This is a genomic window from Spirillospora albida (assembly GCF_000718255.1).
Lineage (GTDB): Bacteria > Actinomycetota > Actinomycetes > Streptosporangiales > Streptosporangiaceae > Spirillospora > Spirillospora albida.
Genome location: NZ_JOFJ01000007.1, coordinates 1 through 56164 on the forward strand (window position 1 = coordinate 1; position 56164 = coordinate 56164).

General features: G+C 74.4%; 52 protein-coding genes (1 of these 52 cut by a window edge). 30 read left to right on the top strand and 22 right to left on the bottom strand.

What is annotated here, in order from left to right; genetic code table 11:
- Nucleotides 1-123 precede the first annotated feature (123 nt).
- Nucleotides 124-630, bottom strand: coding sequence for a DUF4253 domain-containing protein (locus tag IE99_RS0111465; RefSeq protein ID WP_211258782.1), 507 nt, complete (start codon nt 628-630; stop codon nt 124-126).
- 410 nt (nt 631-1040) lie between these two features.
- Here IE99_RS0111465 and IE99_RS0111470 point away from each other — a divergent pair, with 410 nt between their 5' ends.
- Together IE99_RS0111470 and IE99_RS0111475 are read left to right on the top strand one after the other, a co-directional pair.
- On the top strand, nt 1041-1601 hold the full coding sequence (locus IE99_RS0111470; RefSeq protein ID WP_030168049.1) for a DinB family protein: 561 nt from the start codon (nt 1041-1043) through the stop codon (nt 1599-1601).
- A gap of 2 nt (nt 1602-1603) precedes the next feature.
- A complete protein-coding gene (locus IE99_RS0111475; protein ID WP_211258783.1) occupies nt 1604-2023 on the top strand; it encodes an SAM-dependent methyltransferase in 420 nt (139 codons plus the stop codon).
- Between the two features lie 64 nt (nt 2024-2087).
- Here the strand turns inward: IE99_RS0111475 and IE99_RS0111480 are convergent, their stop codons facing one another.
- Nucleotides 2088-2705 carry a TetR/AcrR family transcriptional regulator gene (locus IE99_RS0111480; protein ID WP_030168055.1) on the bottom strand — a complete coding sequence of 206 codons (618 nt, stop codon included), beginning with the start codon at nt 2703-2705 and terminating at the stop codon, nt 2088-2090.
- A gap of 98 nt (nt 2706-2803) precedes the next feature.
- Between IE99_RS0111480 and IE99_RS0111485 the strand changes: the two genes are divergently transcribed.
- From IE99_RS0111485 to IE99_RS0111500, 4 genes are read left to right on the top strand one after another with little or no spacing between them, the layout of a single operon-like run.
- Nucleotides 2804-4516, top strand: coding sequence for an acyclic terpene utilization AtuA family protein (locus IE99_RS0111485; RefSeq protein ID WP_030168059.1), 1713 nt, complete (start codon nt 2804-2806; stop codon nt 4514-4516).
- Nucleotides 4513-6105 (top strand): acyl-CoA carboxylase subunit beta, encoded by a 1593-nt coding sequence (locus tag IE99_RS0111490; protein WP_051712401.1) that lies wholly within the window; start codon nt 4513-4515, stop codon nt 6103-6105. Before IE99_RS0111485 ends, IE99_RS0111490 begins: the two co-directional genes overlap by 4 nt.
- 5 nt (nt 6106-6110) lie before the next feature.
- Nucleotides 6111-8066: an acetyl/propionyl/methylcrotonyl-CoA carboxylase subunit alpha gene (locus IE99_RS0111495; protein WP_030168065.1), complete on the top strand. Its 1956-nt coding sequence runs from the start codon at nt 6111-6113 to the stop codon at nt 8064-8066.
- Nucleotides 8063-9217 carry an acyl-CoA dehydrogenase family protein gene (locus IE99_RS0111500; RefSeq protein ID WP_030168068.1) on the top strand — a complete coding sequence of 385 codons (1155 nt, stop codon included), beginning with the start codon at nt 8063-8065 and terminating at the stop codon, nt 9215-9217. The genes IE99_RS0111495 and IE99_RS0111500 overlap by 4 nt, the downstream gene beginning before the upstream one ends.
- Here the strand turns inward: IE99_RS0111500 and IE99_RS0111505 are convergent.
- From IE99_RS0111505 to IE99_RS0111520, 4 genes are all read right to left on the bottom strand, one after another.
- Nucleotides 9214-9777, bottom strand: coding sequence for a P-loop nucleotide/nucleoside kinase family protein (locus tag IE99_RS0111505; protein ID WP_030168071.1), 564 nt, complete (start codon nt 9775-9777; stop codon nt 9214-9216). The genes IE99_RS0111500 and IE99_RS0111505 overlap by 4 nt on opposite strands.
- The gene (locus tag IE99_RS0111510; protein ID WP_342666212.1) at nt 9774-10847 is read right to left on the bottom strand and encodes an enolase C-terminal domain-like protein; all 1074 of its coding nucleotides are present in this window, start codon (nt 10845-10847) and stop codon (nt 9774-9776) included. The genes IE99_RS0111505 and IE99_RS0111510 overlap by 4 nt, the downstream gene beginning before the upstream one ends.
- Nucleotides 10848-10934: 87 nt before the next feature.
- Nucleotides 10935-12419, bottom strand: a complete 1485-nt coding sequence (locus IE99_RS0111515; RefSeq protein ID WP_030168076.1) for an LCP family protein — start codon at nt 12417-12419, stop codon at nt 10935-10937.
- Nucleotides 12420-12590: 171 nt separating this feature from the next.
- Nucleotides 12591-14027 (bottom strand): GuaB1 family IMP dehydrogenase-related protein, encoded by a 1437-nt coding sequence (locus tag IE99_RS0111520; protein WP_030168080.1) that lies wholly within the window; start codon nt 14025-14027, stop codon nt 12591-12593.
- Between the two features lie 706 nt (nt 14028-14733).
- Here IE99_RS0111520 and IE99_RS0111525 point away from each other — a divergent pair.
- Nucleotides 14734-15645, top strand: a complete 912-nt coding sequence (locus IE99_RS0111525; protein WP_037559195.1) for an Lrp/AsnC family transcriptional regulator — start codon at nt 14734-14736, stop codon at nt 15643-15645.
- Between the two features lie 42 nt (nt 15646-15687).
- Here the strand turns inward: IE99_RS0111525 and IE99_RS0111530 are convergent, their stop codons facing one another.
- The 3 genes from IE99_RS0111530 to IE99_RS0111540 form a co-directional block, all read right to left on the bottom strand.
- Nucleotides 15688-16560 (bottom strand): LysR family transcriptional regulator, encoded by an 873-nt coding sequence (locus tag IE99_RS0111530; protein WP_030168085.1) that lies wholly within the window; start codon nt 16558-16560, stop codon nt 15688-15690.
- 67 nt (nt 16561-16627) lie between these two features.
- Nucleotides 16628-18169 carry an MFS transporter gene (locus tag IE99_RS0111535; protein WP_030168088.1) on the bottom strand — a complete coding sequence of 514 codons (1542 nt, stop codon included), beginning with the start codon at nt 18167-18169 and terminating at the stop codon, nt 16628-16630.
- 51 nt (nt 18170-18220) lie between these two features.
- Nucleotides 18221-19267 (bottom strand): GDP-mannose 4,6-dehydratase, encoded by a 1047-nt coding sequence (locus tag IE99_RS0111540; protein WP_211258784.1) that lies wholly within the window; start codon nt 19265-19267, stop codon nt 18221-18223.
- A 162-nt stretch (nt 19268-19429) separates the two neighbouring features.
- On the opposite strand from IE99_RS0111540, the gene folP reads away from it, so the two are divergent.
- On the top strand, nt 19430-20260 hold the full coding sequence (gene folP / locus IE99_RS0111545) for a dihydropteroate synthase (RefSeq protein ID WP_030168097.1): 831 nt from the start codon (nt 19430-19432) through the stop codon (nt 20258-20260).
- A 26-nt stretch (nt 20261-20286) separates the two neighbouring features.
- Here folP and IE99_RS0111550 read toward each other — a convergent pair whose 3' ends face one another.
- The 3 genes from IE99_RS0111550 to IE99_RS0111560 all read right to left on the bottom strand — a co-directional run bounded on the left by IE99_RS0111550 (nt 20287) and on the right by IE99_RS0111560 (nt 23041).
- The gene (locus tag IE99_RS0111550) at nt 20287-20844 is read right to left on the bottom strand and encodes a CGNR zinc finger domain-containing protein (protein ID WP_030168100.1); all 558 of its coding nucleotides are present in this window, start codon (nt 20842-20844) and stop codon (nt 20287-20289) included.
- A 62-nt stretch (nt 20845-20906) separates the two neighbouring features.
- Nucleotides 20907-21479: a hypothetical protein gene (locus IE99_RS0111555; RefSeq protein WP_030168102.1), complete on the bottom strand. Its 573-nt coding sequence runs from the start codon at nt 21477-21479 to the stop codon at nt 20907-20909.
- Between the two features lie 218 nt (nt 21480-21697).
- On the bottom strand, nt 21698-23041 hold the full coding sequence (locus tag IE99_RS0111560; RefSeq protein ID WP_051712402.1) for a pyridoxal phosphate-dependent aminotransferase: 1344 nt from the start codon (nt 23039-23041) through the stop codon (nt 21698-21700).
- 134 nt (nt 23042-23175) lie between these two features.
- On the opposite strand from IE99_RS0111560, the gene IE99_RS0111565 reads away from it, so the two are divergent.
- The 7 genes from IE99_RS0111565 to IE99_RS0111595 all read left to right on the top strand — a co-directional run bounded on the left by IE99_RS0111565 (nt 23176) and on the right by IE99_RS0111595 (nt 30404).
- Entirely contained in the window at nt 23176-24102 is a 927-nt protein-coding gene (locus IE99_RS0111565; protein WP_030168108.1) for a LysR family transcriptional regulator, read from the top strand.
- A 122-nt stretch (nt 24103-24224) separates the two neighbouring features.
- Nucleotides 24225-24926, top strand: a complete 702-nt coding sequence (locus IE99_RS0111570) for a DUF3159 domain-containing protein (protein ID WP_245623166.1) — start codon at nt 24225-24227, stop codon at nt 24924-24926.
- A gap of 124 nt (nt 24927-25050) precedes the next feature.
- Nucleotides 25051-26223 carry a L,D-transpeptidase gene (locus IE99_RS0111575; protein WP_030168117.1) on the top strand — a complete coding sequence of 391 codons (1173 nt, stop codon included), beginning with the start codon at nt 25051-25053 and terminating at the stop codon, nt 26221-26223.
- A 172-nt stretch (nt 26224-26395) separates the two neighbouring features.
- On the top strand, nt 26396-27673 hold the full coding sequence (locus tag IE99_RS0111580; RefSeq protein ID WP_084219441.1) for a L,D-transpeptidase: 1278 nt from the start codon (nt 26396-26398) through the stop codon (nt 27671-27673).
- A complete protein-coding gene (locus IE99_RS0111585; RefSeq protein WP_030168123.1) occupies nt 27670-28821 on the top strand; it encodes an acyl-CoA dehydrogenase family protein in 1152 nt (383 codons plus the stop codon). The genes IE99_RS0111580 and IE99_RS0111585 overlap by 4 nt, the downstream gene beginning before the upstream one ends.
- Entirely contained in the window at nt 28821-29792 is a 972-nt protein-coding gene (locus IE99_RS0111590; RefSeq protein ID WP_051712403.1) for an acyl-CoA dehydrogenase family protein, read from the top strand. The genes IE99_RS0111585 and IE99_RS0111590 overlap by 1 nt, the downstream gene beginning before the upstream one ends.
- A gap of 204 nt (nt 29793-29996) precedes the next feature.
- Nucleotides 29997-30404, top strand: coding sequence for an anti-sigma factor antagonist (locus IE99_RS0111595; RefSeq protein ID WP_051712404.1), 408 nt, complete (start codon nt 29997-29999; stop codon nt 30402-30404).
- A gap of 15 nt (nt 30405-30419) precedes the next feature.
- Here IE99_RS0111595 and IE99_RS0111600 read toward each other — a convergent pair whose 3' ends face one another.
- Nucleotides 30420-31622, bottom strand: coding sequence for a sensor histidine kinase (locus tag IE99_RS0111600; protein WP_030168132.1), 1203 nt, complete (start codon nt 31620-31622; stop codon nt 30420-30422).
- Nucleotides 31619-32275 (bottom strand): response regulator transcription factor, encoded by a 657-nt coding sequence (locus tag IE99_RS0111605; protein WP_030168135.1) that lies wholly within the window; start codon nt 32273-32275, stop codon nt 31619-31621. The genes IE99_RS0111600 and IE99_RS0111605 overlap by 4 nt, the downstream gene beginning before the upstream one ends.
- 162 nt (nt 32276-32437) lie before the next feature.
- Here IE99_RS0111605 and IE99_RS32635 point away from each other — a divergent pair, with 162 nt between their 5' ends.
- From IE99_RS32635 to IE99_RS0111655, 10 genes are all read left to right on the top strand, one after another.
- Complete coding sequence (locus IE99_RS32635) at nt 32438-32968, top strand: hypothetical protein (RefSeq protein ID WP_211258785.1); 531 nt, start codon at nt 32438-32440, stop codon at nt 32966-32968.
- On the top strand, nt 32965-34008 hold the full coding sequence (locus IE99_RS0111615) for an efflux RND transporter periplasmic adaptor subunit (protein WP_211258786.1): 1044 nt from the start codon (nt 32965-32967) through the stop codon (nt 34006-34008). Before IE99_RS32635 ends, IE99_RS0111615 begins: the two co-directional genes overlap by 4 nt.
- The gene (locus tag IE99_RS0111620) at nt 34005-34694 is read left to right on the top strand and encodes an ABC transporter ATP-binding protein (RefSeq protein WP_030168143.1); all 690 of its coding nucleotides are present in this window, start codon (nt 34005-34007) and stop codon (nt 34692-34694) included. The genes IE99_RS0111615 and IE99_RS0111620 overlap by 4 nt, the downstream gene beginning before the upstream one ends.
- Nucleotides 34695-34705: 11 nt before the next feature.
- The gene (locus tag IE99_RS0111625; protein ID WP_051712405.1) at nt 34706-35938 is read left to right on the top strand and encodes an ABC transporter permease; all 1233 of its coding nucleotides are present in this window, start codon (nt 34706-34708) and stop codon (nt 35936-35938) included.
- A 34-nt stretch (nt 35939-35972) separates the two neighbouring features.
- On the top strand, nt 35973-36776 hold the full coding sequence (locus tag IE99_RS0111630; RefSeq protein WP_030168150.1) for an SAM-dependent methyltransferase: 804 nt from the start codon (nt 35973-35975) through the stop codon (nt 36774-36776).
- 105 nt (nt 36777-36881) lie between these two features.
- Complete coding sequence (locus tag IE99_RS29060; protein WP_051712406.1) at nt 36882-38705, top strand: histidine kinase; 1824 nt, start codon at nt 36882-36884, stop codon at nt 38703-38705.
- A gap of 4 nt (nt 38706-38709) precedes the next feature.
- On the top strand, nt 38710-39384 hold the full coding sequence (locus tag IE99_RS0111640; RefSeq protein WP_030168155.1) for a response regulator transcription factor: 675 nt from the start codon (nt 38710-38712) through the stop codon (nt 39382-39384).
- A 3-nt stretch (nt 39385-39387) separates the two neighbouring features.
- On the top strand, nt 39388-41172 hold the full coding sequence (locus tag IE99_RS0111645; RefSeq protein ID WP_051712407.1) for a sensor histidine kinase: 1785 nt from the start codon (nt 39388-39390) through the stop codon (nt 41170-41172).
- Between the two features lie 63 nt (nt 41173-41235).
- A complete protein-coding gene (locus IE99_RS0111650; RefSeq protein ID WP_030168161.1) occupies nt 41236-42117 on the top strand; it encodes an FHA domain-containing protein in 882 nt (293 codons plus the stop codon).
- 98 nt (nt 42118-42215) lie between these two features.
- Complete coding sequence (locus IE99_RS0111655; RefSeq protein WP_030168164.1) at nt 42216-42461, top strand: hypothetical protein; 246 nt, start codon at nt 42216-42218, stop codon at nt 42459-42461.
- A 64-nt stretch (nt 42462-42525) separates the two neighbouring features.
- Here the strand turns inward: IE99_RS0111655 and IE99_RS0111660 are convergent, their stop codons facing one another.
- The 4 genes from IE99_RS0111660 to IE99_RS0111675 form a co-directional block, all read right to left on the bottom strand.
- Nucleotides 42526-44742, bottom strand: a complete 2217-nt coding sequence (locus IE99_RS0111660) for an FHA domain-containing protein (RefSeq protein ID WP_030168167.1) — start codon at nt 44740-44742, stop codon at nt 42526-42528.
- Nucleotides 44739-46538, bottom strand: a complete 1800-nt coding sequence (locus tag IE99_RS30210) for a protein kinase domain-containing protein (protein ID WP_051712408.1) — start codon at nt 46536-46538, stop codon at nt 44739-44741. The genes IE99_RS0111660 and IE99_RS30210 overlap by 4 nt, the downstream gene beginning before the upstream one ends.
- Nucleotides 46539-46741: 203 nt before the next feature.
- Nucleotides 46742-47557, bottom strand: a complete 816-nt coding sequence (locus IE99_RS0111670) for an SAM-dependent methyltransferase (protein WP_051712409.1) — start codon at nt 47555-47557, stop codon at nt 46742-46744.
- Nucleotides 47558-47690: 133 nt separating this feature from the next.
- Complete coding sequence (locus IE99_RS0111675; protein WP_157610209.1) at nt 47691-48605, bottom strand: CE1 family esterase; 915 nt, start codon at nt 48603-48605, stop codon at nt 47691-47693.
- Between the two features lie 395 nt (nt 48606-49000).
- On the opposite strand from IE99_RS0111675, the gene IE99_RS0111680 reads away from it, so the two are divergent.
- Entirely contained in the window at nt 49001-50644 is a 1644-nt protein-coding gene (locus IE99_RS0111680; RefSeq protein ID WP_245623167.1) for a long-chain fatty acid--CoA ligase, read from the top strand.
- On the opposite strand, the gene IE99_RS0111685 is transcribed toward IE99_RS0111680, so the two are convergent.
- A complete protein-coding gene (locus tag IE99_RS0111685; protein WP_157610211.1) occupies nt 50641-50919 on the bottom strand; it encodes a hypothetical protein in 279 nt (92 codons plus the stop codon). The two genes, IE99_RS0111680 and IE99_RS0111685, sit on opposite strands and share 4 nt — an antisense overlap.
- Nucleotides 50916-52040: a helix-turn-helix domain-containing protein gene (locus IE99_RS0111690; RefSeq protein WP_030168188.1), complete on the bottom strand. Its 1125-nt coding sequence runs from the start codon at nt 52038-52040 to the stop codon at nt 50916-50918. Before IE99_RS0111690 ends, IE99_RS0111685 begins: the two co-directional genes overlap by 4 nt.
- A gap of 160 nt (nt 52041-52200) precedes the next feature.
- On the opposite strand from IE99_RS0111690, the gene IE99_RS0111695 reads away from it, so the two are divergent.
- From IE99_RS0111695 to IE99_RS33630, 4 genes are all read left to right on the top strand, one after another.
- Nucleotides 52201-52452, top strand: coding sequence for a hypothetical protein (locus IE99_RS0111695; RefSeq protein ID WP_030168191.1), 252 nt, complete (start codon nt 52201-52203; stop codon nt 52450-52452).
- Nucleotides 52449-52727 (top strand): hypothetical protein, encoded by a 279-nt coding sequence (locus IE99_RS0111700; protein ID WP_157610213.1) that lies wholly within the window; start codon nt 52449-52451, stop codon nt 52725-52727. The genes IE99_RS0111695 and IE99_RS0111700 overlap by 4 nt, the downstream gene beginning before the upstream one ends.
- Before the next feature lie 338 nt (nt 52728-53065).
- Entirely contained in the window at nt 53066-53476 is a 411-nt protein-coding gene (locus tag IE99_RS31105; RefSeq protein WP_084219446.1) for a PASTA domain-containing protein, read from the top strand.
- A gap of 510 nt (nt 53477-53986) precedes the next feature.
- Entirely contained in the window at nt 53987-54361 is a 375-nt protein-coding gene (locus tag IE99_RS33630) for an excalibur calcium-binding domain-containing protein (RefSeq protein ID WP_425423820.1), read from the top strand.
- Between the two features lie 710 nt (nt 54362-55071).
- On the opposite strand, the gene IE99_RS0111715 is transcribed toward IE99_RS33630, so the two are convergent.
- Both IE99_RS0111715 and IE99_RS0111720 read right to left on the bottom strand, forming a co-directional pair.
- On the bottom strand, nt 55072-55350 hold the full coding sequence (locus IE99_RS0111715; protein WP_030168203.1) for a hypothetical protein: 279 nt from the start codon (nt 55348-55350) through the stop codon (nt 55072-55074).
- 239 nt (nt 55351-55589) lie between these two features.
- Nucleotides 55590-56164: the 3' portion of a TetR/AcrR family transcriptional regulator gene (locus IE99_RS0111720; protein WP_030168206.1), read on the bottom strand. Its footprint extends 31 nt past the window's final position; 575 of the gene's 606 nt are visible here — the last part of the coding sequence; its start codon lies off the right edge, out of view; the stop codon is at nt 55590-55592.

The window sequence follows — 56164 nt, forward strand, 5'->3', positions numbered from 1 at the left end:
CGATGGTACTGCATGGGAGACCGTGTGGGAGAGTAGGACGCCGCCGGACACATATCAGAGAAGGCCCCGCCGAAAGGCGGGGCCTTTCTCATTTTCCGGAGCCATTTTATAATGGCTGGCCGGTCAGTCCCACCAGAACCACCACATGCCCGCGCCGACCAGTTCCTCGGCGTACTCGTCGATGACTCCGCCTCCCTGGTCGACGTTGTCCGGGCAGAATGCGTGATGCTCCGCGGCCACGGCACGGGCATGCTCGAAAGTGATCGGTGGTGACGCCACCGAGAGACCGAGAGTGGCGAAGCCGACCGTCACCACCCGAGCTCCGAACCGCTCTTCCCAGGACCGCACCACGGCGGAGATCTCGCGGGTGTGGTTCGTGTGGTTGGCCGGTCCCTGCCAGCCCACCGCGGTCAGGGCGTCCGCGCCGCGTACGGCGGGAACGAGCCCGACCAGATGCGCCTTGTCCGCGGCGAGTTCCGCCGCCATGGCCGCCGCATGGGCCTCCGCGTCCGCCGCCGGGGTCGGGGCCGAGGCCAGGCCCGGCCACGGCCGCGGGAACGATGTCCCGTCGTCGTCATCCCACCACCCCCGCAGGACCTCATTCGCGTCCAACCGGTCGATCTCCGCCACGGACTGATGGACGAGGTCGCCCGTGTCCCGCCACGGCCGGTCCGGCGCGCCAGCGTACGGGCTGGTCAACGTGTCCAGGAGCAGGGGGTAGAGCCCCGTCCTCTCGCGTTCCGCGTACGAGCGGGCCCACCAGCCGCCCGCGTTCGCCTGCGGCGCGTCGGAAAGCCAGAGCACGGGACGGGCTCGGCCACGGCCGCGAGCGGGATGGGCTCGGACGACCCGTCCGGGAGGCAGATTCTCCGGCAGCGCTGGGAAGGGTGCATCGGGCATGGCCGACAAGTTAGCGGCCGCCACCGACACCCGTCCCGTGGTGATGTGCGATCCGAGGAGCCCGCGCGGCCCCTCTAGGGCGGGAGATCACCGGCGCGGTCTTCCCCGGGTGCGTCAGAGGGGCTGCCTATGCTGCCGATATGAGCATCGACTGGACCGGAGAGCTCGCCGACCAGCTCGACCACCACTGGCGGATGCAGCTGAGACCGCGCCTGGACGGCCTGACCGACGATGAGTACTTCTGGGAGCCGGTGCCCGGGGCGTGGAGCGTCCGGCCGCGCGCGGAGGCGGTGAGCCCGATGGCCGCCGGAACGGGCGACCTCGTGATCGACTTCGCGTACCCGGAGCCCGACCCGCCGCCGGTGACGACGATCGCCTGGCGGCTCGGGCACATCATCGTCGGCGTGTTCGGCGCTCGGGTCGCCGCCCATTTCGGTGGCCCTCCGGTGGACTACCCGTCGTTCCGGTACGCGGCGTCCGCCGACGAGGCCCTGGACCGGCTCGACGACGTCTACTCGGCCTGGCGGGACGGGGTCCGCGGCCTCGGGCCGGACGATCTGGCCCGGCCGTGCGGCCCCGCCGAAGGGCCCTACGGCGACCGGCCCATGGCGACGCTCGTCCTGCACATCAATCGCGAGGCCGTTCACCACGGGGCCGAGATCTCCCTGCTCCGCGACCTCTATCGCGCGGGGCAGGGCTGAGCATGGCGCTCTCGGCACGGCTCGCCGCGATCGTGGACGCGCTGCCTCTCGCCCCCGGCCTGCGGGTCCTGGAGATCGGATGTGGCCCCGGCGCGGCGGCGCGGGCCGTCGCCGCGCGGCTCGGAAGCGGGCACATCCTGGCGATCGACCGGTCCGCCACGGCGGTCGCGCAGGCCGCCGCGGCCTCGGCTGCGGAGATCGCGGCCGGGCGGATGAGCGTCCGGCGAGCGGCGATCGAGGACTTCGCCCTCGCGGACGGGGAGGCGCCGTTCGACCTCGTGTTCGCCGTCCGGGTCGGCGCGCTCGACGGGCGGCACCCGGAGGCGGGCCGCCGGGCGCTCCCGCGCATCGCCGCGGCCCTGGCCCCCGGCGGCCGGGTCTTCACCGACGGCGGGGACCCGCTGCGGGAACTCGTCCTCTGAGCCGTCGCCCCGGCCGGGCGTTGGGCCCGAGAGGGCGCCGGCGCGGTGGTGATCGGGGCCGAAGTCAGGTGGGGCGGGTGGTCAGGGCCCGGTCGAGGGTCGTCGCCCATTGGGCGAGGAGGCGGGTGCGGCGGGGCGCGTCGTCGGTGAGGAGGTCGGCGAGGCCCAGGCCGCGGACGAGGTCGAGGGTGGCCTGGACGGTCTCGCGGACGCCGGGGACCGACTCGTCCGCGCCCAGGGCCTTGACCGTGAGGCGGTGCGCCTCGCGTCCGACGTGCGCCTCGAGCGGGAGGATCTGCGCGCGGAGCTGCTCGTCGGAGCTGGCGGCGACCCAGAGCTGAAGGGCGGCCCGGAACAGCGGCGAGGTGTACATCTCGCCCAGGAGGGCGACGACCTCGTGCGTGGACGGACGGTGGTCGGCCAGGGTGTCCAGGCGGTCGCGCATCTGGTCCAGCCGGACCTCGGCGCCGTACTCGACGGCGGCCGTCACGAGCTCCTCGCGGGTGCGGAAATGGTGCTGCGCGGCGCCCCGGGAGACGCCGGCGCGCTCGGCGACGACGGCGACGGTGGTGCGGGCCCAGCCGAGGAACGCGAGGCAGTCGATCGCCGCCTCGAGGAGGCGCTGCCGGGTGGCCCGGCTGCGGTCCTGCTGCGGTTCGCGGGGAACGGCCTGCGCGGTCATCGTGTCCTCGGGTCGGGTGCGCGTCCCAGTCAACCAAACCCGCAATGAAACAATCAAGCACGATTGATTTTTTCGACCGGGGCTGACAGGGTGCAGGCATGAGCCAACCGTTGCGGATCGGCAATGCCTCGGGCTTCTACGGCGACCGCTTCACCGCGGTGCGGGAGATGCTGACGGGCGGGCCGCTCGACGTGCTCACGGGGGACTATCTCGCGGAGCTGACGATGCTGATCCTCGGCCGGAGCCGGCTGAAGGATCCGGACGCCGGGTACGCGTCCACGTTCCTCCGCCAGATGGAGGAGTCCCTCGGCCTCGCCGCCGACCGGGGCGTCCGGATCGTCACCAACGCGGGCGGTCTGAACCCGCGCGGGCTGGCCGCCCGGCTGCGGGAGCTGGCCGCGCGCCTCGGTGTCGAGGTCCGGGTGGCCCATGTCGAGGGCGACGACCTGCTGCCGCGCGCGAAGGAACTGGGGTTCACCGACGGGCCGTACGGCGCGCCGCTCACCGCGAACGCCTACCTGGGCGCGTGGGGGATCGCCGAGTGCCTGCGGGCGGGCGCCGACGTGGTGGTGACCGGCCGGGTGACGGACGCGTCGCTGGTCGCCGGCCCGGCCGCGGCGCACTTCGGCTGGGCGCGCGACGACTGGGACGCCCTCGCCGGCGCGACCGTCGCGGGCCACGTGCTGGAGTGCGGAGCGCAGGCCACCGGCGGCAACTACGCCTTCTTCGAGGAGATCCCCGGCGGGAGGCCGCTGGGCTTCCCCCTGGCGGAGGTCCACGCGGACGGCTCGTCCGTGATCACCAAGCACGACGGGACGGGCGGTGCCGTCACCGTCGGGACCGTCACCGCGCAGCTCCTCTACGAGATCGGCGGCCCCGCCTACGCCGGGCCGGACGTGACGGCGCGGTTCGACACCGTCCGGCTCTCCGATGACGGCCCCGACCGGGTGCGGATCAGCGGTGTCCGAGGGGCCCCGCCGCCCGCCATCACCAAGGTGTGCCTCAACCACCTGGGCGGCCACCGCAACGAGATGACGTTCGTGCTGACCGGGCTCGGCATCGAGGCGAAGGCCGCCCTCGCCAGGGCGCAGCTGGAGGCCGCGTTCGGCGACGCCCCGCCCGCCCGCGTGGAATGGACGCTGGTCGGCACGCCGAAGGACGACCCCGCGACGCAGGGCGAGGCGACGTCCCTGCTGCGCTGCGCCGTCCTCGACCCCGACCCCGAGAAGGTCGGCCGGGCCTTCAGCGGGGCGGTCGTGGAGCTGGCCCTCGCCGGGTATCCGGGCTTCACGATGACGTCCCCGCCGGGCAAGGGCGCGCCCTACGGCGTCTACCGGCCGGCGTTCGTCCCGAACGAGGAGATCGGCCACGTCGCCGTCCTCCACGACGGCGCCCGCGTCCCCATCGCCCCGGCGCCCGTCACGGCCGATCCACCGGCCACCGTCGCGGCCGGCCCGCCGGGTCCCGTCGCGGACGGGGCGACCGCCCGGGTGCCGCTGGGGCGCATCGCCGGCGCCCGGAGCGGCGACAAGGGCGGGGACGCCAACATCGGGGTCTGGGCCGGGACCGACGCCCGGTTCGGCTGGCTCCACGCGTTCCTCACCGTCGAGCGGTTCCGGGAGCTGCTGCCCGAGTGCCGTGAGCTCCCCGTCCGGCGGCATGTCCTGCCCGACCTGCGCGCGGTCAACTTCGTCGTCGAAGGGCTGCTGCAGGAGGGGGTGTCCGCCTCGACGCGGTTCGATCCGCAGGGGAAGGCGCTCGGGGAGTGGCTGCGGTCGCGCCTCGTCGATGTTCCGGAGGGTCTCCTTTGAGATTGAAGAGCACGCTGGACGCGTCCGGCCCGCAGTACCGGGAGCGGCGCGCGGCCATGCTGGCGAAGATCGCCGAGCTGGACGCCGAGCACGGGAAGGCGCTCGCGGGCGGCGGTGAGAAGTACGTGGCGCGGCACCGCGAGCGCGGGAAGATGCTCGTCCGCGAGCGCATCGAGATGCTGCTCGACCCCGACTCGCCGTTCCTGGAGCTGAGCCCGCTCGCGGCCTGGGGCAGCGACTTCCCCGTCGGGGCCAGCGTCGTCACCGGGATCGGCGTGGTCGAGGGCGTCGAATGCATGATCGTCGCGAACGACCCGACCGTGCGCGGCGGGGCCAGCAACCCCTGGACGGTGAAGAAGAGCTTCCGGGCGGCCGACATCGCGCTGGAGAACCGGCTCCCCGTCATCAACCTGGTCGAGTCGGGCGGCGCGGACCTGCCGACGCAGAAGGAGATCTTCATCCCGGGCGGGCGGATGTTCCGCGACCTGACCCGGCTGTCGGCGGCGGGCATCCCGACGATCGCGCTGGTCTTCGGCAACTCGACCGCGGGCGGCGCCTACATCCCCGGCATGTGCGACCACGTCGTCATGGTGAAGGAGCGCGCGAAGGTCTTCCTCGGCGGGCCGCCGCTGGTGAAGATGGCGACCGGCGAGGAGGCCGACGACGAGGAGCTCGGCGGCGCCGAGATGCACGCCCGGACGTCCGGTCTCGCCGACCACATGGCCGTGGACGAGGCGGACGCGCTCCGGCTGGGGCGGCAGATCGTCAGGGGGCTGAACCACCGGCGGCTCGGGCCCGAGCCGGGTCCCGTCGCCGAGCCGCTGTACGACGCCGAGGAGCTCGCCGGGATCGTCCCGGAGGACCTGAAGATCCCGTTCGACCCCCGGGAGGTCATCGCCCGCGTCGCGGACGGCTCGGAGTTCGACGAGTTCAAGCCGCTCTACGGGACGAGCCTCGTCACCGGCTGGACCCGCGTCCACGGATACCCGATCGGCGTCCTCGCCAACGCGCAGGGCGTGCTGTTCGGTGAGGAGGCGAAGAAGGCGGCGCAGTTCATCCAGCTCGCCAACCGGGCCGGAACGCCGCTGCTGTTCCTGCACAACACCACCGGCTACATGGTCGGCAAGGAGTACGAGCAGTCCGGGATCATCAAGGCCGGCGCCCTGATGATCAACGCGGTGGCGAACAGCGGCGTCCCGCACATCTCGATCGTGATGGGCGCGTCGTACGGCGCGGGCAACTACGGCATGTGCGGCCGCGCCTACGACCCCCGGTTCCTGTTCACGTGGCCGAGCGCGAAGTCGGCCGTGATGGGGCCGCAGCAGCTCGCCGGCGTCCTGTCCATCGTGGGACGGCAGGCGGCGCAGGCGCGCGGCCAGGTCTACGACGAGGACGGTGACCGCGCCATGCGGGAGCTCGTCGAGGCGCAGATCGAGTCCGAGTCGCTGCCGTTCTTCCTGTCCGGGCGGCTGTACGACGACGGCGTCATCGACCCCCGCGACACCCGTACCGTCCTCGGCCTGTGCCTGTCCGTCGTCCACAACGCGCCGGTGCGCGGCGCGGACGGCTTCGGCGTCTTCCGGATGTGAGCGTGATGATCAAGAGTGTGCTGGTCGCGAACCGCGGCGAGATCGCCCGCCGGGTGTTCCGGGCGTGCCGGGACCTCGGCATCGGGACGGTCGCCGTCTGCTCCGACCCCGACGCCGCCGCCCCGCACGCGCGGGAGGCCGACGTCGCGGTGCGGCTGCCCGGCGCGTCCCCCGCCGAGACCTACCTCGACGCGGGCCTCGTCCTGGACGCCGCGAAGCGGTCCGGCGCCGCCGCCGTCCACCCCGGCTACGGGTTCCTGTCGGAGAACGCGGAGTTCGCGCGGGCCGTCATCGGCGCGGGGCTGACCTGGATCGGGCCGCCGCCCGAGGCGATCGCCGCGATGGGCTCCAAGATCGAGGCGAAGAAGCTGATGGCGGCGGCGGGCGTCCCCGTGCTGCCCGAACTCGACCCCGGCCGGGCCGGCGCGGACGATCTGCCGCTGCTGGTGAAGGCGTCCGCCGGCGGCGGCGGGCGCGGGATGCGGATCGTCCGGGACATCGGCGAGCTGGACGGCGCCGTGGCGGCGGCGCGGCGCGAGGCCGGGTCGGCGTTCGGCGACCCGACCGTGTTCTGCGAGCCGCTGCTGGAGGACGCCCGCCACATCGAGGTGCAGATCCTCGCCGACGCGCACGGGACGGTGTGGGCGCTGGGGGAGCGGGAGTGCTCCATCCAGCGCCGCCACCAGAAGATCGTGGAGGAGGCGCCGTCCCCGGCGGTCGGGCCGGAGCTGCGCGCGGCGCTCTGCGACGCGGCCGTGAACGCGGCCCGCGCCATCGGGTACACCGGCGCCGGCACGGTCGAGTTCATGCTGGCCCCCGGCGGGCGCTTCCACTTCCTGGAGGTCAACACGCGCCTCCAGGTCGAGCACCCGGTCACCGAGTGCGTCTACGGGGTGGACCTCGTCCGGCTCCAGATCGAGATCGCCGAGGGCGCCCGGCTGCCGGACGCCCCGCCCGCGCCGCGCGGCCACGCCATCGAGGTCCGCCTCTACGCCGAGGACCCGGCGCGCGACTGGCGGCCCGCGAGCGGCACCCTGCACACGTTCGAGATCCCCGGCGTCGACGACGAGTTCACCGTCTCCGCCGGGCTCAGGCTGGACAGCGGGGTGGAGAGCGGCGCGGAGGTCGGCGTCCACTACGACCCGATGCTCGCCAAGGTCATCGCGTGGGCGCCGACGCGGCGGGCGGCGGCGCGGCGGCTCGCCGCGTCGCTGCGCGGCGCCCGGATCCACGGCCTCACCACCAACCGGGACCTGCTCGTCCGGATCATGGAGGACGACGCGTTCCTGGACGGCGCCACCGACACCGGCTACCTCGACCGGATCGGCCTCGCCGTCCTCGCGGCGCCGCTCGCCGGCGAGGCCGCCGTGCGGGTGTCGGCCCTCGCCGCGGCGCTCGCCGGCGCGGCGGCGGACCGGGCGTCCGCGCCGGTGCTGGGCGGGCTGCCGTCCGGGTGGCGCAACCTCCGGTCGCAGCCGCAGCGGCGCTCGTTCGACGGGCCGTCCGGGACCATCGAGGTCGCCTACCACCTCGGCCGCGACGGCCTGCACTGCGACCTGTGTCCCGGGACGCGGCTCGTCGAGGCGGCGCCGGAGCGTGTCGTCCTCGACCATGACGGCCTGCGGGAGACCTTCACCGTGAAGGCCGCCGGCGGTGCCGTGCACGTCGACTCCCGGCTCGGGCCGGTGTCGTTCGCGGTCGTGCCCCGGTTCGCCGACCCGCAGGCCCGGATCGCGCCCGGATCGCTGCTCGCCCCCATGCCGGGCACCGTCGTCCGGGTCGAGACCGAGGCCGGCGCGACCGTCACCGAGGGCCAGACCCTCCTCGTACTGGAGGCGATGAAGATGGAGCACCGCATCGCCGCCCCCGCCGCCGGAACCGTGGCGGAACTCAATGTGGGCGCCGGACGGCAGGTCGAGGCCGGCGCCGTCCTCGCCGTGATCGAAGGGACCCCCGAGTGAGCTTCATCGAGACCGAGGAGCGGCGGGCGCTGCGCGCCGCCGTCGCCGAACTGGGCGCGAAGTACGGCTCGTCGTACTACGTGGAGAAGGCCCGGTCCGGGCAGAAGACGGACGAGCTGTGGGCGGAGGCCGGGCGGCTCGGCTACCTCGGCGTGAACGTGCCCGAGGAGTACGGCGGCGGGGGCGGCGGCATCGGCGACCTCGCGGCCGTCTGCGAGGAGCTCGCCGCGGCGGGCTGCCCGCTGCTGCTGATGGTGGTGTCCCCGGCGATCTGCGCGACGATCATCGCGCGGTCCGGGACGGAGGGGCAGCGCGAGCACTGGCTGCCCCGCTTCGCCGACGGCTCCGTGAAGATGGCGTTCGCGATCACCGAGCCGGACGCGGGCTCCAACGCGCACCGCATCACGACCACCGCGCGCCGCGACGGCGACGGCTGGGTGCTGAGCGGCCAGAAGACCTTCATCTCCGGCGTGGACGAGGCCGACGCCGTCCTGTTCGTCGCCCGGACCGAGGACCAGAAGGGCAACCTGCGCCCGTCGCTGTTCATCGTCCCGACCGGCGCCGAGGGCTTCACGCACACGCCGATCGACATGGAGATCGTGTCGCCGGAGAAGCAGTTCATCTGCCACCTCGACGACGTCCGCCTGCCCTACGACGCGCTCGTCGGCGACGAGGACGGCGGCCTCCTGCAGCTGTTCGCCGGCCTCAACCCCGAGCGGATCATGGCGTCCGCGATGGGCGCCGGGATCGGCCGGCTCGCGCTCGGCAAGGCGGTCGACTACGCCAAGGACAGGCAGGTCTTCAAGGCGCCGATCGGCGCGCACCAGGGGGTCGCGCACCCGCTCGCCGCCGCGAAGATCGAGCTCGAGCTGGCGCGGCTGATGGGGCAGAAGGCCGCCTGGCTGTACGACGGGGGCGACGACATGGGGGCGGGCGAGGCCGCGAACATGGCGAAGTACGCGACCGCCGAGGCCGCGATCCACTGCGTCGACCAGGCGATCCAGACGCACGGCGGCAACGGCCTCACCACCGAGTACGGGGTCGGGATGCTGGCGGGCGTCGTCCGGCTGATGCGGATCGCGCCGGTCAGCCGCGAGATGATCCTCAACTTCGTCGCCCAGCACTCCCTGGGCCTGCCGAAGTCCTACTAGGAGGCGAGCAGCGCGTCCAGCTGCGCGCCGAGGGGCGGCGCGTCCAGGCGGTTGTCGACCGCGATGTGCGGGACGGGCGGCGGCTCGTCCGGGCGCATCCGGGCGAGGAACGCGTCGAACCCGGCGAGCTTGCCCGCGTCGCGCGGCGAGGCGCGCTCGGCCAGCCGTTCGCGGAGGGCGCCGGCGTCGGTGCGGACCCAGACCAGCGTGATCGGGGGCCCGCCCAGCGCCGCCCCCCACGCCGCCCAGCGGTCCGCCGAGCGGATCTGGCCCGTGAAGGGGCCGCTGAGCAGGACCGGGCAGCCGTGCGCGCGGATCTCCCGCGCCGTCGCGGTCATCCCCGCGTACTCGTGCGCCTTGACGTGCGCGTCGTACCAGGGGCCCTCGCGCTCACCCGGGTCGCGGCCGGACGCGGAGAGGGTCGCCGCGACGAACGCCCCGTACATCGTGTCCTTGTCCAGGAGGGCCGGAACGGGGCGCAGCCGCGCCAGCAGCAGTTCGGCGACCGTCGTCTTGCCGGCGCCCGGCGGTCCCGCGACGACCCAGGCGGGGGCCGTCACGCGGGGATCCGCAGCCGCCGGGTCGCGAGGCGCTCGATGCGGTCCTCGTCGATCTCGTGGCCGAGGCCCGGCTGGGTGAGCGGCACGCCCACGACCCCGCCGGACGAGCGGACGGGCGGCGTCACGAACACCGGGCCGCCCGCCGGGTCGGTCACGTCGCTCGGCAGCGTGCAGCCGGGCAGCGCGGCCAGGGCGACGGCGGCGGCCTGCCCGATGCCGAACGCGCCCGCCCCGCTGCACCACACGTCCCAGCCCGCCGCGTAGGCGCGGTCGTGGGCGCTGCGCGCGGCGGTGAGGCCGCCGAGCCGGTCCGGCCGCAGGTGCAGCGCCCGGCCCGCGTCCAGCGCCAGCGCCGCGTCGAGGGTGTCGAGGTCGCCGATGCCGGGCGCGACGGCCGCGCCGACCCGCAGCTGCAGGGCCGCGTGCGCGGGCAGGTCGCCCGCGAACGGCCGCTCGATCGCGACCGGGCCGTAGGCGTCCAGGGCCTCCAGGACGGCCATGTGCTCGGCCGAGGGCGTGTAGGACCGCCCGCCGTCCACGACGAGGGCGAGCGCCGGGTACGCCTCCCGGATCGCGCGGACGGGCTCGATGTCCCAGCCGGGCCGCACCTCGACGGTGACGCGGGTGTGCCCGGCGCCGACCGCCCGGTTCGCGCGGGTCGTGACGATGTCGAGGACCGGCTCCGGCGGCAGCCGGGCACCGGTCACGATGGACGTGCGGGTGCCGCCGAGGGCGTGCGCGAGCGGCAGCCCCCGCGCCCGGCACCACAGGTCCCAGCAGGCGGTGTCGATCGCGGCGGCGGCGTCGCGGGAGCCGAGGTCGGCGGCCGCCGACACGTCCTCGGGCCGGTCCCAGTCGAGTCCGATGAGCGCCGGGCCCATGCGCTCGGCGATGTCGGCCCACGCCGGGCACGCGCCCGACGCCGGGACGGCGACCTCCCCCCATCCGGCCGCCGCGTCCGTGGTGAGGCGCACGAGGACGCTCTCGGGCCGCCGCCCGCGCGGCATCGCCACGCGGAAGGCGTCACAGCCGATGATCCGGGGCACCCGCACCGCCTCTCGTTCTCGCACGTCCTCCCACCATGATCCCCCCTCCGGGGAGCGGCGCGGACACGCCGCATCGGCCGCGCCGGCCGCGATGACCGGCCCGGACGCCGGTCAGGAGGGGCAGGCCGCGTCCAGCGACAGCGGTTTCGCCTGCGTCGCCGTGGGCTGCGGGGCGGCGCCGCGCCCGGGACGCGGCGTCGCGACGGTGCCGACCTCCGGGGCGGTCGCGGTGGGGGAGGGGGTGGCGCGCTTGGGGGCGACCGCCCGCGCGGTCAGCCTGCGGATCAGCGCGAAGTCGGGGTTTCCGGTGCTGATCAGCGGTGGGACGAACTGCAGGCTGTCGATCTGCGCGCCGCTCTTCACCTTGTCGGCCAGCGTGATCAGCGCGGGCAGCAGCTCCTGCGGGATGTCGGTGGACAGGGTCCGCTTGGCGGCGGAGGCGAGCCGGTCGAACTTGGAGAGGACGGTCTGCGGGTCGGCCTGCCGCGCGATCGCGCGCAGCAGGCACTTCTGCCGGCCCATCCGGACGTAGTCGCTGCTGAAGGTGCGCGACCGCCCGTACCAGAGGGCCTCCTTGCCGCCGAGCCTCCGGTCGCCCGGCTGGAGCACCTGGCCCTGCAGCCCGTACGGGATCGGCTCGGTGATCGTGATCCGGACGCCGCCCATGGCGTCGATGATGTCGGCGAACCCGAACATGTCGACGAGGATGTGGTAGTCGATCCGCAGGCCGAGGATGCCCGAGATCGTCGCCTTCAGCAGCTCCGGCCCCCGGTCGCCCTTCGCGACGCCGGGGACGATGTCGGGGTGCTCCTCGGCGTACTGGAAGACCTCGTTCAGCAGGCCGGGGTTGGCGGGGCCGTCGCCGGTGAAGCCGTAGGGGAAGCGGTTCCGGGCGGGCCCGGGCGGCATCGGGAAGCTCTCCAGGTTGCGCGGCAGGCTGAGCAGCACCGTGTGGCCGGTCCGGGTGTCGACGCTCGCGACCGTCATGCTGTCGGTGCGGACGCCCTCCCGGTTCTTCGCCGCGTCGCCGCCGAGCAGCAGGACGTTGACGCGGTCCTGGCCGTTCCACGGGTCCTTGGCGTCGACCGTCCGGCCGTTCTTCCCGCCGGCGCGGAAGATGCTGGTCAGCGCGTCGCGGTAGACGTAGGTGGAATGCGCCGACCACACGACCGGGACGGCGACGCCGAAGCACAGCACCGCCACCGCGGCGGCGCCGGCGGCGCGCGCGCCCACCGGCATCCGGTCCGGGCGCAGCAGCTGGTAGGAGCGGACGACGACGACGATCCACACGACGCCGAGGATCACGACGCCGAAGGCGACCCGCTGCAGCCAGTCGGGCCGGACGGCCAGGTGGATCAGGTCGCCCCGGTACACCGTCAGCGCGATGCCGAGGCCGGCCGCCAGGACGAGCTGCAGCCCGAGCAGGACGCCGCCCGCGGCGCGGCGGCCGGTGGCGAGATGGGCGACGCCCCACGCCAGTGCGGACGCCAGCGTCAGCGCCAGCGCTCGGGGCAGTTCGCCGGCGCCGGACGCGTCCGCGCCGCCGGGCCGGTCCCCGCTTTCCGGGGTGCGCCCGCGCGCCGCTCCACCCGACATGTCCGCTCCGATTCCCGATCCGCCGCGATTCTCACCACGTACGCCCGCCGCCGCTCACCTTTTGGACGCGCGAAGCGCAAGAAAGGTTGCGGAAGTGATCGAAGGGACACAGTACGTGGCCTCTGCGTCCGCGTCCCCCCAGAATAGGGCACTTACGGATCTTCGGTGCGTTCACCAGCTGGTGGCGAGCGGCATCCCCTCGGCGTAGCCGGACGAGCCCTGGATCCCGACCGTGGCCCGCTCGTGGAACTCCTCGAGCGTCCGGGCGCCCGCGTAGGTGCAGGAGCTGCGGAGCCCGGCGACGATCCCGTCGATGAGGTCCTCCACGCCGGGCCGCTGCGGGTCGAGGAACATGCGCGAGGTGGAGATGCCCTCCTCGAACAGCGACTTGCGGGCCCGGTCGAACGGGGAGTCGTCGGCGGTCCGCAGCCGGACGGCGCGGGCCGAGGCCATCCCGAAGCTCTCCTTGTAGAGCCGCCCGTCGGCGGCCCGCTGCAGGTCGCCGGGCGACTCGTAGGTTCCGGCGAACCAGGAGCCGACCATGACGCTGGCGGCCCCGGCGGCGAGCGCGAGCGCCACGTCCCGGGGGTGCCGGACGCCGCCGTCGGCCCAGACGTGCCGGCCGAGCCGCCGGGCCTCGGCGGCGCACTCCAGGACGGCGGAGAACTGGGGCCGCCCGACGCCGGTCATCATCCGGGTCGTGCACATCGCGCCCGGCCCCACGCCGACCTTGACGATGTCGGCCCCCGCCTCGATCAGATCGCGGGTGCCCTCGGCGGTCACCACGTTCCCGGCCACCACGGGGACGGCCGGGTCCAGGGCCCGGACGGCCGCCAGCGCGCCGATCATCTTCTCCTGGTGGCCGTGCGCGGTGTCGACGACGAGGAGGTCGGCGCCCGCGTCCAGCAGCGCCTTCGCCTTCCCGGCGACGTCGCCGTTCACGCCGACGGCGGCGGCGACCCGCAGCCGCTCGGCGGCGTCCACGGCGGGCTGGTAGAGCGTCGCGCGCAGCGCCCCGGTGCGGGTCAGCACGCCCGCGAGCCGTCCGTCGGCGCCGACGACGGGCGCGAGCCGGTGGCCCCGCTCGTGCAGCCGGTTGAACGCCTCCCGCGGGTCGACGCCCGCCGGGAGGGTGACGAGGTCGCTGGACATGATGTCGCGGACCTGGGCGAACCGGTCGACGCCCTGGCAGTCGGCCTCGGTGACGATGCCGATCGGCCGGCCGTCCTCGACCACGATCACCGCGTTGTGGGCGCGCTTGGGCAGCAGTGCCAGCGCGTCCCCGGCGGTGCTGCCGGGGTCGAGGGTGATGGCGGTGTCGACGACGTGGTCGCGGCCCTTGACCCATCCGATCACGTCGGCGACGACGTCGACCGGGATGTCCTGGGGGATGACGGCGACGGCGCCGCGCCGCGCGACGGTCTCGGCCATCCGGCGGCCGGACACAGCGGTCATGTTCGCCACCACGACCGGAATGGTCGCGCCGCTGCCGTCCGAGGTGGAGAGGTCCACCTCCAGGCGCGAACCGACGGCCGAGCGCCGGGGGACCATGAAGACGTCGTTGTAGGTGAGGTCGTGAGCGGGGCGCTCACCGTTGAGCAGGTGCACGGTCGGAGAACACACCAATCAGGGACGGAAGTGGCCGGGCCACCGTACATTGTGCGGCATACCCCCACGTGGCCGCGCCAAGCCCGGACCGTGGGGCGCACCCGTCCCTTCCTGCGGTGATGTCTCCGCGCGCGGTTCCGCGGACGGAGGGTTCCTCCGTACAGTTCCGGCCGGGGAACGCGCGCTTTATCGCGGCCGAGGGGAAAACCGTGCAACGTAGGGCTTGGCTCTCTGTAAAGTTACCTCTTGACGAAACTGCGCCGTCGTTGCACTTTTCTTACATGTGCCGCGCGCGGACGGCCGACGCCCCGGAAGGGGCGTGACAGCGGAACACCGGGAGAAGCGCATGCAGGCCACGCATCCGACCCCGGCCGCCCGTGCCCTCCCGCGCCGGCGCCCCGGCGCCGGACGGCCCGTCCCCGCGGAGCCGGCGCCGTCCGCGGCGCGCGGAAGTGATCATCGCCACGCCGCCCGCCCGCCGCCCCCGGCGGGTCCCGGCGCGCGGGCGAAGCCCCGCGGCATTGCGCTCTCACAACGGCACGGACGGCGTCGAATTCGTCACCACCCGGACCGGAGACCGACGCTTCGACGGTCGCCGGCCGCGACGAACACGAGCAAGATCAATATTTGACGTCAGACCGCCCCGAAATGGAATGATCTTGCAGTTACCAGCGGAACGCTTCATCACATGTCGAGGAGGACAGCCGTGCTGGATGCGGTCGACGCCGTGCTCGTCCGCGAGCTCCAGCGGGATGGCAGGGCGACGTTCCAGGCGCTCGCCGACCGCGTCGGGCTTTCCCGCACGGCCGTGCGGGCACGGGTGCAGAACCTTCTCGAGACCGAGGTCGTCCGCGTGGTCGGCATCGTCCACGCCGCCGTCGTCGGCGCCGAGGCGATCGGGCACGTGTCGGTCACCGTCGAGGGCGCGGCCCGGGAGGTCGCGGCGGTGGTCGCCGGGCGGGCCGCGGTCTGCTTCACCGCGCTGACCGCCGGCCCCTACGACCTGGTCGCCCAGGTCCGCACCCGGGACGACGCCTCGCTCGCCGCCGAGGTGGACGAGATCCGGTCCGTGCCCGGGGTGCGGTCCGCCGAGGTGTTCCGGTCGGTCGCCACCGTCCGCGACACCCACGCCGTCGTCCGGGAGCTCGGCGACGTCACCCTCGACGACATCGACTGGCGGCTCCTGCAGGAGCTGCAGCGCGACGGCAGGGCGCCCTACACCCGGCTCGCGCAGATCATCGGCCTGTCGCAGGCCGCGACCCGCGCCCGCGTGGTGCGGCTGATGCGGACGGGCGTCATCCAGGTCACCGGGCTCGCCGACCCGCACGCCCTCGGCGCGGCCGAGCTCGGCGGGTTCGGCATCGTCGTCACCGGCGGCCTCCGCAAGGTCGCCGAGGCGGTCGCCGCGCAGGAGGGCGTGCGGTACCTCGCGACCGGGTTCGGGCGCTACGACATCGTCGGGCAGGCCGAGGCCGCGTCCCGCACCGGGCTCGTCTCCGTGCTCGACGCGATCCGGGAGGTGCCGGGGGCGACCGTCCGGGAGTCCTGGCACCACCTCGACGTGGTCAAGGAGTCCTACGCCGCGGAGCTCCCGGACAAGCCGCCGAACGGCGCCTGACGGCGGGCCCGGCCGCGGCCCACCGCCCGGCCGGAACCCCGGTCAGCGGTGGGCGCGGGCGGCGCCCTTGGCGAACGCCAGGAAGTCGCCGGCCGCGCGGGGGAGCCGCCGGTTCGCGTGGACGAAGCCGATCCGGCGCGTGATCGGCGGCATGAACGACCGGACGGCGACGCCCTCGGTGTCGTCCAGCTGGTTGCGGTACCAGAGCAGTGATCCCCGGCCGGCGCGGACCCAGCCGAGCCACGCGCCGCGCGCGTCCGACTCCACGGCCGCGACGGGCGTGGCGCCGATCCGCCGGAGCATCCCGTCGATCTCCGCGCGGGGCGCGCCGCCCCGGGCGGGCAGGACGAGCCGCATCCCGTCCAGCGCGTCGTGCGACACCGGTTCGCGCACCCGCAGCCCCGGCGGGGAGATCAGCACGATCTCGCGCTCCTCGAACGGATGCGCCGTCAGGTCGCCGGGCACGGGCAGGTCGGTGAGCGCGAGGTCGGCCTGTCCCGCGCGCAGCGCCGCCGCGACCCCGTCCCGGCCGGGGCACCGGATCACCCGCACCCGGATCGCCGGCTGGTCGCGGGCGAACAGCGGGATGAGGCGGCCGGTCAGCTCCGGCTCCAGCGAGGCGGTCGTCGCGATGCGCAGCTCGGCGCCGCGTGCGCCGTCCCGCCCGGCGGACATGTCCTCGATCGCGTCCACGGCGTCGAGCGCGATCCGCGCCTGCCGGACGACCCGCTCCCCGACGGCGGTGAGCACGACCCCACGGCCGGAGCGGGCGAACAGCTCGACACCGAGTTCGCGCTCCAGTTCCCGCACGGCCCGCGACAGCGCGGGCTGCGCGACGTAGAGAGCCTCGGCCGCCGACGTCATCGTGCCGTGGTCGGCGGTCGCCACGACGTAGCGCAGCTGCCGCAGATTCATGGCACGACGGTATGACACCGGACCGGCCCGGTCCCCGACATAGCCGGATCCGGCCTGGAAACCCGGTTCACCCGCGGTTTTCGTCCCCTTTGCGGCCATCGGACGGACCAGGTCCGGGGTCCAGCGGCGGCGCGGCCACGGCGCAGTGCCGCCGCGCGGCCGGCTCCCTCGGCGGCCCGGCGGGCGCGCGCAGCACGTCCCCGGCGATCGTGAGCAGGCTCAGCAGCGCCGCGGCCAAGAGCAGCGCGGCGCACACCGCCATGGCGGCCGCGAAGCCGCGTGCGAACCGGGACGGATCGGCGAGCGCCCCGCCGGTCAGCCCGGTCAGCGGCGGGACCGCGGCGACCGCGAGCAGCCCGGCGGCGCGCGCCACCGCGTTGTTCACGCCGCTGGCGACTCCCGCGTGCCGCTCGTCCGCGGTGGCGAGGACGGTCGCGGTCAGCGGCGCCACCACCGCCGACAGCCCGAGGCCGAACACCGTCACGGCGGGGAGGACCTCCCGCCAGTAGGAGGGGGACGCGCCGATCCGGGCGAGCAGCAGCGTCCCGCCGGCGGCGGCGGCCAGCCCGGCGGCCATCGGGAGCCGGGGGCCGATCCGCTGCGCGAGCGCGCCCGCCCGCGCCGACAGCAGCAGCATCAGCACCGTGACCGGCAGCAGCGCCGCGCCCGCCGCGATCGGCGAGAACCCGCCCGCCACCTGCAGATGGAGGACGAGCAGGAAGAACAGCACGCCCATCGCGCCGTACATCAGGAACGTCACGCCGTTGACGGCGGAGAACTGCCGGGACGCGAACACGCTCAGCGGCAGCATCGGCGCGGGCGGCGCACCGCCGGACGGCAGCCGCCGCCCCCGGCCGAACGCCCGCTCGACCAGCACGAACCCGGCCGCGGCGGCGAGCCCCAGCCCGGCCGCCGCCACCACCGGGACGGAACGGCCGCCCGGCGCCTCCGTCAGCGCGTAGGTCGTCCCGGCGAGCGCCAGCGCGGCCAGCGCCGCGCCCGGCACGTCGAAACGGCCCCGGGCGCCCGGATCGGAGCTCTCGGGGACGTGGCGCACCGTCACCAGGACCACCAGCGCGACGAGCGGGACGTTCAGCAGGAACACCCAGCGCCAGCCGGCCGCGTCCACCAGCCAGCCGCCCGCGAACGGCCCGGCCGCCGCCGCCACGCCGCCGAGGCCCGACCACGCGCCCACCGCCCGGGGCCGGTCCTCGTGCGCGAACGACGCCTGGATGATCGCCAGCGAGCCGGGGGTGAGGAGCGCGCCCCCCACGCCCTGCAGCGCGCGCGCCGCCACCAGCAGCGGGATGTTCGGCGCCAGGCCGCACAGCACCGACGCGGCGCCGAACCACACGACGCCGACGAGGAACACCCGCCGCCGCCCGTACCGGTCCCCGAGCGAGCCGCCGAGCAGGATGAAGCCGGCGAGCGTCAGCGTGTAGGCGTTCACCGTCCACTGCAGGCCCGCCAGATCGGCGCCCAGCTCGCGGCCGAGCGCCGGGAGGGCCACGTTCACCACGGTCGCGTCGAGCATCGCCACGCTCGACCCGAGGACGGTCGCCAGCAGCGTCCAGCGGCCGGGCGGCGTGCCGAGCCGAAGGCCCGCCATCAGCCGGCCGGTCCCGTCGTCACCCGCTCATCGTCGCACGGCGCCGGCGGGTCACCAGTGGTCGGGGCTGAACGGCTCGTCCTCGGGGCGCGCCGACTCCGACAGCAGCCGCAGGTCCGACTCGACCATCATCTCGACCAGCCCCGCGAACGTCACCTCGGGCTCCCAGCCGAGCTGCTCGCGGGCCTTCTTCGGGTCCGCGCACAGCAGGTCGACCTCGGCGGGACGGGTGTAGCGCTCGTCCAGGACGACGTGGTCCTCCCAGTCGAGGCCCGCCGTCCGGAACGCGAACTCGACGAGCTCCCGCACCGACTGCGTCCGGCCCGTCCCGATGACGTAGTCCTCGGGGGAGTCCTGCGCCAGCATCATCCGCATCGCGCGGGCGTAGTCGCCGGCGTAGCCCCAGTCGCGGCGCGCGTCCAGGTTGCCGAGCCGCAGCTCCGACGCCAGGCCCAGCTTGATCCGGGCCGCGCCGAGCGACACCTTGCGGGTGACGAATTCGGCGCCCCGGCGCGGCGACTCGTGGTTGAACAGGATGCCGCTGACCGCGAACATCCCGTACGACTCCCGGTAGTTCTGGGTGATGTAGTGCCCGTAGCTCTTCGCGACCCCGTACGGGCTGCGCGGGTGGAACGGCGTCCGCTCGGTCTGCGGCGTCTCCCGCACCATGCCGAACATCTCGGACGAGGATGCCTGGTAGAAGCGGATCTGCGCGCGGCCGGGGGTGCGGGACGGGCTGATGCCCGAGACGACCCGGATCGCCTCCAGCATCCGCAGCACGCCCATGCCGGTCACCTCGGCGGTGAGCTCGGCCTGCTGCCACGACATCGGCACGTAGGAGATCGCGCCGAGGTTGTAGACCTCGTCGGGCTGGACCCGCTCGACCGCGGAGATCAGGCTGCCCTGGTCCAGCAGGTCACCGGTGGTGATCTGGACGTCGCCGATGTGCTTGCGCAGCCGCGCGACGTGCGGGTTGGCCTGGCCGCGCACGAGACCCCAGACCTCGTACCCCTGCTCGAGCAGGTGCTCGGCCAGGTACGAGCCGTCCTGTCCGGTGATGCCGGTGATGAGTGCTCGCCTGGACAGCGGATCCTCCATGCTGAATAGGGCAGTCGCGGGTCCGGCGCGGAGCCGGTCGCGGCAAGCGTGACATATGAGATTAGCGACCCCGTCACGGGCGTGACGAGCGAGGGCCGCCTTTGAACCGAATTTGCTTCTGTTCTGCCCGTTCCGTGCCCGGATGTGCCACGGTAAGGCATCATGACCTCACCGGATGCCCCGCTGCGCCTCAACGGCCGCCCGCTCACCGGGACGGCGATCATGGCCGTGGTGAACCGGACGCCCGACTCCTTCTACGACCGCGGCGCCACCTACGCCTTCGATGCCGCCCTCGACGCCGTCGCCCGCGCCGCCGAAGAGGGCGCCGACATCGTCGACATCGGCGGCGTGAAGGCCGGACCGGGCGACGACGTCGACGTCGCCGAGGAGCTGCGCCGGGTCGTCGACCTCGTCGCCGCCGTCCGCGCACGGCACCCGGACCTCGTGATCAGCGTCGACACCTGGCGCGCCGAGGTCGGCGAGGCCGTCGCGCGGGCGGGCGCCGACCTGCTCAACGACACCTGGGGCGGCCCCGACCCCCGGCTCGCCGAGGTCGCCGCCGCGCACGGCATCGGCCTCGTCTGCGCGCACGCCGGACGGCAGCGGCCCCGCACCCGCCCCCACCGCGCCGGCTACGGCGACGTGGTCGCGGACGTCATCGCGCACGTCACCGGCGAGGCCGAGCGGGCGGTGGCGCTCGGTGTCCGCCGGGACGCGATCCTCATCGACCCCGCCCACGACTTCGGCAAGAACACCCTCCACTCCCTGGAGGTCACCCGCCGGCTCGGCGAGCTCACCGCGACCGGCTGGCCCGTCCTCGTCGCCGTGTCGAACAAGGACTTCATCGGCGAGACGCTCGGCCGCCCGGTCGACAAGCGCGGCGTCGGCACGATGGCCGTGCTCGGCGTTTCGGCCTTCCTCGGCGCCCGCGTCCTGCGCGTCCACGACGTCGCCGCCGCGAGGAGGGCCCTCCGCGCGGTGGCCGCGCTCTGAAGGGGCCCTGTTCAAGGGACCGGGCTCTAGGTGGCCGCCTCGCGCTGCCGCGCGCGGTACGCGGCCACGTGCATGCGGTTGCCGCAGGTGCGGCTGTCGCAGTACCGGCGGCACCGGTTCCGGGACAGGTCCACCAGGACCCGGTCGCAGTCGGGCGCCTCGCACGTCCGCAACCGGTCGAGCTCACCGGCCGCCACCACGTAGGCCAGCGCCATCCCGCAGTCCGCCGCGAGCCGCTCGCCGAGCGGCGCCCCCGGCGCGAAGAAATGGACATGCCAGTCGTAGCCATCGTGGTCGGTCAGATGCGGCGTCGCGCGGACCTCCCCCACGATCTCGTTGATCAGCCGGACGGCCGCCTCCACCCCGCCCGCCCGGAACACGTCGTGGAACCGCCCGCGCAGCTCCCGGACCCGCGCGACGTCCTGCTCGCCCAGGGCGCCGACCTCGCTGAAGGCGTTGCGCGCCACGAACGCCCGCAGCGCGGCCGGCCCGTCGAGCTCCTCAGCGCCGGACGTCGCCGCCCCGGTGTTGATGAGATCGACGACGGCTGCCAGCGCGTGCTCGGTGTCATGGGTGAAGATCACAACGACTCCAGTATCGGCTCCGGGCGGGAGGCTGGGCAGTCGGCTGGGGACCGCCGTTCAGCTCACTTGGAGTAATGGGGATCGGCGACCACGGGGTAGAAGGCGTCGGCGTGCTGGATGCGCATGGTGACGGCCGCGCCCTCCTGGGTGTACTCGGCCTTCACCTGGCGGAACATCGAGTCGCTCGCCCAGGGGTTGTAGAGGCGGCCGACGGTGGCCCCGTAGCGGAGGTGGACGACGTCGTAGCCGCCGGACGGCATGGCCTCCAGGGCGAGGCCGTCGGGGAGGGAGAGGGTGAAGCGGAACTCGGAGGGGGCGTCCGGTCCGTGGATCACGGTGAGGAGTCGGACGCCGCTGTCGGTGGTCTGGGCGACGATGTCGGTGTCGACGTCCACCCCGACGAACACCCGGAGGCTCGGGCGCAGCACCTGGGCGACCGTGTCGGCCGCGGCCGTGTCGATGCCGAGGTGGAGGCGCTGGCCGTCGCGGGTGGGCATCCACACGCCGTCCCGGGCGCGCTGCCCCCAGGCGACCTCCGGGTTCTCCAGTTCCTGAGGCTCGTTCTTGCCCCGCGCGACGAGAATTCTCGAGGCCGCGCTCATCGCCGCGGCGGCCCCGTCCCGTGCGTGCCTCATGGCGGTGGCCCCCTCGCCCTGTTCCATCACGAAGATGGCGTCTCAACCTGTCCCGGATTCGTCACGGAAGACCCCTGGCAGGGCGCGTCGCGGCGCACCTGGCGGTTTCGTGACGTCCGTGCGTCGTTGGACCTTACACCACCGTCTTCCCTGCGGGCCCGGCCGATGGCGGCCGCGGGGGGAGTCCCGGCGGATCCCCGCCGTGCGGCGGATGGACGTCACGCCGACGCGGCCGTCCGCGCCCGCCCCGCGCCCGCCGCGGACGCGACGAGATCGTCCAGGACCTCGCTCAGCCGGTCCAGGCCCGCCGCTATCCAGGGCAGCGCGGCCGGGGCGGGCGACGCGAGCGCGGCCAGCCGCCGCTCGTCGTCGGATCCGTAGAGCAGGCTCGGCGCCACGCGCATCCGCAGAGCCTCGGCGGGCTCCCCGAACGCGCTGCCCGGAAGGACGCCGACGCCGTACCGCTCGAGCAGGAGGCCGGTCAGATCGGCGCCGGTCCGGACGCCGTGGCCGGTGCGGAGCGCCTCCCGCAGCGGGTCGAGGTCCGGGTACACGTAGAAGGCGGCCTCCGGGCGGCGTACCCGCGCCCCCGCCGCCGCGAACCGGTCGGCGACCGCGCGGGCCACGGCGGCGTGCAGCCGGCGGCTGCGGTCGACGTGCTCGGCCAGTTCCGGCGGCTCGGCGAACGCGTACGCCGCCGCGGCCTGCATCGGCGCCGGGGCGCTCGACCAGATCTCGCTCGCCACGCCGAGGACGGCGGCGCGCAGCCGCTCGCCGAACGGCCCGCCGGGCAGCCGCGCGACGCCGAGCCGCCAGCCGCCCGCCGCCAGGCTCTTGCTCAGCGCGGTGGTGACGACCGTGCGCTCGGGTGCGTGGCGGGCCGGGGAGGTGATCGTCCGGCCGGGGTCGTGGACGAGGTCGCGGTAGATCTCGTCCGAGATGATCACGAGGTCGCAGGCGCGGGCGACCTCGCACAGCCGCCGGATCGTCGCGTCGGACGCGATCGTCCCGGTCGGGTTGTCGGGCAGCGTGACCACGACGGCCCGGACGGTGCGGCCCGCGCGGCGGGCGGCGGCGACCGCGTCCGCGAGCAGGGCGGGGTCCGGGACGCCGCCCTCGCCGGGCGGGGTCGGCACCCGGATCGGCTCGGCGCCCGCGAGGGACGCCTGCGCCGCGTAGCTCACCCAGCTCGGCGCCGCGACGGCGACGTCGCCGCCGATCGCCAGCATCAGCGCGAACAGCAGCGGCTTGCTGCCCGGCCCCGCGACGACGCCGGCCGGGTCGGTCTCCAGCCCGCGGCGCCCCCAGTAGCCGGCCGCGGCGGCGCGCAGCGCGGCCGAGCCCGCGACGGGGCCGTAGCCGCCGCGGTCCGCGGCGGCGGCCAGTTGCCGGGTGAGGGCCGGATGGATGGGGATGCCGGCCTCCCCGAATCCGAACGGCAGGACGCGGACGCCCGCGCGCCGCATGCGGGCGAGCGTCTCGTTGACGGCGAGCGTCGGCGACAGCGGGACGGGGCGGGGCTCGAACGGAAGCGGCCGGGCGGGAGGCTTCTGGGCAGGCATCGACGCTCCAAAGCGTGTGACGGTGAGTGCTGGAAATGCTCCATTGAGTGACCCGGCCGGGTTCGACTCATTGTTTGCCCGCTTCGAGCATCATGACAAGCGAGTCTCGGCGATGCTGACCGTAAGAGGTTGTGATGCTGGAAGTGCGCCGCCTTCGGCTGCTCGCCGAATTCGCCCGCCGGGGGAGCATCGCGGCGACGGCCGCGGCCCTCGGCTACACGCCGTCGGCCGTCTCCCAGCAGTTGTCCGCCCTCGAGCGGGAGGCGCGCGTCCCGCTGCTCGACCGCACCGCGCGCAGCGCCGAGCTGACCGATGCCGGACGCCGGCTCGCGGCCCGCGCGGAGGAGATCCTCACGCTCGTCGAGACGGCGGAGGCCGAGCTGTCCGCGCAGTCCGACACCCCGACGGGGAGGGTCGTCGTCACCGCGTTCCCGACCGCCGCCGTCGCGTTCGCCCCCGCCCTGGCGCGCGGTCTCGGCGAGCATCCGGGGCTCGCGTTCGTGCTGCGGCAGACCCGGCCCGCCGACGGGATCCGGCAGGTCCAGAACGGCGAGGTCGACATCGCGCTGGTGGACGACTGGACCGGCAAGGTCCCCGAGAAGTCGCCCGCCGCGCTGGAGTTCTTCCATCTGCGCCGTGACCCGCTGGTGCTGGTCGTGCCGGAGGGCCATCCGCTGTCGGATCCGGAGCGGCCCGTCCGCCTCCAGGAGCTGAGGGAGGAGCCGTGGATGGCGGCGCCGCCGGGCGAGCCGTCCCGGCAGGCCGTCGACCGGCTCCTCGACTCGGTGGGCGGCGCCCGTCCCGTCCCGTGGGAGTTCGAGGGCCTGCACACGATCCTCAGCCTGGTGGCGCGGGGCATCGGCATCACCGCCGTGCCGGCGCTGGCCCTCGCCGCCGGCGACCAGGGGGTGGCGGTCCGGCGGATCCCCGAGTGCACGCTCGCCAGGGAGGTGTACGCCGTGACCCGGACGGCCAGCGTCCGGCGCCCCTCGGTGGCGGTCACGCTTCGGGCGATCTACGCGGCGGCCCGCGACGTGCAGATCGTCGCCCCGGAGTTCTGATTTCCCTCACTTCGGGACGGATCATGCCGATTCTTCCCGTACTGTGGGGCCCGATCGCGACCGCAGCCCAACGCAGGGGCGTCCGGGACCCCCGGACCAGACCACGGAAGGCACAGCGCCCGATGAACGGACCGGCGAGCACGTCGGTGACGCCGGCTCCCCGGCCCCCCGCACCAGCAAGCGACGACGGCCACCACGGCTTCGAGATGCCGCGGCTGCCGGAGCTGCTCCGGCACGCCCTGCCCCGCTTCGTGGAGGGCGTCATCGCCCCCGTCGCGGTGTTCTACGCCGCGCTCGTGGTGCTCGGCCTGACCGGGGCGCTCGTCACCGCCGTCGCCTGGGTCTACGGCGGCATCGCCTGGCGGTACTTCCGCGGCCATCCCGTCACGGGGATGCTGCTGCTGGCGGCGGTCGGGGTGACCGTCCGGGCCGGCCTCGCGGCGGTCACCGGCAGCGCCGTCGTCTACTTCCTGCAGCCCACGCTCGGGACGCTCCTCGTCGGCATGGGGTTCCTGGCGTCGGTGCCGCTGCGGCGGCCGCTCGCCCAGAAGATCGCGACGGACATGGTGCCGTTCCCTGAGGCGTTCCTGCGGCACGAACGGGTCCGCCGTTTCTTTCTGCGGATCTCCCTGCTGTGGTCGATGGTCCTGTTCACGAACGTGAGCATCAGCCTGTGGATGCTGTTCCACCAGTCGATCGGCACCTACCTGTGGCTGCGGACGAGCCTGGTCGCGGGGGTCGGCGCGATCGGCCTCGCCGTCTCGGTGTGGGGCTTCAAGCGGTGCCTGCGGCACATCGACCGCGAGGTCACTGCCCAAGCTTGACCGGATTTGCGGATTACGGATGAGTTTGCCTGGACGTGTGCGAACTTTTCGGTAGTTCCGAACGTCTCCCTAACTCAGATACATTCACTCGCAAGTGGGCGATGTGTGAGGTTTGGGGGATTTCGTGCGAATCAAGGGTCGTGCGGGGGTCGTGCTGACCGGTGGCGCCGGCGCCGTGGCGCTGCTCGCGACCGGCTGCGGTGGCGGCGGCGCGGGCAAGCTGGCCTCCGGCGGCGAGAAGGCCGAGATCACCATCACGCCGGCCAACGGCACCGGCCAGGTCAAGCCCGACGGCACCATCGAGGTGAAGGCGTCGCACGGCCGCCTGCAGGCCGTCACCGTCCAGGACGCCCAGGGCGGGGCGATCTCGGGGGCGCTGGCGTCCGACGGCAGGGTCTGGCACTCGACCCGCACGCTGACACCCGGCGCGTCCTACACCGTGACCGCCAAGGCGGACGACGACGGCAAGGCCCTGACCGCGACCAGCACCTTCACCACGCTGAAGCCCGCCAAGACGCTCTCCATCGTGGACGTCACCCCGAACCTGACGGGGGAGAAGGTCGGCGTCGGGATGCCGATCATGCTGCGCTTCGACCGGCCCGTCACGGACAAGGCCGCGGTGGAGAAGACGCTGAAGGTCACGCCCGAGAAGCCGGTCGAGGGCGCCTGGCGGTGGATCGACTCCCAGCAGGTGATCTACCGGACGAAGACGTACTGGCAGCCCCACCAGACGGTGCGGTTCCAGGCGCAGCTCGCCGGGGTGAACGCGGGCGGCGGCGTGTACGGGGCCAAGGACGTCCAGGAGACGATCACGATCGGCGCCGAGCAGATCACCAAGGGCGACATCGGCGGCCACCACATGACGGTCCGGCGGGACGGCAGGAAGCTGCGCACGATCCCGTTCAGCGCCGGCAACGGCCAGACACGCGAGTACACCACCACGAGCGGCGTCCACCTGCTCATGGAGAGGGGCAACCCCGTCACGATGGTCTCGCCCGGCCGCGAGAAGGGCGACCCCGGCTACTACAAGACCGTCGTGAACCACGCGGTCCGCTTCTCCAACAGCGGCGAGTACACGCACTCGGCGCCGTGGTCGGTGGGCTCGCAGGGGTCGGCGAACGTCAGCCACGGCTGCCTCAACCTCAGCCCCGCCAACGCCAAGTGGTACTACACCATCGCCCAGCGGGGCGACGTCCTGGAGCTCACCGGCAGCAGCCGTGAGGTCGAGTGGAACAACGGCTGGAGCTTCTGGCAACTCTCGTTCGACAAGTGGAAGCAGGGGAGCGCGCTCTCCTGAAGGCCCGCCGCCGCGGGCGGCGCGGTGGTACCAAGGACCTGAACGCGACGTCACGCCCGGACCCCGGTCCGGGCGTGACCCATGTCACGTGAAATGCCCTCCTTGCAACGCTTTGATCTCGGCCGCCCATGAAAATCCGTGGTCATGGCATGATCGACGGATTTTGCCGCTAATGTCTGCCGGACAGACGGCGGGGTACTGGAGGTTCGCGGTGCAGCGGGTGCATTCCGCAAGGTTTCGGGCCGGGACGGGGGTCGCGGGGGCCGTGCTGCTCCTGACGGCGGCCTGCTCCGGCGGCGAGAAGAAGGACGACGGCGTCACGGTCGGCGGCGAGGGCGACGCCTCCGCCCCCCAGGTGACGATCAATCCCGGCAACGGGAACGGCAAGGCGGCCCCCGAGGCCGGCGTCGTCGTCACCGCCGCGGGCGGGACCCTCCAGCAGGTCACCCTGACCGGCAAGGGCAAGCCGGTCGAGGGCGCGATGACCGCGGACAAGACGGGCTGGAAGTCGCGGACGCTGAAACCCGGCACGCGCTACCAGGTGACCGCGGTCGCGGCCAACCCCAAGGGCAAGACGACGACGGTGAACGCCACCTTCGCCACCGTCAGGGCGGCGAACGCGCTGGAGATCACCGACGTCACCCCGTCCAAGGGCGAGAAGGTCGGCGTCGGCATGCCGATCCAGGTGACCTTCAACCGGCCGGTCGCCGACAAGAAGGCCGTGGAGAAGGCCCTTGAGGTCAGGTCCACCAAGCCCGCCACCGGCGCCTGGTACTGGGTCAGCCCCAGCACGGTGATCTTCCGGACGAAGAACGGCGAGTACTGGCAGCCCAACCAGCGGGTGACGTTCACCGCGAAGCTGGCGGGCGTCAAGTCCGGCAAGCGCACCTACGGGACGTCCGACCTCACCCGCCGCTTCTCCATCGGCGACTCGCACGTCCTCACCGTCAGCACGAAGACCAAGCGCGCCGTCGCCAAGAAGAACGGCGTGAAGGTCAAGAGCTGGCCGATCAGCGCCGGCAAGGGCGGCCGCGTCGTCAACGGCGTCGACACCTACCTCACCACCAGCGGCGTCCATCTCACGATGGGCAAGGAGAACCCGGCGATCATGACGTCGGAGTGGATGGGCGTCGACCCCAAGGACAAGAAGAACGGCGGCTACCGCGAGGTCATCCCGCACGCGGTGCGGATCTCCAACAGCGGCGAGTACGTCCACTCCATGGCCGCCACCGTGTGGGCGCAGGGCCGGCGGAACGTCAGCCACGGCTGCGTGAACTCCCCGCCCGCCGCCGCCCGCTGGTTCTACAACTGGTCCTACCGCGGCGACGTCGTCGTCATCACCGGCACCAAGCGCCGCCTCGACTGGAACAACGGCTGGAGCTACTACCAGATGCCGTGGAGCAAGTGGGTGAAGGGCAGCGCCCTGAACCGGACCGTCACCACCGGGTGACCGCGCCCTCCCTCGCCGCGGCCGTCCCGCCCCCCGGGCTGGACGGCCTGCGGCGCGAGGTCCGCGAGTTCCTCGCAGCCGAGATCGGCGCCGGGCGGATCGTCCCCCGCAGCGACAACTGGCTCGCCGGCTGGGACGCGGACTTCAGCCGCCGGCTCGGCGAGCGCGGCTGGATCGGGATGGCCTTCCCGCCCGAGTACGGCGGCTCCGGCGCCGGGTTCCTCGCCCGGTTCGCCGTCACCGAGGAGCTGCTCGCCGCCGGCGCGCCGGTCGCGGCCCACTGGATCGCGGACCGGCAGTCCGGCCCCGCCCTGCTCAGGTACGGGACGGAGGAGCAGCGGCGCGCCTACCTGCCCGGCATCGCGCGCGGCGAGATCTCCTTCGCGATCGGCATGTCGGAACCGGACTCCGGCTCCGACCTCGCGTCCGTCCGCACCCGGGCCGTGCGGGCCCCCGGCGGCTGGCGCGTCACGGGCACCAAGGTCTGGACGAGCGGCGCGCACCTCGCCCAGGCCATGATCGCGCTGGTCAGGACCGGCCCGCCCGAGCCCGCCCGCCACGCGGGGCTCAGCCAGCTCATCGTCGACCTCGCCGCGCCCGGCGTGGAGATCCGGCCGATCCGGCTGCTGACCGGCGAGCACCACTTCAACGAGGTCGTCCTCACCGATGTGTTCGTCCCGGACGACCGCGTCCTCGGCACGCTCGGCGACGGCTGGCGGCAGGTCACCGGCGAGCTGGCGTTCGAGCGCAGCGGACCGGAGCGGATCCTCAGCACGTTCCCGCTGCTCACCGCGGCCGTCGACCGGCTCGCCGCCCGGGGCTGCCCGGACCGGGCGCGGCTCGGCGCGGTGGTCGCGCGGCTGTGGGCGCTGCGGCGGATGTCGCTGGCCGTCGCCGCCCGCCTCGCCGAGGGGGCGCAGCCCGCGACGGAGGCGGCGCTGGTCAAGGACCTCGGCACCCGGTTCGAGGGCGCGCTGATCGACACGGTGCGGATGCTCGTCCGGGTCGAGCCCGACCTCCTGTCGTCCGACCCCCTGGCCCGGCTGCTCGCCGAGTCGGTGCTGCACGCGCCCGGGTTCACGCTGCGCGGCGGGACGAACGAGATCCTGCGCGGCGTCGTGGCCAAGGCCCTCACGCGGGAGAGCTGATGGACGATGTCACCGAGGCCCTGACCGCGAGCGTCGCCGCCGCCTGCGCCCGGTACGCCGACCCGGACGCGAACTGGAACCCCCGGCTCTGGGACGCGCTGGAGGAGATGGGCGTCACGCTGCTGCCCGTTCCGGAGGAGCGCGGCGGAGCGGGAGGCGACCTCCCGGCCGCGGTCGAGGCGCTGCGGGTCCTCGGCCGGCACGCCGCCGCCGTGCCCGTCGCGGAGACGGCGCTGCTCGCCGGATGGCTGCTGGCGGGATGCGGCGCGGACGTCCCGTCCGGCCCCCTGACCGCCGCCCTCGCGGACGGCCCCCCGGACGTCCTGCGCCGCGTCCCCTGGGCCGGGCACGCCGCCGGCCTCGTGATCCTCACCCCGGACGAGATGCTCTACGCGCCCCGCGACGCCTACGACGTCGAGGACGGCGCCAACCTCGCGGGGGAACCCCGCGACACGGTCCGGCTGCGCGATCCCGGCGCCCTCCGGCGCCACCCCGCTCCGGCCGGCGCGCAAGAGTTCCGCGAGCGCGGGGCGCTCGCCCGTGCGGCGCTGATGGCGGGCGCGATGGAGCGCGCCCTGGAACTGTCCGTCCGGTACGCGAGGGAGCGGGAGCAGTTCGGGCGCCCGCTGGCGGCGTTCCAGGCCGTCCAGGACCATCTGGCGGAGATGGCCGGTGAGACGCTGCTCGCGACGGTCGCCGTGCAGGCCGCCGCCCGCCGCCCCGCCGGCCTGCCCGTCGCGGCGGCGAAGGCGTCCGCGGGCGCGGCGGCCGGGACGGTCGCGCGGCTCGCCCATCAGGTCCACGGCGCCCTCGGCTGCACCGACGAGCACCCGCTGCGGCACGTCACCACCCGGCTGTGGGCCTGGCGGGACGAGTTCGGCGGCGAGGCCGAATGGGCCGAGAGCGCCGCCGACCACGCCCTGGCCGCGGGCGGCCCGGGACTCTGGCCCCTCCTGACCCGCGACGCCTGACCCCGGCCGCCCCCTTCCCCCGGACCCCGAAACGCGCCGATATGCCACCCCCGAAACGCGCATCCGGCGACTCTGGGGATCATGTCGCGGCACCGGAAGGGCGATCGGCCGGAACCGGACGGGACGCGTCGCGCCGCCTCCGGGCGGCCCCGGCGTTTCCCCCATCCGCAGCCAGGGGGAAGAACCCTTCGGAGAGGGGGGACGATGTCCGTGTGCACCGTGACCGGCCGCGCCGAGGGCCCGGCCGCCGTGATCACGCTGTCGGGCGACCTGTCGCTGCCCTGCGTGCAGGAGGTCGAGCGGAAGATCCGCGACGTCCGGCGCGAACACGGGGAGCACCTGGTGTTCGACCTCGCGCCGCTGACCTTCCTCGACTCCAGCGGCCTGAGCCTGCTGCTGCGGTTCTACCTCGCCGCGGAGGGGCGCGGCGGGGGCGCCGCGCTCGTCGGTCCGCTGAGCGGGCAGGTGTCCCGCGTCCTGCAGATCACCAATCTGGACCAGCGCCTCACGATCCACGACTCGCTGGACGCGGCGCTCGACGCGCTCCGCGACGGCGGCCCGGGACCGGGCACCCCCGCGCGGCCCGGCCCGGCCGCACCGCGCCCGCGCTGACGATCCCCCGGCCGGTCACGTCCGAAGGGGGAGGCCGACGGTGACGTCCAGGCCACCGCCCCGGCGCGGGGCCGCGGTGACCGTCCCGCCGTGCGCGGCGGCGGTGGCGCGGACGATCGAGAGGCCCAGCCCGGCGCCCCGGTCCGAGCGGACCCGGTCGGTGCCGAGCCGGCGGAACGGCTCGAAGATCGTCTCGATCTCGTAGGGCGGGACGACGGGGCCGGTGTTGCCGACGGCCAGCTCCGCCCGCCCGTCCCTCACCCGCGTCGCGACCGACAGCCCGCCGCCGTCGCGGTTGTGCCGGATCGCGTTCTCCACCAGGTTCTGGACGAGCCGCTCGATGAGCACCGGGTCCCCGGCGGTCGGGGCGGGGCCGAGCCGCCGGTCCGCGGTGACGCCCCGTTCGCGCGCCTCCCCGGCGGCCTGGTCGAGGACGTGCGCGGCCACGTCGGCGAGGTCGAGCGGGCTCGTGTCGGTCACCGCGTTCTCGCCGGTCGCGAGGGTCAGCATCCCGTCGATGAGCCGCTCGTGCCGGCCGTTCACGACGAGCAGGGCCTCCCCGAGCCGCCTGACGTCCTCGCCGGCGTCGGGGCGGCGGAGCGCGACGTCCACGAGCGTCCGGTTGATCGCGAGGGGCGTGCGCAGCTCGTGCGAGGCGTTCGCGACGAAGCGGCGCTGCCCGTCGAACGACCGGGCCAGCCGCTCCAGCATGGTGTCGAAGGTGTCGGCGAGCTCCTTCACGTCGTCGCGGGGGCCCTCGTAGGCGATCCGCTCGGTGAGGTCGTGGCTGCGCGCGACCCGCCGGGCCGTCTCGGTGATGGTGTGGACGGGCCGCAGCGCGCGGTCGGCGAGCAGCCAGCCGAGGCCGAGCCCGAACGCGCCGACCACGGCGAGCGCGATGCCGCCCTGGGTGAGCAGCGAGTTCAGGGTCTCCTTCTGCGCGTCCGCGCGCGTCCGGACGAGCACGCCCTGGAACCTCTCGGTGGTCACGGCGGCGCCGGGCCGCGGGAGCGCGTGGCCGCCCGGGAGCACCTCCTGCTCGCCGCCGAGCGCGCGGGTGGAGTCGACGCGGATCGGCCCGTTCTGCTGCAGGTTCGCCTTCACCAGGATGTAGGTGAGACCCAGCAGGACGACTCCGGCGGACAGGAACAGCCCCGTGTACAGCAGCATGAGCCGCATCCGGATGGTGAGCCGGACCCGTGTGGTGAGCGGTGTCATCGGATCCGGTACCCCGCTCCCGGGACGGTCTCGATGACCGGCGGGTCGCCGAGCCTGCGGCGCAGCTTCATCAGGGTCACCCGGACGGTGTTGGTGAACGGGTCGGTGTGCTCGTCCCACACCTTCTCCAGGAGCCGCTCGGCGGACACCACCGCGCCGTCCGCGCGCAGCAGCTCGGCGAGCAGCCCGAACTCCTTGCGAGCGAGGTGGACGTACCGGCCGTCGCGCTGCACCTCGCGGCGGGCCGGGTCGAGCCGGATCCCGGCCCGCTCCAGCAGCGGCGGGTCGGCGGGCCGGGCGCGGCGGCCGAGCGCGTGGACGCGGGCGACGAGCTCCGCGAACGCGAACGGCTTGGTGAGGTAGTCGTCCGCGCCGATGCGGAACCCCTCCACGCGCGCCGGGACGGCGACCGCGGCGGTCAGCATCAGCACGCGGACCAGCGCCCCCGACTCCACGACCGCCCGGCACACGTCGTCGCCGTGGACGACGGGCAGGTCCCGGTCCAGGACGAGGACGTCGTAGTCGTTGACGCCGAGCCGCTCCAGCGCGGCGTCCCCGTCGTACACCACGTCCACGGCGAGGGCCTCGGCCCGCAGGCCCTCGGCGATCGAATCGGCGAGCATCCGCTCGTCCTCGGCGATCAGTACGCGCACCCGGCCGTCCCCTTCCCCGCGTCCGTTCCGTCGCACAGCCTGGCGCGCGGGGCGTAACGCCGGCATAACGCGATCCGGTTACGCCGGGGTTACCGCCGCCCGGATGGACTTCGGGACGCCGCCGCGGCGCGCGTGCCGCGGCGGGACGACAGGAGGACGACGATGCGGCGACGGATGATCGCGGCGCTGCTCCTCGCCCCGGCGCTGGCCCTCGGGGCGCAGGGCTGCGGGGGCGGCGGGGCGGACGAGGGACCGGCCGGGGGGAAGAGCGACCAGGACAAGATGCGCGAGTTCGCCCAGTGCATGCGGAAGAACGGCGTGGACATGCAGGACCCGGGCGTGGACGGGCGTATCGAGATCAGGGCGTCCGCCCGTCCCGGACAGGGCTCGCCCGGGGGAGACGGGAAGATCGAGGCGGCGCAGAAGAAGTGCCGGCATCTGATGCCGGGCGGCGGCAGGCCGAAGAGGCTCAGCCCGGAGGACACGGCGAAGCAGCGGGCGTTCTCCAAGTGCATGCGGGACAACGGCGTCACGAGCTTCCCCGACCCGCAGCCCGACGGCGGCGTGCGGATCGAGGCCCGCAAGGGATCGGGTCTGGACCCGGAGAGCCGGGAGTTCAAGGACGCCGAGAAGGCGTGCCGCAGGCACGCGCCGGGCGGCGGCAGGGTCGCGCCGGGCGGGAGCGGCGGATGATCGGGAAGCGCACGGCCGCCCTCGGGGCCGCGGGAGCGGTCGTCGCGGGCGGCGCGGGGCTCGCCACCGCGGGCCTCGGCGGCGGCGGCGAACCGGCGGCGGCGCGCGGCGCGCGGCCGCCCGCGACGGCGCCCGTCGAGCGCACGACGCTGACCGAGACCCAGGAGGTCGACGGCACCCTCGGCTACGGAACCGCCGCCACCGTCGCGTCCACCGGGCGCGGGACCATCACGTGGCTGCCCGGGGAGGGCGCGGTCGTCTCCCGGGGCCGTCCCCTCTACAGGATCGACAACCGGCCGGTGCCCCTGCTGTACGGGTCGCTGCCGGTGTACCGGACCCTGGCGCAGGGCGCGGAGGGCACCGACGTCCGGCAGCTCGAGCGCAACCTCGCCGCGCTGGGCTACACCGGCTTCACGGTGGACCGGGAGTTCACCGCCGGGACCGCCGCGGCCGTCCGGGAATGGCAGGAGGACCTCGGCATGGACGAGACGGGCCGGGTGGCGCCCGGGTCCGTCGCGGTCGCGTCCGGCCGGGTCCGGGTGGCGGAGCGGAAGGCCGCCGTCGGGACCCGCGCCGGCGGGGCCGTCCTCACCTGCACCGGCACCACCCGGGTCGTCAGTGTCGACCTCGACGTGCGGTACCAGCGGCTCGCGAAGAAGGGAGCGGAGGTGGAGGTCGAGCTCCCGGGAGGCGGCACCACGAAGGGAAGGATCACCTCCGTCGGGAAGGTGGCGACGGAGGGCCGGGGGGAGGACCCCACGACGATCGAGGTCGAGATCGCGGTGCCCGGCCAGAGGTCCCTCGGCTCCTACGACAAGGCGCCCGTCACGGTCCGGCTCACCGCCGGGCGGCACGCGGACGTCCTCGCCGTGCCGGTCGGGGCGCTGCTCGCGCAGGGCGACGGCGGCTACGCGGTGCAGGTCGTCCAGGACGGCCGGGTCCGCACCGTGCCCGTCGAGACGGGCGTCTTCACCGGCGGCAAGGTCGAGGTCTCGGGCCGGGGGCTCGCCGAGGGCGTGACGGTGGGGGTGCCGGCATGACCCCGGTCGTGGAGCTGCGGGAGGTCACCAAGACCTACCCGGGCGGCGTGACCGCGCTGGACGCCGTCTCCCTGACCGTCGCGGCGGGGGAGCTCGTCGCGATCGCCGGGCCGTCCGGATCGGGCAAGTCGACGATGCTGCACCTGCTCGGCACGCTGGACCGGCCGAGCTCCGGCACCGTCCTCGTCGAGGGCCGGGACGCGTCCCGGCTGCCGGACCGGCGGCTGTCGGCGCTGCGCGCCCGCCGGATCGGGTTCGTGTTCCAGCAGTTCCATCTCGCCGCCGGGGTCAGCGCCCTCGACAACGTCGCGGACGGGCTGCTGTACCGGGGCGTGCCCCTCGCCGGACGGCGGCGGCGCGCCCGCGCCGCGCTGGAGCGCGTCGGGCTGGGGCACCGCCTCGGGCACCGGCCGCACCAGCTGTCCGGCGGTGAGAGGCAGCGGGTCGCGATCGCCCGCGCCGTCGTCGGGGAGCCCGCGCTGCTGCTCGCCGACGAGCCGACCGGCGCGCTCGACACCGCGTCCGGCGACGGGGTCGTCGAGCTGCTTCGCGAACTCGCGGGCGGCGGCACCGCCGTCGTGCTCATCACCCACGACCGCGACATCGCGGCGCGGCTGCCCCGCCGGGTCGGGATGCGCGACGGGCGGATCGTCCGGGACGCGGCGCCGGCGGAGGCCGCGCGATGAGGGCGCGCGTGATGAGGGGACGCGCGGTGATCGGGCGCGCCTTGGGAGGACGCGCCGACGACGCGCCGCCGCGGCTCGGCCCCGCCGACGTGCTGCGGACCGGCGCCGCCGGGCTGCGGTCCCGCCCGCTGCGGGTGTTCCTGTCCGCCTTCGGCATCGCGATCGGCATCGCGGCGATGATCGGCGTGGTGGGGGTCTCCGCGTCCAGCCGCGCCCAGCTTCAGGAGACCCTGGACCGGCTCGGCACGAACCTGCTGACCGTCGGGCCCGGACGCGACTTCTTCGGCGACGACGCGAAGCTGCCGGCGGAGTCGGTCGGGATGGTCGCGCGGATCGCGGGCGTCGAGTCCGCGTCCGCGACGGGGAGGCTGGAGGGCGTCAACGTGTTCCGCAACGACCGCGTCCCGGAGGCGGAGACCGGCGGCATCACGGTGTCCGCGGCCCGCCTCGACCTGCCCCGGACCGCCGGCCTGGACCTGGCGGCGGGGACGTGGCTGAACGCGGGCACGGCCCGCTACCCGGCGGTCGTCCTCGGCACCGACGCGGCGGCCCGGCTCGGCGTCTTCGGCCCGAACACGCAGGTGTGGCTCGGATCGCGGTGGTTCACCGTCGTCGGGATCCTGGAGCCGAACCGGCTCGTCCCCGAGCTGGACGCGGCCGCGCTCGTCGGCTGGGAGGCCGCGCGGTCCCACCTCGGCTTCGACGGCCACCCCACCATGATCTACACGCGCGCCGGCAAGGGGCGCGTCGACGACGTCCGGGAGGTGCTCGCCGCCACCGCCGGCCCGGAGGCGCCGAACGAGGTGGAGGTGAGCCGCCCCTCCGACGCGCTCGCCGCCCAGAACGCCGCCGACCGGACGTTCACCGGCCTGCTCCTCGGCCTCGGCGGGGTCGCGCTGCTCGTCGGCGGCGTCGGCGTCGCCAACACCATGGTGATCTCCGTGCTGGAGCGCCGCGCCGAGATCGGCCTGCGCCGCTCGCTCGGCGCGACGCGCGGCCAGATCCGGCTGCAGTTCCTCACCGAGTCGCAGCTGCTCGCCGCGCTCGGCGGGGTCGGCGGCGTCGTCCTCGGCATCGCGGTCACCGCCGTGTTCGCGGTCTCCCAGGGCTGGCCGGCGGTGGTGCCGCCCTGGGCGATGGCGGGCGGCGTCCTCGCCACCCTCCTGATCGGAGCCGTCGCCGGCCTGTACCCCGCCGTCCGCGCCGCGCGGCTGCCGCCCACGGACGCACTGGCCGCCCCATGAGACGATCGGGGTCTCGGAACGATCGGAGAAGTCCATGGCCGACGAGCGGAGCACCCCCCGCGCCGATCTGAGCACCCCCAACACGGCGCGGATCTACGACTACCTGCTCGGCGGCAAGGACCACTACGCGCCCGACCGGGAGGTGGCCGAGCGGCTGCTCGAGGTGATCCCCGAGGCGCGGGCGGCGGCGCGCGCGAACCACGCGTTCATCGGGCGCGCCGTCCGCCTCCTCGCGCGGGAGGGCGTCCGGCAGTTCATCGACATCGGCACCAAGCTCCCGGCGCGCGGAAACGTGCACGAGGTCGCCGCCGGCATCGCGCCGGACGCGACCGTCGTGTTCGCCGACGGCGACCCCGTCGTGCTGGCGCACGCGCGGGCCCTGCTCACCGGGGTCGCGCGGACCGCCGTCGCGCACGTCGACCCGCTGCGGCCGGACGCCGTCGTCGCCGACCCGGCGGTCCGCGGCCGGATCGACTTCGGCCGCCCCGTCGCCGTCGTCCTCGACCGGGTGCTGCACTTCATCGGCGACAACGCGGCGGCGGCCGGGGTCGTCCGGCGGCTGCACGACGCGCTCGCCCCCGGCAGCCACCTCGTCTTCACCCACATCACGCAGGACCCCGAGCCCGCCGCCGGCGACGACGTCGACCGCGCCTTCGAGCCGTCCGCCGGGCACTTCCGCGGCCGGACCCGCGCGCAGCTGCTCGACGTCGTCGCGCCGTTCGAGCTCCTGGAGCCGGGCCTCACCTACACCTCGACGTGGCGGCCCGACGACGGCGACCCCGGCCCCGACGATCCGCGGCGCACCTTCACCCTGGCCGGAGTCGGCCGCCGCACCTGACCGGCACCCGGCTCCGGGACACCGGCCGCGGGACCGGGAAACCACGGGGCCGCCCCCGTGCCTTCCCGGTGCCCGGCCGCGCCCGCGGGTCCGACCATGGAGAGGGTGATCTCGGTGATCTCCGTCCCGGCGCGGCGCCGCACGCCCCCGTGGTTCGGCCGCGAGGCACGGCGGGCGCTCGCCGCCGGCCTCGCGGTGGCGGCGCTCGCGCTCGGCGCGGGCTGGCCGTACTGGCGCGGGCACCCGGCCGCCGCCGCGGTCACCCTCGGCTGCTGCGCGGGCATCGCGGCGCAGGGCGTCCTGCTCGCCACCGGCGGCCGCACCCGCCGGACCGGGCTGCTGTTCCTCGCCGCGTCCGTCTGCTGGGCGGTGAACTGGCTGGCGAGCTGGGACGCGTACGCGGGGCCGATCCTGTCGCCCTACGCGCAGGCCGGCTTCTTCCTCGCCCTCGGCGTCGGGGTGCTCATGTACCCCGACGGCCGCCTGGAGTACACCGCCGACCGGATCTGGACGGTCCTCGCGGTGCTGATCCTCATGGGCGGGCCGACCGCGCTGTGGGTCACCTCCGAGCCGGAGTGGGCGGCGTTCCACGGATCGACCGTGTGGTGGCCCGCCCCCTTCCCCGACGCCGGGGCGTTCGAGACCGCGCTGCGCGCGTCGGCCGCGCTCTACGTGTTCCTGGCGCTGTCGTTCGCCGCAGTCCTGCTGCTGCGCCTGCCGCGCATGGGGCGCTTCAAACGGCTGCTCACGCTGCCGGTCACGGCGGCGCTCGCGTTCGTCGGGCTCTCCGCCGCGCTCACCCAGCGGCCCGTGATGGAACCGTCGATCGCGCTGGCCGACCTGCTGCACGTCTACGCCGTCCAGGGCGCGGTCGCCACGTTGATCCCGTGCACGCTCCTCGCGTCCGGGCTGCGGCTGCGGATCGCCGAGCTGACCGTCGCGGGACGGATGCTGCGGCTCACCGCGCCCGTCACCGTGGAGCGGGTCCGCGCCGCCCTCCGGGACGTCCTGCGCGACCCGACCCTGGAACTGTGGTTCTGGGCGCCCGCCGAACGCGCCTACGTCGACGCGTCCGGCCGCCCCGCCGACCTGACCGGATCCGGCGCCGCCCGTGTGGCCGGATCCGGCGCCAGCCGTCTGGCCGGATCCGGCCGTGCGGAGCCGGGGGACCGCTGGCGCCGGACGGTCCGCGCCGACGACGGCGGGCCCCTCGCCGTCGTCGAGTTCGGCGGCGCGCTCCGCGACCACGCGTCCCTCGTCGAGGCCGCGCTCGCCGCCGGCGGCCGGGCCCTGGAGACCGCGCGGCTGCAGGCGGCCGTCCACGCGAACCTCGAACGGGTCCGCGCCGCCTACGGACGGCTCGTCCGGGCCGAGGCCGCCGAACGCGAACGGCTCGCCCGCGACCTGCACGACGGCGCCCAGCAGCGGCTCCTCGCGCTCGGCGCGATGCTCGGCACGCTGGAGGCCGTCACCACCGACCCCGCCGTCAAGCGCCACACCGCCGGCTGCCGCCGCGAGCTGATGACCGCCCTCGCCGAGCTGCGGGCCCTCGCCCGCGAGGTCCGGCCCGCGCTGCTCGTCCAGGACGGCCTCGGCCCCGCCCTGGAGGTCGCCGCCGAGCGGATCGGCGTCCGCGTCGTCCTGGACGTGCCGACCGGCCGCCTCCCGCCCGACCGGGAATCCGCGCTCTACGGCCTGCTGTGCGAGACCTTGTCGTACGCTGTCGAACGCGCGGGCGCGACCCGGGTGACGGTGTGCGTCCGTCCCTCCGGGCCACGGCTGGTCGCCGAGGTGGGCCTCGACGGGGAGATCCCCGTCGGCCCCGCCGCGGACCTGGCCGGACGCGTCGGCGCGCTGCGCGGTCACCTGGAGATCGACGGCGGCCCCGGTACGGGCACGACGGTGAGGATGGTCCTGCCATGCGAGTAGCCCGATGAGGGTGGCCCTGGCGGAGGACAGCGGCATCTTCCGGCAGGCCCTCGAGACCCTGCTCACGACGGTCGGGATCGAGGTCGTCGCGTCCGCCGCGACCGGCGACGAGCTGTTCACCCGCGTCGCCGTCGACCCGCCCGACGTCGCGATCGTCGACCTGCACATGCCGCCCACCCACACCAACGAGGGCGTCGTCCTCGCCCGCCGGCTGCAGGTCCGCGACCCCCGCATCGGCGTGCTCGTCCTGTCGGCGTTCAACGAGACCCCGCAGGCGCTCGAGCTGTTCCGCGACCGGCCGCGCGGTGTCGGCTACCTGCTGAAGGACCACGTCACCGACGTCGAGGTGCTCCGCTCCGCGCTGGAGCGGGTGCGGCGCGGCGAGGTCGTCATCGACCCGGACGTGGTGTCGCGGCTCGTCGAGGCCCGGCACCACCGGCGGGAGCTGGCGCGGCTGTCGGAACGCGAGCGGGACGTCCTCGGGCTGATGGCGGAGGGCCACTCGAACGCGGGCATCGGCCGCCGCCTGCACCTGTCGGCGCGGACCGTCGAGGACCACGTCCGCGCCATCTTCACCAAGCTGCGGATCACCGCGTCCGGCGGACCGGACGGCCCGCAGGACACCAACAAACGGGTGCTCGCGGTGCTGACCTGGCTGCGCGCCGCCGAGACCCGCTGACCGGTGCGGCCGTCCGGCTGGCCGGCCTGGTTCGGCCCCGGGGTCCGGCGCGCCGCCGCCGCGGGCGCCGCGGTCGCGACCGCCGCGCTGCTGTGCGGCTGGCCGTACTGGCGCGCGCACCCGGGTGCCGCCGCGGTCACCCTGCCGGGTTGCGCGGGCCTCGCCGTCGCGGGCGGTGTGCTGGCCGCCGGGCGGACCGGCCGCCGGACGGGCGCGCTGTTCCTCGCCGGGTCCGGCTTCTGGGCGCTGCTGTGGCTCGCCGCGTGGAACACCGGCCCCGCCCCGCTCGTCTCGGTGTTCGCGCAGTCGGCCTTCTACACCCTCGTCGGGGCGGCCGTGCTGCTCTACCCGGCGGGCCGCCTCACCCGCCCCGCCGAACGCCTCTGGGTGATCGCGTGCGCCGCCGTCCTGTTCGGCGGCCAGCTCGCGCTGTGCCTGCTGTCGCGTCCCGAATGGAACGGGTTCGCGCCGGACGCGACCTGGCCGTCCGTGGCGCCGCACCACGCGGTGTTCGACTGGACGCTGGGCACCATGACGGCCCTGCTGATCACCCTCGCGGGCGCCCTGGTCGTCCTGCTGCTGGCGCGGCTGCCCCGCACGGGCCGGCTGGACCGCCCGCTGACGGCGCCGGTCGCGCTCGCCATCAGCGTCATCGTCGTCGCGGGCGTCTGGAGCCAGAACTCCATCATGGCCCGCGGCATCACGCTCGCCGACGTCGAGCGCGCCTACCTGATCCAGAGCCTGTTCGCGGCCGTGCTGCCGCTGGTGTTCCTCGGCACCGGGCTGCGCGGCCGCCTCGCCGAGCTGACCGTCGCCGAGCGCATGCAGCGCCTCGCCGCGCCGCCCGTCACCCTGGAGAAGGTCCGCGACGCGCTGCGCGGCGTGCTGCACGACGAGTCCCTCGACCTGTGGTTCTGGGTGCCCGCCGACGATGTCCACGTGGACGTCGCGGGCCGCCGCGTCGACACCGCGCGGCCCGGCGCCGCGCCCGGCCCGGACCCGCCGGGCCGCCTGCGGCACGAGGTCCGCACGTCGGCGGGGGAGCCGCTCGCGATCGTCGACCTCTCCGGTGCGCTCCGCGGCCACGAGCCCCTCGTCGCGGCGGCGCTCGCCGCGGGCGGCCGCGCCCTGGAGGCCGCCCGGCTGCAGGCCACCGCGCGGGCGCACCTGGAGCGCGCCCGCGCCGCCGGGGAGCACCTCGTCCGCGTCCAGGCCGCCGAGCGCGAACGGCTCGCCGCCGACCTCCAGGCGAGCGCCCGCCGCCGGCTCCGCACGCTGGACGGCCGCCTCGCCGCCCTCGCGCGGGCCGCGGACGACCCGGCCGCCCGCGCCCTCGCCGACCGCTGCCGCGCCGAGCTCGCCGAGGCCGCCGCCGAGCTGGACGACCTGGCCCGAGGCGTCCACCCGGCGCTGCTCACCGAGGCGGGCCTCGGCCCGGCCCTCGCCGCCGTCGCCGGCCGGAGCGCGGCACCGATCCGGCTCACCGTCCCGCCGCGCCGGTTCCCGCCCGAGGTCGAGTCGACCCTGTACTTCGCCCTCTGCGAGGCCCTGACGAACGCCGTCAAGCACGCCGGCGCCGCGACCATCGCCCTGACCGTCGAGGCCGGCCCGGCCGCCGTCGTCGCGGAGGTCCGCGACGACGGCGCGGGCGGCGCCGCCCACCAGCCCTCCGGCGGCGGCCTCAACGGCCTCACCGACCGCGTCCGCGCCCTGCGCGGCACCGTCACCGTCACCTCGGCCCCCGGCGCGGGCACCACCGTGACGATCACGCTCCCGGCGGTCTCCTGACCGCATCAGGACAGCCGCTCCGACCGCCCCGCCCCGCCTCGTCCCGGACGCCAGCATGGCCCCATGGCGGAGACCGGGCACACGGGGGAACTGCTGGACGACGCCGACGGCGGGGCCGTCGAGGTGAGCCCGCCGGAGGGGGCGGAGCGCCGGCTGGGGCCGGGCGACCGCGTCACCTTCGGCCGCGGGCCGGACGTCGACGTGCCCTTCGGGGCCGGGGACAGGTGGATGTCGCGGCGGGTCGGGGAGATCGCGGTGGAGCCCGGCGGCGTCCGGATCCTCAACCTCAGCCGCAAGCACGTCCTCCTCGTCCGGACCGGGAACCTCGCCGACCCCGGGTCCGGCGAGCATCCCGAACCCGTGCGGCTGCGGCCGCGGGTCCCCGGCGAACCCGCCGAGGCGTGCCTGCTGGCGGCCGGGAGCGCGCTGATCGGTTCGGCGGTGATGCTTCAGGAACGCCGCGGCGTCCTCGTCCGGGTCCCGGCGGCGCCCGCCGCGGAGCCGTTCACGCACGCGCCCGGCGGCGGCTCCCGGTCCAGCACCGTCGCGCGGATCACGCTCCGGCCCGACACGCGGGGCTTCATGGTGGCCCTGCTGCTGTGCGAGCCGTGGCTGCGCGACCCGTCCCGCCGGTCCCCCCTGCCGTCCTACCCCGAGATCGGCGCCGGGGCGCTGCGGGTCGCGCGGGCCGCGCACCTCCTGGCCGCGATCGAGCGCGATCCGGACCGCCGCGACCTGCTCACCGGGAAGATCCGCGACCATCTCAAGGCCCTGCACCGCAAGCTCGTCTCCCGGAGGCTGCTGCCGGACGGCAAGCCTGCGGGCGCGGCGGCCATCGCGGCCGCGCTCATCCACTTCGACATCATCGGGCGGCGCCATCTCGCGCTGTTCGAGGACGACCACTGGCTGGAGGTCCAGGCGTACGCGTGGCGGCGCTGCATGTGAGCCGAGCCGTGTCCAGTCCCCGACCGGGGACCGGACGCGCGCGCCCGTTCTCCGGATCCTGGGACATGTCCGGAAACGCGGGAGAGCAGGAGGAACACATGAACCGAAACGCGCGGGCCCGCCGGTGGGCCCTGCGGACGCGCCGAGAGCGGGGCGCCGCCGCCTTCCTCGCGGCGGACCTCGTCAGCCGCCTCGGCCTCATCATCGCCGCCGTCCTGATGGCGTTCGCCGAGCACGGCGCCGCCGGGCCGGGCGGCCACGGCTACTGGATCGTCGCCCTGCTCACCGCGGTGCCGCGCGGGGGCCTGGTGATCCACGTCGACCGGGGGAGCGAGGTGCGCTGACCGGGACCCCCGAGCGGGGCCTCGCGATCGGGGCGCCCGCCGCGGCTCCGGCCCGGCGGGCGCCTCAGCGCCTCAACCGCCAGAGGGCCGCTGCGGCCAGCAGAGCGCCCTGCACCGCCAGCGCGAGCAGGCTCATCGCCCAGGGGACGGCGGCGTGCCGCCACAGCGCGTCCCCCGGGTCGCCGGCGCCGAGGCCGGTGGTGGCGGCGAGCGCGGCGAACCCCCAGCGGGCGGGGGCGAACACCGCGAGCGCACCGAGGAGCGGCTCCCCGGCGAGCGGAACGAGCGCCCCGCACAGCGGCAGCTGCACCGCCGTGGCGGCGGCGACGGCGGGCAGCGCCCGGTCCGGCCGGGGCAGGAACGCCGCCACCGCCGCCCCCAGCAGGACGCTCACCAGCGCGGTCGCCGCGAGCGCCACGCCCAGCTCGAGCGCCGGCAGGACGAGCAGGACCGCGCCGGCGGGGCCGGGCCGCACCGCGAGCCAGAGCACGGCGGTCGCCGCGGCCTGGAGCACGGCCACCCCGCCGAACACCGCGGCCTCGGCCGGCAGGTACGCCTCGGGCGGCAGCCCGGCGGCGCGTTCGTGCGCGTACACGGCGCGGTCGCCCGCGACGGCCCGCGCGACGGGCACGGCGGAGGCCGCCGCCACGCCGAGGGTCAGCACGGCGAGCACCCGCCGGGCGCCGTCGCCCGCGACCGCGAGCCCGGTGCCGTCGGCGACCGTCGCCGCGAGCAGGACCAGCAGCGGCGGCACGAGCGCGAGCAGCCCGAGGACGGGCGGGTCCGCGGCGATGAGCCGGACGCGGCGGCGGGCCACGATCCCCGCCTGGTGCGCGATGCGCCGCCGGGCGGCACGGTCCCGGACGGACGCCGCCGGGGCCGCGGGCACGCGGACGGGCGGCTCCACCGCGGGCGGGCCGCCGTCCAGCAGGTCCGACCGGGCGTCGGCGACCGCCGCGAGGTCGTCGAAGACGTCCGCCCACTCGGGGGAGACGAACCGCTGCCGCAACCCGGCCGGGGGACCGAGGTACGCCTCGCGCGCCCCGCGCGCCAGGACGAGCACGGCGTCGCAGGACGCGAGGTCGGTCGGTTCCCGGGTCGCCACGACGACCTGCCGCCCCGCGTCGGCGAGCCGCCGCAGCAGCCGCATCAGGTCCCGGGCGCGGCCCGGGTCGAGACCGGCGAACGGTTCGTCCACGAGGAGCAGAGACGGTCCGGTGAGCAGCTCGCACGCGATGCGGAGCCGGCGCCGCCGCTCGGCGTCGAGGGACCCGGCGCGGCGTCCGGCCGCCTCGGTGAGGCCCGTCTCGGCGAGCGCGTCCCGCACGGCCTCCGCCAGCTCGGCGGGTGCGGTGTCCGCGGGACGCCGCAGCGCGGCGGTCGTGCCGGCCGCCTGCCGCACGGTGAGCCGCCGGTGGCCCGTGTGCCGGTCCGGGACGAGCGCGATCCGGGTGCGGATGTCGGCGTTCGCGTGCACGTCCCGGCTCTCGTAGCGGATCCGCCCGGCGGCCGGCGGGAGCCGCCCGGCGATCTGGCGCAGCAGCAGGGACTTCCCGGAGCCGGACGGTCCCACGATCGCGAGCAGCGACCCGCCGGTGAGGCTCAGGGTGAGGGGCGCGCCGCCCGAGCCGGGCAGCACGGCCAGCTCGTCCAGCTCGAGCCCGGTGTCGGGGTCGCCGGGCAGGAAGTGCAGCCGGTCGGCGATCCGGACGAGCCGGGTCCGGCCGATGGTCAGGACGTCGCCGTCGCAGAGCGGCGCTCGGGTGACCCGGTCGCCGTTGCGGAACGTCAGGTTCGCGCTCCCGAGGTCCTGCACGACATGGCCGCGCGCACCCCGCACGATCCGGGCGTGCTCGCGCGAGACGAGGGGGTCGTCCAGCACGAGCCCGTTGCCGCGGCCGCGGCCGATCGTCAGCCGCCGTCCGAGCGGCACGGGCTCCCTGACCGGCGCCTCCGCCCCGTCCTCCGGCGGCGTGACGATGATCTCGACCAGGACGCCGTCGAGCCGGTCGCCGAGCCTGACGGCGAGCCCGGCGCCGGCCGGCCGGGCCGTGACGGCGGTGTCCTCGTGCCAGGTGCCGTTCGCGGAGTCGAGGTCGCGCAGCACCCAGCCGCCGTCGAAGGTGATCTCCAGGTGCCGCCGTGACACGCGGGCGTCGGCCAGGACGAGGTCGCAGCCGGCGCCGCGGCCGATCAGCACCCGGTCCCCGGGCGCGAAGCGCCGCTCCCGGCCGGCGGCGGACACGGTGAGCCGGCCGGGAGCGCCGTCCGGGCCGGTCACCCGCTCGGTGTGGCGGTCGGCGGCACGTACCCCGCGTTCGCGACCAGCTGCGCGTCGCCGAGTACCAGCGTTCCGCCGTGGCAGCGGGACGCGTCGCCGCCGCTGAACGTCCACCGCAGCGCGAGCCGGAGCACGCCGCGGACGTCGACGTCCAGGTCCCTGGTCTTGCCGAGCGTGGTGGTGATCGAGGCCAGCTTGCGGGCGTCGCCGTAGAACTCGACGGTCACCTGCGTCTTGGCGGCCTCGGAGTTGTCGTCGACCCCGGCGAGCCCCTGCAACCGCGTGTAGTGCTGGCCGAGGTCGTATTCGACGCTCCCGCTCCCGCCGCTGCAGGGCGAGCCCTCGATGCCGATGGCGTGCAGCTGCGCGTGGCCGGAGAGCCGGTAGCCCGTGGCGTCGGCGCCGGTCCTCGGGGTGTCCCCGGCGGCGGGCTCGAGTTCGGCGAGGTACTGGATGGCGTTGCGCGACGACACGGTCAGCGCGATGGTGGCGGGCAGATCGGCGCCGGGCTGCGGGTCCTGCTCCAGGACGACCCCGTCGGGGGAGCCGTCCGGAGCCGGGGCGCGGCGGATCTGCACGCCGACGGACGCGGGCAGGAGCTTGCGGGCCTCCGCCTCGGGAAGCCCGAGGAGATGGGGGACCAGGCCCTCGCCGTAGCTGGGCCGGGCGCTGCTGGCCACGGGTGACGGGCCGCCGCCGGTCCGGTCGCCGGTGGTCGGCACCGGCGTGGGCGTGGCGGTGGCCCCGGTGCCCGCGGCGTCCGGCCGGGTGACGGCGTAGCCGCCGATCGCCGCGGCGCACACGACGGCGGCGACGGCCGCGCCGACGGCCAGGACGCGGCGGAGGCGGCGGCCTCGCCGCGGCGCGGGCGGCGCGGCTCGCGGGCCGGTGTTCCCCGGCTGCGGCAGCGGCATCGCGGTCTGCTCCCCGTGCAGCAGGGGGACCGCCTCGGGCGGTGCGGTCAGCGAGGGCGCGGCGGGCAGGTTCTGCAGGTCCCGCGCCAGCGCCTCCAGCAGGATCGCGACCCGCTGGGCGGACGCGGGCCGCTGCCCGGGATCCTTGGCCAGCAGCTTCGTGATCAGCTCCCACAGCGGGTCGGGCACGCCCTCCGGCCGTCCCGGCGCGTAGCCCTCGTGCCGCTTGAGCATCGTCATGGTGGACCTGTCGGCGAACGGCGTCACGCCGCAGCACATCTCGTACAGCATGATGCCGAGCGCGTACAGGTCGCTCGCCGGCGTCGGAGGCGCCCCGTCGGCGAGTTCCGGCGCGATGTAGGGGGCGGTGCCCACCAGCTGCGTCGACGAGCCGGTCGCCTGCTCGGCGATGCGCGCGATGCCGAAGTCGGTGAGCCGGACGGCGGGCGGTGTCCGGCGCATGTCGAGCAGGACGTTCTCCGGCTTGACGTCGCGGTGCACGATACCGGCGTCGTGCACCGCCGCCAGGGCGTGCGCGGTCTCGGCGGCGACCGCGCAGGCGTCGGCGGGCCGCATCGCGCCGTGCTCGCGGAGCGGGCAGCGCAGGTCCGTGCCGTCGATGAGGTCCATCGCGATCGCGAGGGTGTCGCCCTCGACGATCAGGTCGTGCACCCGCACCAGGTGCGGGTGGTCGATACCGGTGAGGATCGACTTCTCCCGAAGGAAGCGGTCGACGGTCTCGCGGTCGCGGGCGAGGGTGTCGTGCAGGACCTTGAAGGCGAACGCCTCGCCGGTGTGCGACCTGCCGCGCCACACCTCGCCCGTCGCACCGCGGCCGAGGACCTCCTCGAGAAGGTATTTGCTGCCCAGGGGGCGTTCCACTGCGATCTCCACAAGGGGCCGAAGAAAACCGGAAAGTCCGGCGATTCTCGCAGCGGCCCGCTGCGCGCGGCTCCCTTACGTCCGCGCAGGTGATCGACTGTCCGGCAGTGGCCAATCGCGGCCGAATCACCTTCGACGCGAGTCGGCAATTTGCCGGAAATGGGCAATTTGTCAGTTCTATTGGGGGTTATTTGCCGACCGGATCAGGGCTTCCGGGCGACGGCTCCGTAGACGTCCACCTCTTCCGGTTCGCCGAACAGGTCGGCCTCGGGGCGCCAGCGCAGGCAGGAGACCTGGCCGGGCTCCAGGAGCTCCAGGCCCTCGTAGAGTTCCGCGAGCTCCGCCGGGGTCCGCAGGGTGTAGGGGACGGCGCCGGTGTCGTCGTACTCCTCCTGGGCCTGCTGCAGCGCCTCGCCCTGCACCTCGTAGGTGCCGTCGTAGTGGATGAAGAAGCTGCCGGACGGGAGCCGGTCGAGGAGGCGGCGGGTGATGGCCTTGGCCTCCTCCCAGTCACGGATGTGGCCCAGGATGCCCATCAGCATGAGCGCGATGGGGCGGTCCATCCGCAGGGTGCGGCCGGCCTGGGCCAGGATCGTGTCGGTGTCGCGCAGGTCGGCGTCGATGTAGTCGGTGGCGCCCTCGGGCGTCCCGGCCAGCAGCGCGCGGGCGTGCGCGAGGACGAGCTTGTCGTTGTCCACGTAGACGATCTTGGCGTCGGGGGCGACCCGCTGCGCGACCTCGTGGGTGTTGTCCATGGTGGGCAGGCCGGTGCCGATGTCGAGGAACTGGCGGACGCCCTCCTTCTCGGCCAGGTGCCGCACGGCCCGGCTCAGGAAGATGCGGGACGCCCGCGCCATGTCGACCACCCCGGGGGCCTGCTCCCGGTAGGCGTCGCCCGCCTCGCGGTCCACGGGGTAGTTGTCCTTGCCACCGAGCCAGTAGTTCCAGATCCTGGCCGAATGCGGGACCGTGGTGTCGATCTCGGGGCCCAGCGGAGCGGGGGTTGCGTCGTCGGTCACGAAGCCATTCCTTCCGGGTCGTCGTCGCGTCCTTCGAACCTAGACGCGGACGGCCCCCCGGGGCACCCATTCCCCTTTATCCATGGGGCTTTCGAAGGGATCGGGCCGCGCCGGAACCCGGACGCGGCCCGGCTCAGCGGCGGGGGCGGGGAAGGGACGGACGGGAATCGAAGAACGCGCCCATGAGCGCGCTCGCGAACGAGGGCCACTCGTGCCCGCCGCGCTCGATCGTGCACAGCGCGACGACGACGCGTCCGGGGCCGGTGCCGGCGCATCCGTCGGGCGCGCCCCGGACCGGGCGGGTCAGCGCGGGCAGCCTCCCGATCCACCGCCAGAACTCCATGACGGCCTGGACGGGAAGGAAGGGGACCTTCACGTCCGCGTCCATGTTCCCGCCGCCGGTGTAGGGGACGGACGGGTCCCACGTCCCGTGGAACGCGAGGACCGACACCGCCCGCCGCGGCGCGCAGCCGACCGCGAGCGCCCCCGACACCACGGCGATGCCGGCGACCCGGTCGGCCCGCTCGCAGGCGTAGCGGTACGCCATGCCGCCGCCGTTGGAGAAGCCGGTGAGGAAGACGCGGCGCGGGTCGGCGACACCCTGCCGCACCAGCGTGGCGATCAGCCGGTCGAGGAACGCGACGTCGTCGACGCCGAACCAGCGGGCGAACCAGCAGCAGCCCCCGGCGTTCCAGGTGCCGAGCAGGCCCTCGGGATAGGCGACGGCGAACCGGCCGGACGCGGCGAGCGCGTTCAGGCCGCTCTGCCGCTCGACGTACGCGGGATCGTTCAGGCCGCCGTGCATCGCGACGATCAGCGGCAGCGGCCGGGTCCGCCGGTCGGGCACGCGCAGCAGGTACGGCCGCTTCCAGCCGTCCATGTCGATGGTGTGCGCGCCGGCGGCGGGGGAGGGAGCGGACGACGGGGTCGCGGAGGGTGCGGGGGGCTTGGCGGGGGCGGTGGGGGACGCCCCGGCGGGCAGGGGGTGGGCGACGAGGCTCGCGATGAGGATCACGGCCGTCGCCGCCGCCCGCGCGGCGATCTTCATGCCGGAGATCATGCGCCGGGGCGGCGGCCTCCGCCACTCAGCCGCCCGCGGAGATCGGCGGCCCCGATTAGCAACGGCCGACAGGTGCGCCCGGGGCGGGGACCGGGGGTGACCGGCCTGTTCCGGTCCGTGTGACACGGCGCCCGGCCGCGGCGCTGAAGGGGTGGAGACGGACGGCGGCGGCGCGGCCGGGTGGGCGGGCGTCATCAGGAGGGGAGTCCATCGGGGCGCCGCCGTCCGTGCACCCGCGGAAGCCGTCCGCAGCGGCGGACGATGCTCGGGACGGGCGTCCGAGAGACCATTGACGGGTACCCGGCGACGAATTTACAGTGTCCAGACCGACTGGTCGGTATGTGCGTTCCCCTGATATTCCGCGGGCTTTTCGGAGAATGGTCATGATCCCCAGCACGATGCAGGACTTCCCGCTCGACGTCGCCGCGATCCTGCGGCACGGCGCCCGCGTCCACGGCGGCAGCGAGTGCGTCACCTGGACGGGCGGCGGTGAGCCGCACCGCGCGACGTTCGCCGAGGTCGCGGCCAACGCCGGGCGGCTCGCCGGCGCGCTTGCCCGGCTCGGGGTGCGGCCGGGCGCGCGCGTCGCGACGTTCTGCTGGAACAACCAGGAGCACCTGGAGGCGTACTTCGCGGTGCCCGCGATGGGCGCCGTCCTGCACACGCTGAACATCCGGCTGTTCCCCGAGCAGCTCGCGCACATCGTCAACCACGCCGACGACCAGGTCGTCATCGTCGACGACACGCTCGTCCCGCTGCTCGCCCGGGTCGTGGACCGGCTGCCCGCCGTCGAGGCGTTCGTCGTCGTCGGCGACGGTGACGCCGGGCCGCTGGAGGCCAACCCGAACGGCGCGCCGGTGATGCGCTACCACGAGCTGCTCGCCGCCGAGGAGCCCGACCACCCGTGGCCCGCCGTGGACGAGCGGTCCGCCGCGTCCCTCTGCTACACCAGCGGCACGACCGGCGACCCCAAGGGCGTCGTGTACTCGCACCGCTCGACGTTCCTGCACGCGATGGCGGTGCTGTCGGCGTCGCTCGTCGGCATCACCGAGGCCGACCGGGTCCTCGCCATCGTCCCGATGTTCCACGTGAACGCGTGGGGCCTGCCGTACGGGGCGTTCCTCTCGGGCGCGACACTGCACATGCCCGGCCCGTTCCTGCAGCCCGAGCACCTCACGGAGTTCATCGCGCGGGAGCGCAGCACGCTGTCGTCCGCCGTCCCGACGATCTGGAGCGCGATCCTCGCCTACGGCGAGACCCGCGAGCTCGACCTGTCGTCGCTGCGGGGCGGCACGTCCGGCGGCGCCGCCGCGCCGCGCGTCCTGTTGGAGCGGTTCGAGGAACGGTACGGCCTGCGCATCATCCAGGGCTGGGGCATGACGGAGACGAGCCCGCTCGGCGGCATGGCGTTCCCGCCGCCCGGCGTCGAGCCCGGCACCCCGGAGGACGTCGACTGGCGCATGAAGTCCGGCCGCGTCGCGCCCGGCGTCGAGATGCGGATCGTCGACGCGGACGGCGCGGAGCTGCCGTGGGACGGGACGGCCGTCGGCGAGATCGAGGTGCGCGGTCCCTGGATCACCGGCTCCTACCACCGCGACCCCGCTCCGGAGAAGTTCCACGACGGCTGGCTCCGCACCGGCGACATCGGCACGATCGACGGGCGCGGCTACTTCCAGATCACCGACCGGGTGAAGGACGTCATCAAGTCTGGCGGCGAGTGGATCTCCTCCGTCGAGCTGGAGAACCACCTGATGGCGCACCCGGCGGTGGCGGAGGCGGCCGTGATCGGCGTCCCGGACCCGCGCTGGGACGAGCGCCCGCTCGCCTGCGTCGTGCTGCGCGAGGACGGGGAGGCGACGGCGGAGGAACTCGCGGCGTTCCTCCGGGACAAGGTCGCCCGCTGGCAGGTCCCCGAATACTGGACGTTCCTGGACGAGGTGCCGAAGACGACGGTCGGGAAGTTCTATAAAGGACCGCTGCGGAAGATGCACGCCGATGGGGCATTCAAGGTCGAGCGGACCGGCTAATCGGCCGTCCTGTGTCGTCCGCACGCGTCCCGGGCGTGATGCCACGGCGTCACGTCTCCGGACGCGAGGACGTCGGCCAGGGCGGTCGCGAATGCTTCGAGGGCGTCGACGCGGTCCATGGGGGTCGCGGCCTCGCCGATGCCGTCGTCCCGGCGGCACAGCCACGTCTGCCCGGCATCGTCGGTCAGGACGATGACTTTCGTCCCGGCGAGGTGGAACGTGGCGTCTTTGTGCCCGCCCGCGTTGAGGACGTCCTCCATGCTCGGATCGCTCATCCGGTCACCTTCCGCAACTGTTCCCGGGCGTCCCTGACCTCCCGAATCGCTCCCCACGGGGCCGTGTCGGTGAGGATGTGGCGAATGTGGATATCCATACGGCGGGACGTCAACAGCGGCGCCACCGTCGTAAGGGCGTCCATGCCGTCGACCATGAGGCCGACGTCCTGGGCCTGGATCGCCGACTTCGTCAGCCGCGCCCGGTACAAGCCGACGAGCAGCGGGGATTGTGTCTCCACGGACGAGATGGCCGTCTGGAGGTCCGCGGCCCCGAGCGTGTGTAGGCCGCAGTCGACGAGCGCAATCCCGCTGTTGGCCATGACCTCGGCGCCATCAAGCGGATTCAGTCCGTCGGTGAGGCTCTGCGCCCCTTCCAAGGCGCGGCGGACGGCGCGCTCCTGGCCGGGGACGCCGGCGAGGGAACGCGCGAACCGGACGAGGAGCTCCGCGCGGGTGCCGTCGTCCAGATCGGGCAGGGTCAGGCCGCGGCGGACGTACTCGGCGGCGCGGGAGCGGGGGCCCTCGTAGTTGCGGATCAGAGACAGGGTTGCGTACCCGTGCGCCTGCCCATGCACATCGCCGGCGCGCTCGGCGAGGGTGACGGCAAGACTGGCGGTGCGGGCGGCGCGGTCACGATCACGGGTGTCGTGCAGGATGAGCGCGGCCCGCCGGGCAAGCCCCGACGCCGCCGATTGGAGGGCGGTGTCGGTGCTATGCACCGCAGGCGTGATGCGAGCCAGATGGCGGAGCGCTTCGCGGACGAGGGGGGCGCCACCGATCTGTTCCTCGGTGTGCGCGAGGCGGTCGGCGAGGAGCCGCACGTAGGCGGCGTCCCGGTACGGACTGGTCGAGGTCGCCGACGGGATCAATGCGACGCTTGCCGCCGACGCCAGAAAGCGGCGCCTCTTCACAGGGTCCTCCTCGGCGGGGACGAGTTCGAGGGTCCACCCCACCGTACGCAGCAGCCCGGCGGACTTGGCCATGCCGGGGTCCCGTTTGCCCGCGAGAACCATCGACACCCACGGCTGGGAAACGTCAAGGCGACGAGCGAGGGCGGCACCGGACCAGCCATGCCGCCGCATGACCGCGCGGAATGCGTCGCCAAGGCTCGTGACGCCCATGCCCGGACCGTATAACGCCCCGTTAAGGCGCGGCTACCGGTACGGGCGAGGCGGTGCTTTCCTGCGCGAAGAAGGTGTCACGTGACACAGAGACGGCCCCGGTCCGGCGGGTGAACGCCGGGGGGTCCGGGGCCTAACCAGGAAGTGAGGATCCTGGCTGATGCACAACGTACCTGACCCCCCGGGAATCGACCCGGCGGCCAGCGAAGCCCTGGAAAAGCTCCGCGCCGACTATCCGACCTGGTCGATCGAACTCCGGGACCGGATGGACGTTCCGTGGCGAGCGCGCCGGCAGCGCGAGCCGATTTGGCGTGGCGGGGTCGTCGACGTCGAGGCGGCCACCGCCGAGCAACTCCGCGAGCGCCTGGAGCGCTTCCTCGCCATTGACGCCGAGATCGCGAGCCGACCGTGATGGGGCCGTTCGCCGAAACGCTCAGGGGACCGGCGCGGCCTTGGGAGCCGCCCCGCTTCTACGCCTGGCAGGCGCCGCACGCGTGCGGGGTCACCGACCGGCAGGAGCGCGCGCTCGACGGCGTCCGCGAGGCTCTGCGCGACGAGCCGCCCGGGACGGTCGCGCAGATCCGGCGCGTCACCGTCAACGGGTGCGGGACGTACATCGACGTCGGCGCGGCCGTCACCGCGGCCCTCGACGCGGCGAGCGGCGCCCTGGTGTGGGACGTGGCATGAACCCGCTTCTCGACCTCGACCAGGCGCTCACCACCGAAGGGTGGTGCACGCAGCTCCGGGCAGACGGCCCGGTGCCGCTGCTGCGCGTATGGCACCCCTCGACGCCATGGTTCGGAGACAGCGTGTCCCCCCGCACCGGGCCGGACGGGACGAGCGCGTTCTACACGCGGCGTTGGCCCTCTGCGACGACATCCCGGCCGCGTGCGGGGCCGTGATGGCGCTGTGTGCGCGGCGCATCTCCTGGGGCCACAGCCTTCCGTGAACCTGCCGATGGCGCTGCGCGTCACAGTAACAACCTTGTGTGACCGGCCGCTCCTCCCAACACGACAGGACCCCCGATGCGCACCCTCCCCACCCTCCTCGCCGCCGCTTCCGTCGCGCTCACCGCTGGATGCGCCGGCGCCGGCCAGCCGGCAGCGCAGGTGACCGTGACCGAGCGCGCGCCCGGCCCGGTGGTTGCGTCGAGCAGCGCACCGAAGGCCGCAGCACCGAGCAGCGCGGAGCCGTCCGCGAAGCCGAAGCCCCCGAAGGTGCGGGTGCCGCGCGTCGTCGGGATGAATCACCAGAAGGCGCAGAACATCATGCAGGCGGCGGGCTTTTTCCTGCTTCGGGAGAAGGACGCCACCGGGCAGGACCGGATGCTCCTTTGGGATCGGAATTGGATCGTCGTCCGGCAGTCACCGAAGCCGGGGACGGTGGTCTCGACGGAGCGGATGATCACCCTGTACTCGAAGAAGATCGGCGAGTAGCACGCACGACTAAACGGCCCAAGACCCGAGGAGACGGGCTGTTCGTGCCGGACGGGCTTCCCACCCGCCGACCGAGGTAGTCCACGGCGGTACTTCGGCGAAGGCCAGACCGTTCCGAGGCTCAGCAGGCGCGTCGGCAGGTTGGTACCGCTGCTCAACCGCGCGGTCGATGACGAGTACGTCAGCTCGACGAGCGCGGATGAGCTTGGTGACGGCGGTGCGAATGACGGAGTCGAGCATGTATGCCTCCTGACGCGGCATGGCTGGATCGGGCCAGCCAGGTAGTATGGATGAGCCTTTTGTGGTGGGTGCGGCATCGACGGCCTGGCGGCTACGTCCTTCGGACGGGCCCCGGCCAGGTTCGGAGCGCCCATGTACGGCAACTCGCAGCAGCCGCCCGGTTTCCCGCCCTTGCCCCCACCGCCTCGCCGCAAGAGCGGGTGCCTGTTGGCTGGAGGAGTCGGTTGCGGGGCGCTGTTGTTTCTGTTCGTCGTTCTCGGTGTCATCGGGATGGTGGTCGACACTCCACCGGAGCCCACGGAGACCCCAACGGCCAGTCGTTCGTCTGGTACGCCCTCGCCGACGGCGTCGGCCACAAGGACGCAGAGCCCGCGCGTGGCGCGGACACGTACGCCTACGCGGACCCAGGCGCCCACCCGGAGGCCGACTAAGACATCGACAAGGCCGACCGTTAGACCGACCGTCCGGCCGACAACGAAGCGGCCGGTGAGGACAACCCCGCCGAGACCGAGCACCGACCCGCGGTTCTCAACCTGTGCGGAGGCGAACCGCGCCGGATTCGGGCCGTACCACCAGGGCAAGGATCCGGAGTACTCCTGGTATCAGGACCGGGACGACGACGGAGTGGTGTGCGAGCCGCGCTAGCTGGCCGATCAGTGGACGCGGAGCAGGAGCGGTCACGTCTTGGGCCCGACGATGCCCTCGTCAGCGACGCCCATCCCACCGCTGGACGACCTTGACCGCGGCCTCGGAGGCGGACCCGAACTCGCCGTCGACCTTGACCGGGTGTGACCGAGCGCCGAGCAGGCCATGGACAGTCTCGACGTGCTCGCCGTCGTCCCCGCAGCTGAGGGGGGAGCTTGCGCATCATGGCCTCCTGCCAGGAGTCGGGGAACGGGGGTGGAGGCGCCGGAGTAGGCGGGGCGGTCGGTACCCGTAGATCCGCGACGGCCGGTTGATGGTCTTCCGGTAGACGCCGTCCCGGCTGTAGTACCGGCCGTCCAGCGACCCATTTGTGTTCCGTCGACGGTGTTGATGCGAGACGCCGAAGCAGCGAGGATGAGCCGGACGTGTGTCGACCCGCCGTGCCCGTAGAACACCTAGTCCTCGCCCACGTTCACGTCGGCCTGGTCGATGACCCAGCTCAAGAAGGGCGTGCACCACAGGTAGCCATGACTGCCCTCCGGGCGGCGCGGGATGCGGCCGAGCCACCTGTTTGTAGCGGGGGGGCGTTCGTGCCGCGTTCGCGGTACCCGATCTCGCCGGTGGCCGCCTTGATCGCCGCCGTCGAGGTGAAGGACATGCAGGTCCTCTGCCACCCAGACCTTCCCCGAGATCACGAAGCCTTGGGATCCTCAGCCGCACCCGGTACCCGTCGCTCGTGTAGACGGTGAGGCCGGAGAGCGCGCGGCGGCGAGGTCACTCGGTGGGTCGGCGTCGGTATGCCGGAATTCAGGCTTGATCTGGATGGGACCGTCGGTCCCGAGCCGGATGCGGACCTGGTATCCGGTGTGGGTGGTCTGGTTGTAGTGCCCGACGAGGCAGACGTAGACGGCGTCAGCGGTGATCGACGCGGCAGGCGCCCGGAATGCGGCCTCGACGTCGACGTTCGTGCAGCCGAGCGGGAGCTTCACACCGGAGGTCGCATTCGGTCTATGATGCGTCGCGGGACCCGGCGGCGCCCCGCACGGCCGTCCTGGTCGACATCACGCCGACGTGGGAGCCCTGCGACTGCGCCCTCTGTCTACCTGCGGTTCCTCGCCGCCGCCTGCTCGGGCCTTCCTAGTCGCTTTAAAGAAGATGCGAGTCGGCAAGTTCGACAAGAAGCCGCTCCGGGCGCGGCACAGGGCGGCGGAGATGGCCGTGGAGAAGGTCACTCCTTCAGACCGTTGAGGAAAAGGTCCACGTAGTGGTCGCTGATCGCCGCGGTGTCCAGCCGGCCGCCGGGGCGGTACCAGGCGCCCAGCTGGTGGACGGTGCCGAAGAAGAAGTGGACGGCGATGTCGGCCGGCGTGCGGGTGCGGAACGCGCCCGCACGCTGGCCCTCCTCCACCAGGGCGCGGAACCGCTCGTGGTAGCGGCGCCGCTCGGCGCGGACGGCCTCCCTGCGCTCCGCCGACAGCAGGTGCGTCGAGCGGAAGAACACCGTGAAGTCGTCCAGGTAGCGGAACGAGGTGTTCAGGACGTCGGCGGCGGCGGCGCGGAGCCGCTGCTCGGCCGTGCCGGGGCCGTCGGCGATCCGCTCCAGGCGGAGCATCTGCATGCCGAGGAGCCGGTGGTAGATCTCGTAGAGGAGATCGTCCTTGGAGCCGAAGTAGTGGTACATGGCGCCCTTGGTGACGCCCGCCGCGTCCACGATCTCCTGGACGGAGGTGTTCTCGTAGCCCTTCTCGGCGAACATCCGGGTCGCCACCGCCAGCAGCCGGTCGGGGAGCGGCCGGCCCTTCT

Excerpts from the sequence above, each read along its gene's own strand:
- IE99_RS0111470 (WP_030168049.1), top strand. The coding sequence starts at position 1,041 with ATGAGCATCGACTGGACCGGAGAGCTCGCCGACCAGCTCGACCACCAC.
- IE99_RS0111475 (WP_211258783.1), top strand. The coding sequence starts at position 1,604 with ATGGCGCTCTCGGCACGGCTCGCCGCGATCGTGGACGCGCTGCCTCTC.
- IE99_RS0111480 (WP_030168055.1), bottom strand. The coding sequence starts at position 2,705 with ATGACCGCGCAGGCCGTTCCCCGCGAACCGCAGCAGGACCGCAGCCGG.
- IE99_RS0111485 (WP_030168059.1), top strand. The coding sequence starts at position 2,804 with ATGAGCCAACCGTTGCGGATCGGCAATGCCTCGGGCTTCTACGGCGAC.
- IE99_RS0111495 (WP_030168065.1), top strand. The coding sequence starts at position 6,111 with ATGATCAAGAGTGTGCTGGTCGCGAACCGCGGCGAGATCGCCCGCCGG.
- IE99_RS0111515 (WP_030168076.1), bottom strand. The coding sequence starts at position 12,419 with ATGTCGGGTGGAGCGGCGCGCGGGCGCACCCCGGAAAGCGGGGACCGG.
- IE99_RS0111530 (WP_030168085.1), bottom strand. The coding sequence starts at position 16,560 with ATGAATCTGCGGCAGCTGCGCTACGTCGTGGCGACCGCCGACCACGGC.
- IE99_RS0111535 (WP_030168088.1), bottom strand. The coding sequence starts at position 18,169 with ATGGCGGGCCTTCGGCTCGGCACGCCGCCCGGCCGCTGGACGCTGCTG.
- IE99_RS0111540 (WP_211258784.1), bottom strand. The coding sequence starts at position 19,267 with ATGGAGGATCCGCTGTCCAGGCGAGCACTCATCACCGGCATCACCGGA.
- folP (WP_030168097.1), top strand. The coding sequence starts at position 19,430 with ATGACCTCACCGGATGCCCCGCTGCGCCTCAACGGCCGCCCGCTCACC.
- IE99_RS0111555 (WP_030168102.1), bottom strand. The coding sequence starts at position 21,479 with ATGAGGCACGCACGGGACGGGGCCGCCGCGGCGATGAGCGCGGCCTCG.
- IE99_RS0111560 (WP_051712402.1), bottom strand. The coding sequence starts at position 23,041 with ATGCCTGCCCAGAAGCCTCCCGCCCGGCCGCTTCCGTTCGAGCCCCGC.
- IE99_RS0111565 (WP_030168108.1), top strand. The coding sequence starts at position 23,176 with ATGCTGGAAGTGCGCCGCCTTCGGCTGCTCGCCGAATTCGCCCGCCGG.
- IE99_RS0111570 (WP_245623166.1), top strand. The coding sequence starts at position 24,225 with ATGAACGGACCGGCGAGCACGTCGGTGACGCCGGCTCCCCGGCCCCCC.
- IE99_RS0111580 (WP_084219441.1), top strand. The coding sequence starts at position 26,396 with ATGTCTGCCGGACAGACGGCGGGGTACTGGAGGTTCGCGGTGCAGCGG.
- IE99_RS0111590 (WP_051712403.1), top strand. The coding sequence starts at position 28,821 with ATGGACGATGTCACCGAGGCCCTGACCGCGAGCGTCGCCGCCGCCTGC.
- IE99_RS0111595 (WP_051712404.1), top strand. The coding sequence starts at position 29,997 with ATGTCCGTGTGCACCGTGACCGGCCGCGCCGAGGGCCCGGCCGCCGTG.
- IE99_RS0111600 (WP_030168132.1), bottom strand. The coding sequence starts at position 31,622 with ATGACACCGCTCACCACACGGGTCCGGCTCACCATCCGGATGCGGCTC.
- IE99_RS32635 (WP_211258785.1), top strand. The coding sequence starts at position 32,438 with ATGCGGCGACGGATGATCGCGGCGCTGCTCCTCGCCCCGGCGCTGGCC.
- IE99_RS0111615 (WP_211258786.1), top strand. The coding sequence starts at position 32,965 with ATGATCGGGAAGCGCACGGCCGCCCTCGGGGCCGCGGGAGCGGTCGTC.
- IE99_RS0111620 (WP_030168143.1), top strand. The coding sequence starts at position 34,005 with ATGACCCCGGTCGTGGAGCTGCGGGAGGTCACCAAGACCTACCCGGGC.
- IE99_RS0111625 (WP_051712405.1), top strand. The coding sequence starts at position 34,706 with ATGAGGGGACGCGCGGTGATCGGGCGCGCCTTGGGAGGACGCGCCGAC.
- IE99_RS0111630 (WP_030168150.1), top strand. The coding sequence starts at position 35,973 with ATGGCCGACGAGCGGAGCACCCCCCGCGCCGATCTGAGCACCCCCAAC.
- IE99_RS0111640 (WP_030168155.1), top strand. The coding sequence starts at position 38,710 with ATGAGGGTGGCCCTGGCGGAGGACAGCGGCATCTTCCGGCAGGCCCTC.
- IE99_RS0111650 (WP_030168161.1), top strand. The coding sequence starts at position 41,236 with ATGGCGGAGACCGGGCACACGGGGGAACTGCTGGACGACGCCGACGGC.
- IE99_RS0111655 (WP_030168164.1), top strand. The coding sequence starts at position 42,216 with ATGAACCGAAACGCGCGGGCCCGCCGGTGGGCCCTGCGGACGCGCCGA.
- IE99_RS0111675 (WP_157610209.1), bottom strand. The coding sequence starts at position 48,605 with ATGAAGATCGCCGCGCGGGCGGCGGCGACGGCCGTGATCCTCATCGCG.
- IE99_RS0111680 (WP_245623167.1), top strand. The coding sequence starts at position 49,001 with ATGATCCCCAGCACGATGCAGGACTTCCCGCTCGACGTCGCCGCGATC.
- IE99_RS0111685 (WP_157610211.1), bottom strand. The coding sequence starts at position 50,919 with ATGAGCGATCCGAGCATGGAGGACGTCCTCAACGCGGGCGGGCACAAA.
- IE99_RS0111690 (WP_030168188.1), bottom strand. The coding sequence starts at position 52,040 with ATGGGCGTCACGAGCCTTGGCGACGCATTCCGCGCGGTCATGCGGCGG.
- IE99_RS0111695 (WP_030168191.1), top strand. The coding sequence starts at position 52,201 with ATGCACAACGTACCTGACCCCCCGGGAATCGACCCGGCGGCCAGCGAA.
- IE99_RS31105 (WP_084219446.1), top strand. The coding sequence starts at position 53,066 with ATGCGCACCCTCCCCACCCTCCTCGCCGCCGCTTCCGTCGCGCTCACC.
- IE99_RS33630 (WP_425423820.1), top strand. The coding sequence starts at position 53,987 with ATGGTGGTCGACACTCCACCGGAGCCCACGGAGACCCCAACGGCCAGT.